The organism is Bacteroides sp. 14(A) (assembly GCF_000526555.1).
Lineage (GTDB): Bacteria > Bacteroidota > Bacteroidia > Bacteroidales > Bacteroidaceae > Bacteroides > Bacteroides cellulosilyticus.
This window is the reverse complement of record NZ_JAGH01000005.1, coordinates 1,153,428-1,211,098: the sequence shown is the minus strand read 5'-3', so window position 1 is coordinate 1,211,098 and position 57,671 is coordinate 1,153,428. Positions and strand designations below refer to the sequence as shown.

Genomic DNA, 57,671 nt, shown 5'->3' with positions numbered 1-57,671 from the left:
GAATCTTTTGTTGAATAAAGAAGGATTCCAGTTGAATGTACTCGATATATTGTCTCATAATGATGAACAACTTTCTACTTATCAATCTTTGTATAGAGAATGGAAGCAGGCACAACAGGAACTGGCAGACCTCATAGCCCATGCTGAGCAGAATAAGGCAGATGAAGACTATATCCGTTTCCAGTTGGAGCAGTTGGAAGAAGCAAATTTGTCTGCAGGTGAACAGGAGGAACTGGAACAGGAGACGGATATGTTGAGTCATGCTGAAGAAATAAAGGCCGGTTTGTTCCGTGTCGGACAATTGTTGACCTCTGATGAAGGTGGTCTGCTGGCCGGGTTGAAGGAAAGTCTGAATACAATGCTTGGTCTGCAAAAAGTTTATTCTCCGGCTACTGAACTTGCTGAACGCCTGGAAAGTACATATATTGAATTGAAAGATGTTTCCCAGGAAGTTTCTTCTCAGGAAGAGGATGTTGAGTTTAATCCTGATCGTCTGGAAGAGGTAAACGATCGGTTGAATCTGATTTATACCTTACAGCAAAAACATAGGGCAACCACTGTGGAGGAGTTATTGGCACTTGCTGAAGAATATGCAGCAAAGTTGGCGGCCATTACTTCTTATGATGAACGTATTGGTGAGTTGACAACTCTTTGCGATACTTTATATAATAAGGTGAGAAAGCAGGCTGCTGTTCTTACCAAGGCCCGTACCGGCGCCGCTCGTGAAGTTGAAAAGCAGATGGCTTCCCGCTTGGTGCCGTTGGGTATGCCTAATGTGCGTTTTCAGGTGGAGATGGGAATAAGAAAAGAACCTGGTGTACACGGTGAAGATACCGTCAATTTTCTCTTTTCTGCCAATAAAAACGGCTCATTGCAAAATATTTCATCGGTAGCTTCCGGTGGTGAGATTGCACGTGTCATGTTGTCCATTAAGGCGATGATAGCCGGTGCGGTGAAATTGCCTACTATTGTATTTGATGAAATAGATACAGGAGTATCCGGTGAGATTGCCGACCGTATGGCGGACATTATGCAGGAAATGGGAGAACAGGATCGTCAGGTAATCAGTATTACCCATTTGCCGCAAATTGCTGCGCGCGGATGTGCACATTATAAAGTATATAAGCAAGATAACGAAACCGAAACCAATAGCCACATACGCCGTCTGGCAGATGAGGAGAGGGTAGAGGAAATAGCCCATATGCTCAGTGGGGCTACTTTGACAGAAGCTGCTTTGAATAATGCAAAGGTGCTTCTTGGTATCAAAAGATAGCCTTTAATTTTTAATTTCTAATTTTAATTTCTCAAAGATGGTTGATAAGAGTGAAATGATTTTCGGCGTTCGCGCTGTGATAGAAGCAATACAGGCAGGAAAGGAAATCGATAAGATTCTGGTGAAGAAAGACATTCAGAGCGATTTATCCAAAGAACTTTTTGCTGCGCTAAAAGGAACTTTGATTCCGGTGCAACGTGTTCCGGTGGAACGCATTAACCGTATTACCCGTAAGAATCATCAAGGGGTGATTGCTTTTATTTCATCCGTTACGTATCAGAAGACAGAAGACTTGGTACCTTTCCTTTTCGAAGAAGGCAAGAACCCGCTGTTCGTCATGTTGGATGGTGTGACTGATGTTCGTAACTTTGGTGCCATAGCTCGTACCTGTGAGTGTGCAGCTGTAGATGCTGTTATCATTCCTGCTAAAGGAAGCGTGACGGTGAATGCTGATGCAATGAAAACATCTGCCGGAGCATTGCATGTTCTGCCGGTTTGCCGTGAGCAGAATCTGAAGGTTACATTGCAATATCTCAAAGATAGTGGTTTCCGCATTGTGGCAGCTACAGAAAAGGGTGACTATGATTATACCAGAGCTGATTATACAGGACCGATGTGTATCATAATGGGAGCTGAAGATAAAGGTGTTTCTTATGAGAACCTGGCTCTTTGCGATGAGTGGGTGAAAATCCCAATGCTGGGTACTATCGAGTCGCTCAATGTTTCTGTTGCGGCAGGTATTTTGATTTATGAAGCTGTGAAACAAAGAACCAACTAAGATATGAAGAAGAACTTGTTGTTGACGCTCGCCCTCTGTTTGCTGGCACAGTGGAGTGTAGCCCAGGCACCCAAATGGGTGGAAAAAGCCAAGCGTGCTGTTTTCTCGGTGGTCACTTATGACGAGAGTGATAAGATACTTAATACGGGAAATGGATTTTTTGTTACCGAAGATGGAATTGCTCTGTCTGATTATAGCTTGTTTAAAGGTGCGCAGCGTGCCGTTGTCATTAATTCGGAGGGTACACAAATGCCTGTGGAAGTTATTATGGGAGCAAATGACATGTATGATGTTGTGAAGTTCCGTGTAGCGATTTCAGGAAAAAAAGTACCTGCATTAGTGGTAGCTCCTGTGGCCCCGACTGTAGGTGCAAGCATTTATCTGTTACCTTATTCTACACAGAAAGATCGTTCCTATACTACCGGACAGGTGAAAGAAGAGTCTAAGGTAGAGGGACAATATCATTATTATACACTTGATATGCAGCTGAAGGACAAAATGGTAAGTTGTCCGGTAATGACTGCTGAGGGACAAGTATTCGGTCTGGCACAGAAATCTTCTGGAAAAGATACAGCTACCATTTGCTATGCAGTAGGTGCCGATTATGCTATGGCTCAAAAGATAAGTCCTCTTTCTTTCAATGATCATACTTTATTGAGTATCGGCATTAAGAAAGCATTGCCTGAGACGGAAGAACAAGCATTGGTTTATCTCTATATGGCTTCTTCACAGCTTGCACCGGAGAAATACACCGAGTTGCTGAATGAGTTTATATCTCAGTATCCCAACAGTGCTGACGGTTATCTTCGTCGTGCAAACAATCAAATCTTCCAATCGAAGGAGGCAAGTTCAATGGATAAGGTTGCTGCTGATATGGATAAGGCACTTGAAGTGGCACAAAAGAAAGATGATGCATACTTCAATCGTGCCAAACTGATTTATGGTTATCAGTTGGATAAACCTGAAAAAATCTATAAAGATTGGACATATGACAGGGCTTTGGATGAGGTTCGTAAAGCGATTGCAATCGAAGCTCTTCCGGTTTATGTTCAGTTGGAAGGTGATATCCAGTTTGCCAAGAAGGACTATGCGGCTGCTCTTGCCAGTTATGAGAAGGTGAATGATTCCAATATTGCCTCTCCGGCTACATTCTTTAGTGCCGCTAAGACGAAAGAATTGATGGAAGCAGCTCCGGAAGAAGTGTTGGCTTTGATGGATAGTTGTATGGCGCGTTTCGTGCAACCGTATAGTGAAGAAGCTGCTCCTTATCTGCTGGAACGTGCCCAGATGCGCCTGAATGCCGGACAAGGAAGAGGTGCGATGCTTGATTATGATGAATACTATAAAGCGGTTCGTGGCAATGTGAATGATGTGTTCTATTATTATCGCGAACAGGCGGCCGTTCAGGCAAAGCAGTTTCAGCGTGCGTTGGATGATTTGGCAAAAGCTATTGAACTTAATCCGAAAGAGCTGACTTATTTTTCGGAACTTGCGGTGGTGAACATTCGTGTGGGTAGAAATGAAGAAGCGATCAAGGTGCTGAAAGATGCTTTGGAAATTGATTCTAAATATGCTGAAGCTTATCGTTTGATAGGAGTTGCCCAGCTACAGTTAAAGCAAAACAAAGAGGCTTGTGCCAGTTTCGCAAAAGCCAAGGAACTGGGTGATCCGAATGTTGATGCTTTAATAGAAAAACACTGTAAGTGATAGTATTGCAGATGATATCTTTATAAAAAAGGCTCTGCTTTCACAAGCTGAGCCTTTATCGGGAAACTCCCGTGTCAAAAAAGAATTAGCTAAGTCTAGGTTTTAAAACAGGTATAAGTGAATTTTTCTTTTGTGTATAATCCTATTAAGTAAATGCATGAAGTTGCAGAATACTGCATAAGATACCAATTTTTTTTCTTGAATGAATCATAAATTGTTGAATACTAAAATAATATTAGAATGAAAAAAGTAATTTGCAGTCAGAAAGCTCCGGGAGCTATTGGTCCTTACAGCCAGGCTATCGAAGCAAATGGAATGATATTTGTATCTGGTCAATTACCTATTGATGCGACTACCGGACAGATGGCAGAAGGTGCTGAAGCACAGGCACGTCAGTCATTGGAGAACATCAAGCATATCCTTGGAGAAGCAGGTTTGACGATGGCAAATATCGTCAAGACTACTGTTTTCCTACAGGATATGTCATTGTTTGCAGATATGAATAAAGTATATGCTACCTATTTTGATGGTGATTTCCCTGCCCGTTCGGCTGTTGCAGTGAAAGCCCTGCCGAAAGATGCTTTAGTGGAGATTGAGTGCATCGCGGTTCGCTAACAAATCGGCAACAATAAAACTACTGCCTCCTACGAAGATAAAGTCTTCCGGGAGGCTTTTTTCTTGTGCAGCCCGCACGGCAGAGGGAACATCTGGATAGCAAATTCCTTGCAATCCGGCCTCAGAGGCAAGTTGGGCAAGTTCGCTTTCAGGTAATGCACGCCTTACGCTGGCTTTTGTGAAGTAATATTCGGCTTCTTGGGGTAATAATGCTAATACACCGTGTATGTCTTTGTCGTTTACCATACCTATAATCATATGTAGTTTCTGGTAAGATTGCTGTTTCAACTGCTCTGTGATATAGGTGATGCCACCTACATTGTGTCCGGTATCGCATATCAGGGTAGGGGCATCCTGCAATTTTTGCCAGCGTCCCATCAGGCCGGTCAGTTCACAGACATGGGCGAAGCCACTTCGAACAGCCTGCTCACTCAGATTGTATCCGGCTTTCCGTAGTTCTGGGATGGCTGTGAGTAACGTGCGGGTGTTTTTAGTTTGATATAATCCTTTCAGCTCACATTCCAATCCGGGGTAATCATCCTTTTCATCTTCTTCTGCAAAGAGAATGGGAGCACCTACTTCGCGAGCCTTTTTTGCAAATACAGGTTTTGTTTCAGGAGTCGTTTCTCCGATTATGACAGGTATTCCACTTTTAATGATCCCGGCTTTTTCTCCCGCTATCTTTTCTAATGTATTACCCAGGAATTGGGTATGGTCAAAACTAATATTGGTGATGATACATAGATCCGGGTGTACAATATTGGTGCAATCCAGTCTTCCGCCAAGTCCTACTTCGATAACCGCTACATCTACATGTTCATCAGCGAAATACCGGAATGCCATAGCGGTAGTCAATTCAAAGAAAGAAGGATGCAGAGGCTCAAAAAAATCACGTTCTTTTTCTACAAACCGGACTACATATTCTTCCGGGATAGGCTGTCCGTTTATTCGGATACGTTCGCGGAAATCTACGAGGTGCGGAGATGTGTAGAGGCCTACCCGGTACCCCGCTTCCTGCAAGATAGCAGCAAGAGTGTGCGAGCATGAACCTTTGCCATTCGTACCTCCTACATGGATACTGTGGAAGTTCCGGTGCGGGTGTCCGAAGTGTTCATCCAGTGCCAATGTATTCTCCAAACCTTCCTTGTATGCCGAACTTCCCACCTGTTGAAACATAGGGACACTGTTATATAAGTATAATAAAGTGTTCTGATAATCCATCTTTTAAAATATTTAACGAGAAAGCAAACTATTCTCTCTTTTTAATTCCTATCTTAGAAGCTGCAAAGATAATGCAAACTGAGAGCAGAATAAAATGAACTTGTTCATTTTTTATGCCGAAGTACAGCTTATCTTCGCTTTGGAGGCAATATCAACAATTTAAATCTAAAAGAGTATGGGAGCAAAGAAAAATTTTGTGATTGATACGAACGTAATCCTTCACGACTATAACTGTCTTAAGAATTTCCAAGAGAACGACATTTATCTTCCCATCGTAGTTCTTGAAGAATTGGACAAATTCAAGAAAGGGAATGAACAGATAAACTTCAATGCCCGTGAATTTCTCCGCGAGCTCGATTTAGTTACCGATGACAATCTTTTTAATAAGGGTGCTTCTCTGGGCGAAGGACTGGGAAGTTTGTTTGTAATTGCCGGTTCGGTGGATGCTCCGGATGTGTTCGATTCATTCCCCGAGCGTATTCCCGATCATAAGATTCTGGCTGTAGTGGACTGGTTGACGCGCCAAAAGAAGGATATGAAAACCATCCTGGTGACAAAAGACGTGAACCTCCGGATGAAAGCACGTTCCATAGGCTTACTTTGCGAAGATTATATCAACGACAAGGTGATAAATGTGGATATATTTGAAAAGTCAAATGAGGTGTTTGAGGGAATTGATCCTGCTTTGATAGACCGGATTTATTCTTCCAGAGAAGGACTGGATATCAGTGAGTTTGATTTCAAAGATATCATCCATCCGAATGAATGTTTTATCTTGAAAAGTGACAGGAATAGTGTACTTGCCCGTTACAATCCTTTTACACATTCCATTTGTCGGGTGAATAAAACAAAGAACTATGGTATTGAACCCCGGAATGCCGAACAAAGTTTTGCTTTTGAAGTGTTGACCGATCCAAACATCAAATTGGTTGCTTTGACAGGTAAAGCCGGTACAGGAAAAACATTGTTGGCTCTGGCAGCTGCCCTTAGTCAAATGAATGACTATAAACAGATTTTGCTGGCGCGTCCGATTGTTGCTTTATCCAATAAAGACATCGGTTTCCTGCCGGGTGATGCCAAAGAAAAGGTAGCTCCTTACATGCAACCCTTGTTTGATAATCTGAATGTGATCAAACGTCAGTTTGCTTCTAACTCAACAGAGGTAAAACGTTTAGAAGATATGCAGAAAAGTGAGCAACTGGTTATTGAAGCATTAGCTTTCATCCGTGGACGTAGTTTGAGTGAAACTTATTGCATTATTGATGAAGCACAAAACTTGACTCCGCATGAGATCAAAACCATCATAACCCGTGCGGGTGAGGGTACGAAAATGGTGTTTACCGGTGATATCCAACAGATAGACCAACCTTATCTCGACAGTCAGTCCAATGGCTTGGTTTACATGATTGATCGTATGAAAGATCAGAACCTTTTTGCTCACGTAAATTTGTTAAAAGGAGAACGTAGCCAATTAAGTGAATTAGCCAGTAATTTGATGTAACAGAGCTTTATAGGTCGTAAATATGGTGGCAAAGTTATACCTGTAACTTTGCCACCATTTAATTTTATCACACATTTTTATCTTTTTCTTGTCCTATTTGATAAAAAATAATGTATCTTTGCCTCGCCTAAAACAAGACTGTCAAACGAAATGAAACATAAAATTTTTCATCGGTACCTTTCAGCAAAGGTATTGCCGATTTGGACTATTCTGTTGATCGATGTATTGATAATCGTCGTATCCAGCTTATTGGCTTATGCGCTTCGATATGATTTCCGGAGTATTTTCCTGGAATCCTCTACCATTGACAAAACGATTGTATGGACGGTCATTGTCAACTTAGTCTTCTTTAGGGTGTTCCGCACCTATTCCAATGTATTGCGCTTTTCTTCGTTTATAGACATTATGCGCATTTTTGTTTCATTGACGGTGTCTTATGCACTGTTAATGATTTCGAGTGTGCTTTTGGCAAGTTATCTGGATATTCGTCTGGCACCTGTGAGTGTGCTGTTTATGGCGTATATCATTAGCTTTGCCATTATGTCTTGCTCACGTATAGTTGTGAAGATGTTCTATGAACTTCTGAATTTTGATGGAAGTCATAGTGCCAATGTCTTTATATATGGTGCTAAGGAAGCGGGAGTGAACATTGCGAAAGCGTTGCGCGTCAATCTGCGTAATCACTATCGTCTGCGTGGTTTCATAGCGGATGAGCCGGAACTGATTAATAAGGTGATGATGGGCGTAAAGGTATTCCCGAATGACGAGTCTCTGATTGATGTATTGAATGACCGCGATGTGCATACAATTATTATTTCGCCGGCTAAAATGGAAGAACTGAAGAAGTCTGATATGGCCGATCGTCTTCTGGCACACAACATCAAGCTTATGACTGCACCTCCTTTGAGCGAGTGGAGCGGACAGACTTTGAACCGTACTCAGTTGAAAGAAATTCAGATTGAAGATCTTCTGCAACGCGATCCTATTGAAATAGATATTCATAAGGTAGCTTCCCATCTCGAAGGAAAGCGCGTAATGATTACCGGTGCCGCTGGTTCTATCGGTAGCGAAATAATGCGTCAGGTAGCTTCCTTCAATCCTTATAAGCTAATTCTGGTAGATCAGGCGGAGACTCCGTTGCATGATATTCGTCTGGAATTGCAGGATCGTTGGCGTGACATTGATGCAGAGACTATTATTGCGGATATTTCCAATGCTACGCGTATGGAAGATATCTTCAAGGAATACCAACCGCAATACATTTTCCATGCAGCGGCTTATAAGCATGTGCCGATGATGGAAGATAATGTTTCCGAGTCCATTCAGATCAATGTGTTCGGTACGCGTACACTGGCTGATCTGGCTGTAAAATACGGTGCTGAGAAGTTTGTAATGATCTCTACGGATAAGGCTGTAAATCCGACCAATGTAATGGGATGCTCCAAGCGTATCTGTGAGATTTATGTGCAGTCTTTAGCTAAGAAACTTCAGGAGAAAGGTGGGCATGTGACGCAATTCATTACAACACGTTTCGGTAATGTGTTAGGTTCTAATGGCTCGGTAATTCCACGTTTTCGTGATCAGATTCAACGTGGTGGTCCTGTAACAGTGACACATCCTGAGATTATCCGTTATTTCATGACTATTCCCGAAGCTTGCCGTCTGGTACTTGAAGCCGGTAGCATGGGGAATGGCGGTGAGATTTATATCTTTGATATGGGTAAACCGGTGAAGATTGTGGATCTTGCCAAGCGTATGATCAGCCTTTCCGGACGTACGGATGTGAAGATTGAGTTCACTGGATTGCGTCATGGTGAAAAACTGTATGAAGAGTTGCTGAATGTGAAAGAACTGACAAAGCCGACTTATCATGAGAAGATTATGATTGCTACAGTTCGCGAATATGATTATGATGAGGTGAAGCAACGCATTCAGAAGTTGATAGAGGTTAGTTACACGTATGATCAGATGCAGATTGTAGCTGCTATGAAGGATATTGTTCCTGAGTTTATCAGCAAGAATTCATGCTTTGAAGCCTTGGATAAGAAACCCGAATAAAGAAAAAGTTCCTCTGTAAAGGAAACGCCAATATAAGTAATGCCCCGTAACAATATATGTTAGATATGCTAACAATATATGTTACGGGGCATTACTTATAATGATATGTTGTGCGGTTCCTGTTTATTTTTTACTGGAGAAATATTTCATGAACTGAGTACGTTCGAAGGTATTTACTCCATTCAAGTCGCTGACATTCAGCATTCCCTTGAATTGAGGGATGTTTTCCATGCCTTTGCGATCCATCCATAAGTTCAGGAAGTGGATATATTCTCCTACAAGGGCATAACTGTTCTGATAGAATGCGCTACAAATCTCTACAGCTGAAGCTCCTGCCAAAATTGATTTTACAATGCCTTCGGGAGAGTGAATACCACCTGATGCTGCATAATCCAGCTTATTCACAGCTGCGGAAGCGATACCGATCCAGCGTAAGGCTTTAACCAGGTCAGCTCCTGTGCTGAATACATTTCCTGAGATTTGCTTCATCTTTTCGATATCAATATCCGGCTGATAGAAGCGGTTGAATAATACCACGGCAGCTGCTCCGTTGGCATATAGCTGATCTATCAGAGCTATCGGATTAGTCAGGTTATCACCCAGCTTCATGATGATCGGAATACGTACCGTCTTTTTGATGTGGCTGAGAATATCAATATGGCGTTGTTCGAATGAACCGTAATTGTATTGCATATCTGTTTGGAGAGCCAGAATATTGATTTCTATAGCATCAGCTCCTGCTGCTTCCATTTGTTGTGCAAATCCTACCCATTCAGCATCCTGATAGCAGTTTATGCTGGCAATAACAGGAATGGGGCATACTTTTTTAGTATCCTTAATCAGTTCCAGATACTCTGACAGTTTATGTTGGCGGACGTATTCTACCAAGTAATCACTGCCTTCAGGATACATATTCGGATCTCCCAGCCAGTCAGCTTCCAACATGATCTGCTCTTCAAAAAGAGATTTCAGAACAATGGCACCGACACCGGCTTCATAGAATTTCTGATTTTTTTCAGCACTATCAGTTAAACCTGAGCTGCTGACGATAATCGGGTTTCTTAATTCTAACCCGGCAAAAGTAGTTTTTAATGTTGCCATGGTAATAATGTTTAATGAATAATGATTAATACGTTCTGTCTCCAAAGATTTTGCTTCCTACGCGTATCAGAGTACTTCCAGCAGCAATAGCTTGGTGATAATCGTGGGACATTCCCATGGACAACTCCCGAAAAGCCTCCGTGTCGGCAAACCATGAGTCTTTCACTTCTTTGAAGAAGCTACTTAATGAACAAAATTCCTTCTCTATTTGTTCATTGTCGTCTGTATTTGTTGCCATACCCATCAGACCGCATAATTGTATGTTACTGAGAGTTTTCCATTCACCGGCTGCTAACATTTCCCGACATTCGCCAAAACTAAAACCAAATTTGGTTTCTTCTTCTGCAATGTGCAGTTGCAACAGGCAGTTGACTACTTTTCCGGCTTTTGCAGCTTGCTTATTGACTTCTACAAGGAGTTTGTATGAGTCAATTCCGTGGATCAGAGCCACGTAGGGCACGATAAACTTGATTTTATTGGTTTGCAGATGCCCGATAAAGTGCCATTCAATGTCTTTGGGAAGACTTTCGTACTTGGCAGTCATTTCCTGTACTTTGCTTTCTCCGAATATTCGTTGTCCGGTGCGATAGGCTTCTTCTATCGCTTCATTGGGGTGAAATTTGGAGACAGCTACCAGTCGCACCCCATCAGGCAGTTCGCTTAGCACTTGTTGAAGATTCTCTGCAATATTCATGATTAGAAAATTGAAATATGAAATTCAAAAGTTGAAGATCAAAGCATTCTGTGTTTACGCTAATCACTTCAACTTTCAATTCTCAAAAGATTAAACTTCCGGTTTGTCATTGGGTTCCGCGCTATACGGATATACATCCATAAGGGGTGTTTCGGATACTAAAGCGATCTGGTAATCCGCCATCGTACCCTTCATGCCTTCATCCAGTTTCTTAACAGCATCGCGCAGGTCGGCAGCTTGTACCAATACCTGAGTGGATGTTTTCTTTTCAGCTCCACTCTTTTCGTCCAGAGTAATAAAGATCAGTTTACACTTGAACCAACGGTCGGCAGCCTCTTCTTCGCTGGGGAATAATTCACTATAGTTGGCACGTTTGATGTCTGATACTGTAAATTCGCCTGAAATAAACGGCGTCATTTCTTCAATGATGCGTGCTTCCGCTTCCGTAAAGCTGAGTGCGTCCACCAAATAAGGTTCTGTAACTTTCTTGTTCATACCGTTTTCCATCACTTTTTCGTAACGGATCTTGCACTCAAACCATGTATGCATTGCCATAATTCCTTTGTTTTTTAATTATGAATTTATATTCTTGTTATAAAACTGACTACAAAGATAATGCAATTTGAGTGCATAACTTTCATGCTCGCATGAAAAAGTTATGCTGAGATTTTTTATTGTTTCTTTTTATGACTGGTACTTCATCCTTGAAAATGTACTTCTACATAATTTGTCTCATAGTATCAGAAATATCTGTTGTCAAATAAAAGAGCCTAAATAGAGGCAATCGCCTGTATATCATTGATTGGAGGGAGTGTGATTTCTCGCTGTTATTGCTGTTCTTTGGCGCGTTAAACCTATAAAAACAACAAAATTATGGTAGTAGCTTATTTAAGAGTAAGTACAGAAAAACAATTTCTGGCTAATCAACGTGAAGAACTTCTGCGTTTTGCAGAGAAGAATGGATTGCAGATTGACAAGTGGTACACCGAAACGGTGAGTGGTAGTGTGAGAAGCAAAGACCGGAAGCTATCGGGGGTGTTGAACCGAATGCAAAGAGGTGACTCGCTGATTGTGACGGAAATTTCAAGATTAAGTCGTACAATGTTGGAAATCATGACGATTCTTAATTCTTGTATCAAGAAAGAAATTGTTCTGTACAGCACAAAAGAGGGGTATGTATTTCAAAATGACATGAACAGCAAGGTATTGGGGTTCGCATTCGGATTAATGGCAGAGATAGAACGTAATCTGATTTCCATGCGAACAAAAGAAGCATTGGCAAGGCGCAGGCAAGAGGGGGTAAAATTGGGACGAAAGAAAGGAACCTGTCCTGCTATGAGGGTACTTCGTGAGAACAAAAGACGTTTGATAAAAGATGCTCAACGAGGTGTTTCCTGTTCGGAGCTGGCTCGCCAGATGGGAGTATCCCGAACTACTATGCATCGTTTCCTGAAGTGTAACTAATGAGAAAACGAGTTGACAAGTTCCTGTTTCCAGGCACTTTAGTCAACTCGTTTCTCCGGGCAGTGGAATTCTTAACTATCCTACGGGAATTTCTTTATCTTCGTTTTCCTCTTTCATGCTTTTTCCACGTTTATGCAAACTTTTCAGTTCAAATGACAACATGATGCGGAAGAATCCGATAATCAGGAATGCGAATGAAATCATGTAAACTGCATAGAGAGCGCCTATTGCCGGTTGCCATAAGATGATGAGCGAACAAATTACGGCTAATATGCCGAAAGCAATATACCAGCCCCAGTCTCTTGTACCATATCTTTTCAGATCCATGGCATAGCCGACAGATGAGAAGCCCCGGAACATCAGCCAGAATGCAATAATGAAAGGAATAACTTCCATACTCAGTAATGGATAAGCTATCAGGTAGAAACCGAATATCATGTCGATGATACCTCCGGCCAGATACCAGCCCCAACTGGATACATTTTTCCGGTTGCTTACAGCAAAAGAAATCTCCAGCAAACCGCTGAATAACATGGATATGCTGAACAGGATACTTAAAACTGCGTAGCCGCTCAACGGTGCGAACATCAGGCTGACGGCAACTACTACGTAGAGTATGCCAAGCAAGAGAGAGAGCCACCAGTTTTTTACTTCGCATTGAAGTTCGTCAAATAAAGTTTTCATGCAAATTGAATTTTAAATGGTTATTGTAATCATGTTTGTGAGAGTAACAATTTACAGTTGGAAAAGTTTTGAGCGAACTTTTCTAACAGTTCGTTTGTTATATAAACATATAAAAAAAGAAAACTATGGCTACAACAAAATTCAAGGGACAACCGGTTAAGATTATCGGTGAGTTTATAAAAACAGGAACAGTTGCTCCTGATTTCGAGTTAGTAAAGACTGACCTTTCTTCTTTTTCTTTGAAAGATATGAAAGGAAAGAATGTGATATTGAATATCTTCCCGAGTTTGGACACTAGTGTTTGTGCAACGTCTGTGCGCAAGTTTAATAAGTTGGCAGCAAGTCTGCCTGATACCGTGGTACTGGCGATTTCCAAAGACTTGCCTTTTGCTCACGCTCGTTTCTGTACGACGGAAGGTATTGAAAATGTAATTCCTTTGTCTGATTTCCGTTTTTCGGATTTCGATGAAAGCTATGGCGTACGTATGGCAGATGGACCATTGGGCGGTTTGCTGGCACGTGCAGTAGTTATCATTGGTAAAGATGGAAAAGTGATGTATACTGAACTGGTACCCGAAATCACTCAGGAGCCGGATTATGACAAAGCAATAGAGGCTGTGAAGAAATAGTAAATTCAGATTTTTAAATAGCAATAAAAAAGATAAGGTGCACAAGGGTCGTGAGGCTATTGTGCACCATTTGTTTTTTATATAGTGAGTTGGCGTGTGAATTGATTGTGGATTATCTTTTGTGTATTTTATTTGCTTTATGGTGAGTAACTGACTTTTTTTGTTTTACTTTGTACCATGAAATCAAGTATTAATAGATAACAAAGAAAAATGGAACGAGGTTTAAAAGACTACGCCTTACTCATGCTGAAAGGTGTGGGAATGGGAGCAGCCGATGTGGTTCCCGGAGTATCGGGAGGAACAATTGCTTTTATTGTGGGAATTTATGATGAACTGATAGATTCGATAAAAAGCATCAACGGAAAAAGTTTAAAGTTGTTTTTTACAGGAAAATGGGGAGCGTTCTGGAAAGCTATTAATGGTAATTTTTTAATTTCCATTGTAGCTGGAATCGCTGTCAGTGTATTTTCGTTGGCTAAGATTATTACATGGTTGCTTACGGATCATCCGGTAATGGTCTGGGCTTTCTTTTTCGGACTGGTGCTGGCTTCCACTTGGTTTGTGGGGAAAGATATAAAAGAGTGGAATAAGAAAACAATTCCGGCTTTTATCATAGGAGTGGCAGTTGCTTATTACATTACGGTGGCAACTCCTGCTGAAACGCCATCCAATCTGTTTTTCATTTTCCTTTGCGGTGCGATTGCTATTTGCGCAATGATCTTGCCGGGCATATCGGGTAGTTTTATTTTGGTACTGTTAGGCAAATACTTCTATATAATGGAAGCGGTCAAGACATTTGATATAGTGACTTTATTAGTATTCTTGGCAGGCGCCTGTATAGGTATAACTACTTTTTCACGAGTTCTTTCATATGCACTAAAGAACTTTCGTAATATTACGTTGGCGGTATTGACCGGCTTTATGCTGGGGTCTCTTAATAAGGTATGGCCATGGAAAGAAACGCTTGAAACGTTCACAGACAGTCATGGAGTAGTGAAGCCACTGGTTGAAGCGAATATCCTTCCTAATCAATATATTGTTGAAGCTGTAGTATTGATGATTGTTGGTTTTTTCCTGGTATATTTTTTGGAGAAGCTTTCTACACGTAGCGCTAAATAAGGATACCCTCTACAATATAAAAAAACAGAGAGTAAAGCGATCAGCTTTACTCTCTGTTTTTTTTATTGCAATGCTTTTATGATATTTTGCATGTAAACAGCCAGATCTTCCCGGTCTTCATTTTCCATCATGGCCTGCATTTTCTCCAGTTCTTTCAGATCAAAGGGGCGGGTGCACTTCTGATTGTACTTTATGAAGTTTTCCTTATCATGCAACGTCATGTAGAGAACGGTCAACTTTTCATTGATACCTTCAAATTCCGGTTCTAACTCACAAACACGTTCAAAAGCTATTTTCGCATAATCCAGATACCCGATTTCCATGCTGTGCATACCTATTTCATTCCAGGTATCAGCGCTAGGAGCACAATTCAAGGCCTTTGCCCATTGCTTTATTCCCTTTTCGTAGTCACCTTCTTCGACGTACATACGGCCTTCAATCAGGTAGGCTTCAGGATCTTTCGGTTCCAGCTTTTGGGCTTTCTTACAATACTGGTGCGCTTTGCGCTTCTTTTTCATTTTGGAAAGGCAAAGCCCTGCATTGGCATATAGGCTGGGTAGAGTAGGTGCGGGAGTTTCTTCCGCTTCGTTAGCCTGGATTGCTTTTTCCAGATTTTCGTATCCTTCTTCCCATTCGCCTTTGGATACCTTGCATAAACCGATATAGGTATAGACAAACTCAGGAGCCAGCCCATGCATCTGCTCAGCTTTCTGATAACATTCCAGAGCTGCATCCTCATTACCCAACTGGTAAAAACAATGCCCTTTCATTACATAGGCGTCTGCAAATTCGTCATCACCTATCAATGCATAGTCGCAGGCATCAATTGCCTGGTCGAAGTTCAGATCTTCAAAATGGCATCTTGCCAGTCCGAACCAGTAGGGAGCCGAATATGGATTCTGATCTATCAGTTGGTTATATAGAGGAATTGCTTCTTCTATCATGCCTTTCCCATAATAACAGTCTGCAACTACGGCAATGTAAGCTTCTTCATCGGCATATTCTTCCTTTACCGGGTTGAGCCATGCCAGAGCCTTGTCCGGATAGCCCATATCGAGGTACATATAAGATACATCGACTACATTTGCCAGATCCTCTTTATCTTCAATCGTATCGAGTAACTGTTCGGCATCATCCAGCTTACCTTCACTTAGTAGCAAGTGAGCACGTACCACCTTGGCTTCCGGCGAATAGGTATCGGGAAGGTTTTCGATGATTTCACGTGCCTTTGCTCTTTTTCCGCTATCCAGATGCAGGTAAGCATATTCTATCATTAATGCCGTACTGTCGGGATGTAGCTTTAGGCCATATTCTGCAATTTCTAAAGCCTTATCATAATTCTTTTTGGTGCCATACCAGTCGGCAAGGTCAGCCAAATCGTCTGCGTCCAGATAAAATGGTTGTTTCGCGGACATTGCCAATTCATATTGTTCGGCAAGTTCCTGAAGTTCTTTATCTCTGCCGGACAGCAGGTTTTTATTGCTCATTAATAGTTTACTCCTATAATCCTTACTTTATTTGTTAATCTTGCCCCAGGTATCTTTCAACCCTACAGTACGGTTGAATACCATCTTTTCCGGTGTGGAGTCCGGATCTACATTGAAGTAACCGATGCGCTGGAACTGCAAGTAAGTAAGCGGTTTCATGCCTGCGGCATATTTCTCAATGTAGCAACGGGGCAGTATATGCAATGAATCCGGGTTGATGATTTCTTTCATCGCTTCCAGAGCATCGCAGTTTTTAGCTTCGCGAATAGCGGCAAGCTCGTCGCGTGGGTTCTCCACTTTCCACAGACGGTCGTAGAGGCGTACTTCGGCTTCGAGACAATGGTCGCAGCTGACCCAATGCAAGGTACCTTTCACCTTACGGTTTGCTTCGGGCATACCGCTCTTGGTGTTCGGGTCGTATTCGCAATATACTTCGACTATTTCTCCGGCTTCATTTTTCTTGCAACCGGTGCACTTTACGATATAAGCATTCTTCAGGCGCACTTCCTGTCCCGGAGTCATACGGAAATATTTTTTGGGAGCATCCTCCATGAAGTCTTCACGTTCCATCCACAGCTCACGGCTGAATTCGATGAAGTGACTGCCTTCTTCCGGTTTTTCCGGATTATTGATAGCTTCCAGTTCTTCCACTTGTCCTTCGGGGTAGTTGGTAATAACCAGCTTCACCGGATTCACAACGGCAGATACACGAATTGCGCGGGAATTAAGGTCTTCGCGCAGGGCGCTTTCCAGCAAAGCAAATTCATTGAGCGCATCATAAGTGGTATATCCGATTTTATCGATAAACTTGTGGATAGACTCAGGAGAATATCCGCGACGGCGGAAACCACAGATGGTCGGCATACGGGGATCATCCCATCCGTTCACCAGTTTCTCTTTTACCAGAGTCAACAGATTACGTTTGCTCATCAGCGTATAGCTGAGGTTCAGTTTATTGAACTCATACTGGTGAGGGCGGTTATCATTCAAATCCTGTCCTTCTTTCACCCAGTCTACAAAAAGATCGTAGAGCGGACGGTGAGGAACGAATTCCAACGTACAGAGAGAATGGGTTACGCCTTCGAAGTAGTCGCTTTGTCCATGTGCGAAGTCATACATCGGATAAGCTTTCCAAGTGGTGCCCGTGCGATGGTGCGGATGGTTCACTACACGATAAATGATAGGATCGCGGAAGTGCATGTTCGGATTCGCCATGTCAATTTTGGCACGGAGCACCATAGCACCTTCTGCTATTTCACCTGTATTCATCTTCTTGAACAAGGAAAGACTTTCTTCTATCGGGCGGTTGCGGTAGGGACTTTCCACACCCGGTTGGGTAGGAGTACCTTTCTGCTGTGCGATTTGCTCGGAAGTCTGCTCGTCAATATATGCTTTACCTTCTTCAATGAGGCGGATGGCAAAGTCCCACAATTGCTGGAAGTAATCGGACGCATAGTATTCATTACCCCATTGGTAACCCAGCCATTGAATATCTTCTTTGATGGCTTCTACATATTCCACATCTTCCTTGGTAGGATTGGTATCATCGAAACGCAGATTGCAGATGCCATTGTGGTCGGCTGCAATACCAAAATCAAGGCAAATAGCCTTGGCGTGACCGATGTGGAGGTATCCGTTGGGTTCGGGCGGGAAACGCGTTTGCACCTTACCACCGTTTTTACCCTCTTTTAAATCTTTCTCAACAATTTGTTCAATGAAGTTGAGGCTCTTTTTTTCGCCTACTTCTTCGCTCTTAATATCTGCCATAATGGTATGTATATATTCTAAAAATCAAGCTACAAAAGTAAGACATTTTTTTCGTTTATCCTTATTTCACGGGAATATATCCACTCTTTTTAATGATTTCCTGACCGGCAGGTGACAGGATGAAACTGATGAGTGGGTTTACTTGTCCGGCGTTTTCCGTATTATAGTAATAATACAGAGGTCGTACGATGGGGTAACTCTTGTCTGTGGCACTTTCCATTGTGGGCGGCGCAAAGTGTTTGCCGTCATAAGATACGGAAAGTGACTTGACGCGAGGGGAGAGATAAGCCAGCCCTACGTACCCTATTGCTCCCTTCGTCTGACTGACGGATTGGATAATGGCTCCGGTGGCGGGCATGGAAAGGCTACTGCTCATATAATTTTTATTTTTGAGAACGCTTTCTTTGAAAAACTCATAGGTGCCCGAAGATGTTTCACGGGAATATACTACGATTTTACGATCATCTCCACCCACTTGCTTCCAGTTTGTTATTTTTCCCCGGAAGATATCTTCCAGTTGTTGGCGTGTCAGTTGTTTCACGGGGTTGGAAGGGTGTACCACGACGGCGAGGGCATCGTAGGCGACGATTACTTCTTCTACTTCTTTGCCTGCGGACTTTACTTTCATTTTCTCGCTGAACTTGATGGGGCGGGATGCCATGGCGATATCCGTTGTTCCGTCCAATAAAGCGGAAATACCCACGCCGGTACCGCCACCCGTGACGGTAATCCGGGCATCGGGATTGAGCGCCATAAACCTTTCAGCGGTCTGTTGCGCTACGGGGAGTACGGTGTCGCTGCCTTTAATACGCTGTGCTTGCATGCTACTTGCAGCTAATGTCAGGAGTAGGATAATACTTATTCTTTTCATAATAGGTATTGTTTATAATTACTTTATGTAGTAAACTAATGATAGTATAACAACCTTCATACTACTCTTTTTGTTTATTCTCTGCAAATAAAGCAATCGTGTATTACGATGCTATTACAAAGCTTGTGTTTTTGCGGGTTGTAACGCTTTTGTAATATGTTTGAAACATTTCTTTCAAATGTTAGTCACACTCTCTTAACATCGGCCCCGTTTCTTTGCATGCAGAATATCAACAGGTATTTATGAAGAAACTTTTTGAAAAAATAGTAGAAGGTATATTGGCTTGCAGTGGTTTCGTAACAAGCATTACCATTGTGCTTATCATCCTGTTTCTCTTTTCCGAGGCGTTGGGATTGTTCAACAGCCGGGTGATTGAAGAGGGATATGTATTGGCATTGAATAAAGATAATAAGGTTACTGAGCTGACACCGGCTCAGATAAAAGATGTTTTCGACGAGGAAATAACAAACTGGAATGAGGTCGGAGGGCAGGATATGCCTATCCGGCTTTTCCGTTTGGAGGATATCACCCAGTATTATACCGAAGAAGAACTGGGCCCTTCTTATGAACACGCCGGAGCAAGAATTACCGAGTTGGTGGAGCGTACACCGGGCATCATTGCTTTTGTGCCGCAACAGTTTATTGTCCGGCAAGACTCCGTACACTTGTTGCGCGATAATACGATTTCAGTGAAAGACGTCTTTGCCGGTGCCGAATGGTTTCCTACGGCTACACCTGCCGCGCAATTTGGCTTTTTGCCACTGATAACGGGTACATTATGGGTGAGTCTTTTTGCCATTCTAATAGCTCTTCCGTTCGGTCTTTCGGTAGCTATCTATATGTCCGAAGTGGCAAATCCTAAGGTACGCAATTTGTTGAAGCCGATAATTGAGTTGCTGAGTGGTATTCCGTCAGTGGTATATGGCTTCTTCGGATTGATAGTCATTGTGCCGCTCATACAGAAAGTGTTCGACTTGCCGGTTGGCGAAAGCGGTCTGGCGGGAAGCATCGTATTGGCAATAATGGCATTGCCCACGATTATTACTGTGACAGAAGATGCCATGCGCAACTGTCCCCGTGCCATGCGTGAAGCCAGTCTGGCATTGGGAGCTTCGCAATGGCAAACTATATATAAGGTGGTGATACCCTATTCTGTATCGGGCATCACTTCCGGAGTAGTGCTGGGCATCGGACGCGCCATCGGAGAAACGATGGCGGTATTGATGGTGACAGGCAATGCGGCTGTTATACCGCATACCATTCTGGAGCCGTTGCGCACCATTCCCGCTACGATTGCAGCGGAACTGGGAGAGGCACCTGCCGGAGGAGCTCATTATGAAGCTTTATTCCTTCTGGGAGTAGTATTGTTCTTTATCAGTTTGCTGATCAACTTCACGGTGGAAGCTGTATCGGCCCGGAAAAGATAGTGTTTTACAGAGAAAAGTAAAATGAGTATGATAGATAGGAAACATCTTTCGCAACGCATTGCATTCGGTACATTCCGTTTGCTGAGCCTGACGGTGGTAGGGATACTCTTTGCCATTCTCGGTTTTATTATATATAAAGGTATAGGAGTTATCAGTTGGGAGTTTCTGACTACCGCGCCGAAGGACGGCATGACGGCAGGTGGTATTTGGCCTGCCATCGTCGGCACATTCTATCTGATGATAGGCAGTGCCCTGTTTGCCTTTCCGGTGGGAGTAATGAGTGGTATCTATATGAATGAATACGCTCCGAAGGGCTGGATCGTCCGTTTTATCCGCATGATGACGAATAATCTGAGTGGGATACCCTCCATTGTCTTTGGTCTTTTCGGTATGGCCCTGTTCGTTAACTATATGGGGTTTGGCGATAGTATCCTTGCCGGCTCTCTTACATTGGGATTGCTCTGCGTGCCTTTGGTGATCCGTACTACCGAAGAAGCGCTGAAAGCTATTCCCGATACTCTGCGTGAAGGAAGCCGGGCTTTGGGAGCTACCAAATTGCAAACCATCTGGCATGTGATTCTGCCAATGGCCATGCCGAATGTGATAACAGGGCTTATTCTTGCTTTGGGACGTGTTTCCGGTGAGACCGCACCCATCCTGTTTACTTGTGCCGCTTATTTTCTTCCTCAGTTGCCCACAAGTATCCTCGATCAGTGCATGGCATTGCCTTATCATCTATATGTTATTTCTACTAGTGGTACGGATATGGAAGCTCAGCTTCCGCTGGCTTATGGCACTGCTTTGGTTTTAATAATAATCATTCTCTTTGTAAATCTTCTGGCAAATGCCTTACGGAAGTATTTTGAGAAGAAAGTAAAGATGAACTAACGGGAATAATAAACAGTAAATGAAATGATTGGTAAAATAGAAGCAAATGATGTAAACTTCTGGTATGGTGACTTTCATGCTCTGAAAGGTATCAGTATGTCGATAGAAGAACGTTCGGTGGTAGCCTTTATCGGTCCTTCGGGATGCGGTAAGTCCACTTTCCTGCGGTTATTCAACCGTATGAACGATCTGATTCCCAATACTCGCCTGACAGGTGAAATCCATATTGACGGAAAGGATATCTACGGAAAAGATGTCCAGGTGGATGAGCTCCGTAAGAAAGTAGGTATGGTGTTCCAGCGTCCTAATCCTTTTCCTAAAAGTATTTTCGAGAATGTGGCCTATGGCCTTCGGGTGAACGGGGTGACGGACAATAGTTTTATCCGCCAGCGTGTGGAAGAGTCCTTGAGGGGTGCCGCCTTGTGGGAAGAAGTAAAGGATAAGTTGAAAGTTTCCGCTTATGCACTTTCCGGCGGACAACAGCAACGCCTTTGCATAGCCCGCGCCATGGCTGTGTCTCCCTCCGTATTGCTGATGGACGAGCCGGCTTCTGCGCTCGATCCTATTTCTACGGCTAAAGTAGAGGAGCTTATTCACGAGTTGAAAGAACAGTATACAATTGTTATCGTTACACACAATATGCAGCAGGCTGCGCGCGTTAGTGATAAAACAGCATTCTTCTATTTGGGGCAAATGGTGGAATTTGACGATACCAAGAAGATATTTACGAACCCCGAGAAGGTGGAGACTCAGAACTATATTACGGGCCGTTTTGGATAGGCATTTGTTTCATTGCTTGAAACTCTGAGTTTCTCGGCGTGAAACCAACAGTTTCAAAGGATGAAACTAAGAGTTTCACGGCATGAAACCGGGAGTTTCACACAGAGAAACTAAAGGTGGCTCGCTGCAAGACTCAAAAGAGTGACAGGTTTCCTCTAATTAATCATATAAGTAATCTTAAAATAGAAATTTATGGTAAAGTTTATCGAATCGGAACTCGTCTTACTTAAAAAGGAAATAGACGAAATGTGGACCTTAGTATATAACCAGCTCGACCGGGCAGGGGAGGCAGTCTTGACTTTCGACCGCGAACTGGCGCAGCAAGTGTTGGTGCGCGAACGTCGCGTGAATGCCTTGGAATTGAAAATAGACAGTGACGTAGAAGATATTATTGCCCTGTACAATCCCGTAGCCATTGATCTACGTTTTGTGCTTGCCATGCTGAAGATCAATACAAACCTGGAACGGTTGGGGGACTTTGCCGAAGGTATAGCCCGTTTCGTGCTGAACTGTAAGGAGCCTGTCCTCGATCCGGACCTTTTGAAGCAATTACGTCTGGAAGAAATGCAGGCGCAAGTACTTGCCATGCTGGAACTTGCCAAAAAGGCTCTTCAGGAAGAGAGTCAGGATCTGGCAACTTCAGTCTTTGCTAAAGACAATTTGTTGGATGAAATTAATGCTGAAGCTACTACGATTCTGGCAGGTTATATTGCTAAACATCCGGACAGTATTCTTCCTTGCCTGAACCTGGTAAGTGTCTTCCGTAAGTTGGAGCGTTCCGGCGACCATATTACCAATATTGCCGAAGAAATAGTCTTCTTTATCGATGCGAAAGTGTTAAAACATAGCGGAAAAACGGACGAACATTATCCTTTAAGCAAGAAATGAGTTCTTTTTTAGGTAAAATTTAGCGTTTGTTAGAAAAATGCTATATATTTGTCCATTGAAAACGATTGCGGATGTGGAAAGGCTATAGAAGTGGTAATAAAACCAAAGAAATTTCAAAAAGATGTTATAAGACATGTTTTTTAATTTGGTAAGTAACCTGAAAAGCCGCTATATTTGCAGCGTTATCCTGAAAACAATCTTTTTACCTTAAAAAAAAACTAATACCTATTGAAAACTGAAAAATGGGGCTTTGTGAAAAGCTCCATTTTTTTTTGCTTTATACTCATGCTGGTTAACCTACTTGTCCAGTACTCTGGGACGCGATACTATCTTTTACGCAATGTGCTTTTAACCTTGAAAGAACGGATTTGAAGAACGAGTTTAAAGAACGGATTTGAAGAACGGATTTGAATAACAAGGTTATGGCAGGGCAGTTTTTTTTCAATGAGCTACAGGCTAGGTTTAATCTGAGAGAACCGAAAGCTAATAAGCCTACGAACATTTATTTGGTGTGCCGAATAAGTGGAAAACAGGTAAAACTGGCTACAGGTGTTAAGATATATCCTGACCATTGGAATGAAAAGAAACAAGAAGCTTATATTAGTTGTAGGATAAGTGAACTTGATAATCTTAATAATACTATTGTAAACCAGAAAATTATAGAGATTAAGAATAGATTTTTACAGTATAAACATTATCTTTGTGATAATCCTAGCGAAATTGAGGATAGTATTGAAATTCTAAAGAGGTTCATATATAAAGATACTATTATGGAGAAAAAAAAGCAAGCTGTAAATGCAATACACTGGTTACGTAATACACTGGCTCTAGATAAGACTATAAAAGACAGTACAAGAAGTGATTATGTGAAGCAGATTAAATTTTTTGAAGAGTTTATAAATGACACAGGTAAATCCCCTATTAGCTTCATTGATATAAATCTGCCATTAATAAAAGATTATGAACAGTATCTTTTTAATAAAAAGGTAGGTAAAGGTAAAACAACTAAAACTACGACAGTTGGTAATAAAGTAGAGAAAATAATCTGTATTCTTGGAAGGGCAGAGCAGCAGGGTATGATTGATATTCATGAAGCCAAGCTTGATAAGTATAAGAAGCCTCAAAGTAGGCAAGGTGATGAAAATGAGATTTATTTAACAGAGGCTGAAATAAATAAAATCTATGCTTTGCAGTTAACTGGGGTAGAAGAAGAAGTAAGAGACTTGTTTGTACTTCAATGTTGGATAGGACAACGATTTGCTGATACTCAGTCAATCAATGATGGTATTATAAAAGACGCTCCTAATGGGAAAGGGAAGGTGATAGAAATTGTACAAGAGAAAAAAACTCATAGAGTATCAATTCCTCTTTTGCCTATTGCTATAGAGATCCTTGATAAATATAAGACTGGTTTTCCTCTTTATTCCAATCAAACGGCTTTAAATTATTTAAAGAAGATTGGAGAGAAGGCAGGTATAACAAGATCACATAATGTTACGGAAGATAGAGGAGGAAAAGTTTCCACGAAGCAAGTGCCAGCTTATGAACTTATTGGTACTCACACGGCAAGACGTTCATTCATTTGTAACATGTTGAAGCGTAACTATGATAGTCATATTATAATGAAGATAACAGGACATAAAACTACTGAGTCTTTTAAAAAATACGTTAGATTAACGTCTGAGGATGCAGCTGTATTAATGTTAGAAAAAGAATCAGTGAAGATAGAACAATCTAATGTGGTAATATCTACTACTGTTGCTAATCATGGTAATGTAGCAGAAGATACTGATTGTTTGGTGGATAAAAAGATAACTTTTGATGCTTTGCTGGACACTCAATTTTTAGCATCTAAAATCAATAAGGCAGCTGCATTGAAATCAAAGGTTGGTTACTTGAAAGATGGAAAGTTGTGCAGTTATGATAATGAGGTTAAGAACCTTGCAAATGAGATAGAGCAGTTTGCCCAGTCTTCTACTTCTGATTTTGATGTTGCAAAGAAATATGCAAAGCAGTTATCTGTTTGGAAGCAGTCTGACTTGAAAGATGGTTTTAAGGAACTCATAATTAAGTGCATTAAAATTGATCTTAGTGAGAATGCGGTTATGTTGTTTTTAGAGAAGGCATTAAAGATGGGTATCTTGGATCATGATAGTTTTGCAAATGTCAGTGAAATTGCAAAAGCTGTACTAGAGGCAAGAAGTAGAGACTTGAAGTAGTATGTTACATTTGCCAAGTTCCGAGCAGACTATTATCTGAGCTTCTGATTTTCCCCGACCGGCTAAGGATACGGGGCAAAATTGAGGCTCAGAGCATCCTTAACATGAAATATTCACAATTTTAACCTATCGTTTGTTGCCCTCCCCCGAAGTCCGTATCTTTGCATGTGATTAAAAGTCAGGAATGACCGGGCTGTCCGTCACCGAGATTTGCCACTAAAAACCTAAATCTACTCAAAATGAAAGAACTTACTTACGCAGACATCCGAAAACAGGCACTGGAGAACGGTATAAAAGACACAAAGCTACACATTGGGCTTTGGGCAGCTGAACTCTACATCAAGAAGCGCAAAATGAGACAAGGTAAGTCATATACAGTTTACTTTCCATTTCACAAGCTCACTTCAAAATCACTTTTGAACAGCTTAAATCAAAATCAAGATTGCTCCGACACAGTTTTTGTAAGCTTATAAGCTTCTCTACATGAAGTTTTAAGAAAGTTACATAACTGTTATGTCATCTCCAAGAAGTGCAGTATCTTTGCACCATCAACATGAGATAAGAGTGGTACTACTGAAACTCTTGAATTTCCAGTTTGAAGTACATCTGAACTCCAATTTACCCAATTGAAGCATATCTGAAACCTACCATTTGAATTTGTACCACTCACCACATCAAGATTCATATTTTATACATTTAACCCAATGAACTAATGTTAAGAAACTTAGACCTCAAAACTTCAAATGACTTCCTTGAAGACATTCCGAAAGCTATTTTAAGAAAGCGAGATGTTATTAAACTCAAGATGCAACGATTCAAAGACGTGAAGGTTTACTTATACAGTACCATATTACCAGAGTACTTATCAGGTAAGCACATGTTAGAAGAACTTGAATCAAATGTATTATTTCCGTATCTCATACCATACATCGCCAATACGACAATCTACAACCCTAGACTTGTCTTTAATAAGGTAGAGGGGGGAATTATACACATAGTCTTATGCTTTGAGCATGAGCCAAGACTATGCAAAGAGGTTGGCTCTGCTCTTGCCAATAGCGAACACTACAGATTACCACAACTAACAATTAATGAATTTCCTAATGAAGAAGGATGAATTTACTTTTGAAGAACTACGTGAGCTTGCATTGGCTCAAAATGTAGATGACAGCAAGACAACGATTGGTATTTGGGCAAAGCTCAATGGCTTTTCTAAGAAGCGCAAACAAAAAGATAACAAGGTTTACACCGTTTACATCAAGATGAACAATGATAAACTAAACTCAATTAATAACTATGACTGATTTAAAATTATGCAAGAAATTCAACGATGGGAAATACAATCATAAGGTTTTGGAACTAAATCAAAATTTGATAACCCTCAATGATTTGTTAAAAAGATTCACGGATGTTGGGGCTAGTATTACAACTACATTCTACAAACAACTATTACATTCTCCTAGTGAAGTGTTTGATGAGTATTTAGGAAATGAAGCTTTAAGAAAGCACTGGTATGGCGGTTGTAAATTACCAAGAAGTAAAAAAGGTAAAGAACGTTGTAGGATAAATCTTCTTCGGCTAAAATACAATAATACTTTGGCACTAATAAATTTTTATCATATAAACCCGTATTTAACAGATGCATTTGAAACCTTATACATCATAAAAGAAGGAACAGCAGTTAAAACAGATGATGCAGAGTTACATATAATGCAACAATGTATGGAGTTTACACCAACACATGAAGAAACTGATATTGAAAAAGTAATTAAGCAAATTAAAGAGATAAGAGAGGAAATGCTTAGTAATCCTTTCCCTCATCTAAAGTCCTAATTCCTCATAAAATAATTAATGAAGACATCCCATAGATTATGTGAATGAATATAGTATTAACAACCTATAGGGAGAACTGTACAAAACGGTTCTCCCTTTTCGTGTTTATAAGTATCAGAATGGCATATATCCTCAACTGGATATGCTACCAAATCCAATTACTTGTTACCATGTGAGCCTGCAACGGGAATCGAAAACATATTGGCATTTGAAGCTGTAGAATTCCAATGTTCAAATAGGGGTATGTTTTTTGAATTTACTGACTCTTCCATGTCTTATAAGCAGACAGGGCTATTAATATCAACAACCTACCTATGTGCTCACCAATAAGGTAAAATTCCCCATTGAAGCATTAACGTTATTGGATTATTTAGGTGTGCTTATTCCCTTTTTGGGGCGTGCTTATTCACCCCCTGCCTACATTCCTAGATACCATAACTCCATACAGCCCCCTGCAAAGTTCTAGCGAACTTTTGGGAGGTTGGCTAAGTAAAACACACAAATTAATTACACATGTGGCATTATAACAATAATTTTTATGAGAAACTAAGCGAACTGAGGAAAACAAACAAACTAAGTTCCACTAGAATGAGATTCTTATTAAAGACTAACCAGATAACCTTAATTAAACATATTGAGCGTTTGCCTTATGGACAGCAAGAAATTACCCTTCAAGACTTACACAGTAATGAGCAATAATCTTATACAAACTTTAGGTTGTGCAGATGTGTACAGAACCTACACTTTGCTTTTGATAGCAAATACAGAATTTTTAAAAACTAATACTACACTGGAACAACTTGCAGGGTATGTAGGAGAAACACTACAGAACTATAAGAAGAATAAAGGTACATTGTCATTTAATGATAAGTTAAGGGCTACAGGCGAAGTTAGCATAAATGATATATATTTAAATCGGAAAGACAGACACTATACCATGTATCAATTTGCCCAAGTAAGTTTTGGTAATTACAGAAGGATCAGTAGAGAATTCTATGATAATTACAATACTCTGGATTTGAAACTAAGAGGGTTCATTCTTAAATTGTTCAGTGCAGCAGAACCGCACAGTTATGTTGTCAAGCTATCCATAAGAGATTTGAAAAAACTTATTCACATGGGACATGACACAATTAATAAGTACATCATGAAATTAAAGGAAATGGACTTGTTAGATGAAGTTGGAGACTGTAAGATTTTAAAGGTCAAAGGATTAATAATAGATTCACCAAAGGATAGATATGTAGAGAAAACAATGGCAATGTTTGACCACATAATAGAATTTAATGAAAACAATAATAAATCACTGTCAAGAGAGTGCGTAATTTACAAGAAGTATAAGGAGAAAAACTTTGAAGGTGTTAAAAATATGCATGCATTTATGAAATCATTAGAAGCGGGTACAGTAGGTAGAACACGATATGCCCAAAAAGATACTACAGAGATAATTCTAACCTAGTAACGTAACGATGTATAAGCTCCAGACCATTCATAAGGTTTGGGGCTTTTTTTTGTATCATGCCAACTCAAAATGTAAGGTACTTAAATTTCTACCCCCTCCCCTTCAAGCATGAGAAGCATTTCCATTTAGACTTTACGTTCTTACGAAGTGATTACATTGATTTCAGAAGAATGGCTTACATGGAAATTTAAAAGAGATGTATGTCTCAAACGCTAATTTCGTGTTACCCTTCACACCCTTCCTACCAATCAATAGAAAAATGAAAGCTAAACATGAAACGGCTTCCCAACCCCAAACGAATGAAATTTTTAATTTGTCAGTTCTGCCAAGTGCAGATAATTAAAGACTGACTACAAAAACACACATTCGTAATGAGAGTGGAAAGTACTTTCATGCAAAGCGTTCTTTTGTCTACATTCAATTGATTACTAATCTTAAAACAATGCGTATGGAGAAATTAAAGATTGTATTAACGCTAGGAGTTATCTTAATCCTTCCTGTAGTCCTAATGCCACAGTTTTTCATTGGTTTACTTGTTCTGACTGTGGTGTGTTTCGCACTCAGACGAAGAGCTTTTTAATACTAACTTAATGAATTACAAATTATGGAAACATTACAGATTACGCCAATAATGGCACAAAGGAGAAGTTTAAATTTTGGTGAGTATGCAGAAGACGCTACTTTAGTAATGGAAGAACAACCCACAAGGGAAAAGAGACCGTTATTCATTGAAGCCAACACGATTGAAGCAAGTTTGGAGCATTTAAGAAATGATTGTATCATTCCTGTATTTGCCAAGGATAATGAGGCTACCTTATCTCATGTGGCTTTCATTGAAACAGTGCAAGACGCTGCAAGGACATTCTTTCAAGGTGAACAAATTGAATTGCCTGACATTCGTGTTTCTCATGTGATTAAGGGCAGAATACCAGAAGCAATCCATAAGCCTGCCAATCAATTACTGGAAAGTGACAAGACTATCTACTACGAAAGATGCGCTTTTGTCATTCAAGTTCCTACGATTTACGAGACAGTAAACGGTAACAGGTTGACTCTTACTATTGGTGGAGTTCGTGCGTACAACCATACGAACTTATACAGTAAGAAGACAGCAGAACGATTTAAAGTATTCATAGGCTTTACCTGTAAAGTGTGTACGAACTTGTGCGTATCAACTGACGGGTATCTTTCATGTTTGGAAGTTACCAATACGAATGAGTTGTACCGTGCCATCTTGGAATTGTTCAACCGTTATGATCCAGCCAAGCACATACATTTGATGCAAACACTTGGCAACTCTTACTTAACGGAACACCAGTTTTGCCAATTACTTGGGAGAATGAGACTTTACCAGTCATTACCACAGAGCCAACAGAAAACCATACCAAGAATGTTACTAACTGACAGTCAGATTAACAATGTGGCGAAGTCGTACATTCAAGATGAGAATTTTAGTAGCTTGGGGAATGACTTATCAATGTGGAAGTTCTACAATTTACTTACTGGTAGTAACAAGTCAAGTTACATAGATTCTTTCTTGGACAGGGCTTACAATGCTACAGAATTGGTTACTGGAATTACAGCCGCTTTACATGGAGATGAGAAATACCAATGGTTTTTAAGTTAGTGGTATTTGAGAATACACAAAATTGTCAAATGCTTAATTCTTGAAACTATGGTACAAAAGTTATTCTATGTATTGTTATTTGTCGCCACTATGCTTGTGGCTATGCTGTCATTTCCTCTAGTTGTAGTTGGCTACGTTCTTTTAATTGCCTATGCTCTTATTAAAGGGTAGTTCCAAAGGACATTTATATATTATGTATAAGTGTCCTTTCACTTTTTCATAGAAGTGAAATAAGGCTGGTTATCAGATGATTATAAAAATGCTTTTAATTTTACTTTCACTTGTATGGTTAAACCAATAAAATTGAAACTATTATGAGTTTAAAGAACAGTTATACAACAAGCGATTATTTGCAATGGGACAGCGCAACAAATCTGGTGAGGAAATTGTACAGAGATAAGGAGTATAGGATAAGTCTTCTTATTGGCTGTGGCATATTCTTTGGTTTGCGCATCTCTGATCTGTTACAACTTACTTGGGAAATGCTTCTAAATAAGGATGCAAAGTTTATTATTATTGAGAAGAAAACAGGCAAGCGCAGAGAAGTGAGAATTAATAGGGAATTCCAGAAACATATCAAAGACTGTTATGTGGCTTTAGGTATTCAAAACTTGAATGAACTGTGTTTCTTATCTGGAAGAAGTAATAAGGCTTATTCTATTCAATGGGTAAATATTGTATTGAAGGAGCTGAAAGAGAAGTATAGTTTAAAGATAGATCATTTCAGTACTCACAGTTTACGCAAGACTTTTGGAAGGAGAGTTTTTGAAGCGTCTGGAGAACATAATGCAGAACTTGCCTTAGTAAAGTTGATGGAGTTATTTAATCATTCCAGTGTTACCATAACTAAGCGTTATCTAGGTCTGAGACAGGAGGAAATCTTACAAACTTATGATTATCTTAGTTTTTAGTACATAAATTTAATTGCAAAATAAATACCTTTCGTTATCTTTGTGCCAATCCTAGCAATAGGAGGACATAATTATAAACGAAAGGCATTTTGTTATTGTCTCTATTCATCGAATCTTGCAAATTTGAAACCATACGGAGACGATAACAACAATGCCCGTGCTGATGTTTACTTTCTACTCTTATAGGGTAGCCTGTATATTATTGGCATGGGTAACTGTTGTTATACTTGTATGGTAGGTTTTGCAAGAACCTGATGAATGAGATATACAATAGTTTCCATGCCTTTTTTGTATGTAAAATTAAGTATCTATAGGAAACAGGATACGCAAAAAGCAAAGCCTATGGAACAAGTTAGTTTACATTTCTCTTCCCTTGGATTCTCATCTTATTTAGTTGATAAAGTATTAAAATGCTTGCAAATTTAGGCATTATGCATTTTTATCTAAATTTCTTTGTATGAGAATAAGAATTAATTAATATCTTTATTGCGGCAATAAAATCATTCTAGTAGCCTTATCAATGCTAGGCTCTATTGTTTTTCTAGTGCTTGAAGTAGTATGTAAAAAGCTTCTGTGGGAGAAGGAGAAAGCATGAATTAACAATTAAGTATAGGAGATAAGTTTACTAAGTTACAAGGTTTTTTTGTTGTTAGAGAATAGTATATGAATTGTTAAATCGTGACATTCGTGTTTTAGTGGGGTTATTCCCTCATGAAAGAATTGTATGTAAAACTATAAATATGATTAGAAATGGAATTATTAATGATCTTATTGGATAGAGGAAGGATGTCTGACTATTCAGATTCTTCCACTGGTTTTGGCAGTGTAATTGTCATATTATTGTTTATTATAGTCTTTATACTATCTGCTATAGTTGCACGTTGGAGAGAGAAAAATAAGTAACTTAATTTAAAAATATTACTCATTATGAAAACTTTAAAATTGTTGATGTCCTTATTCACTGTATTGGTTTGTTACTCATGTGTTAATAAAGTGTACCTTCCAGACATTGAAATCAGAGAAGTTAATTATGAAGAATACTGCTATTATCAAGGAGAACTTTATTCTGGAAAGATTTATAGTTCAGATGAAAGTTGCTGCACTATAGTTCAAAATGGAGTACCTATTGCTGCTTATGTACATTTCGAGAATGGACAAGTAGCTATTGAATATGATGGTAAAACAGCTAAATACTATGACAAGGAAGGTAATTCGTTAAGTAAGAATGAGTTTAGAGAGAAATATTCAGATTTTATGTATTCTTTAGAACACAAATTGCCTAGTAATATATAGTTCTTAGTGCATTTTCATAACAAAAGACTAAATTGTTAATTTAATAAGCTTCATATGAAAACTATAATTAATTTTTTTATTGTGCTGGTATGTGTAAGCGTTATTGGCTGCCAAAACACGAAAAATAATCTAACTGTTACAGACATTCAGTTTATGGATTATGTTTACAACCCAATTACCGAAGAAGGAAATATGATAAATTATAACGATTTCCCTTCAGATCGTGTAAGCAAAGAATTAGAGGAGTATAAACTCAATTTGCTAGGGAAGAAAGTTGATATAGAGTATTTTGACAAAACTATTAAAGTCAAAATAGGCAGTGGTAATCAAATGAGGGAATATTTATTAGAAAATGACGGTGATAACAATTATAGCAACTCGACTATGGATGTGCATATAAGTAAAAAAATGCATCGTGAAGTCATTACACTAAGATTAAATGCTCTTCAAGAATTGGAGTGTTTAAAAAGCTTATTTTCTGCGGATTCAATAGTGCAAGCTTACTATTATACCACTAAGGAAGTAGCTGAAACGGAGGATCGTAGTCTTGAAATAGAACTTCTCAATTATAAGCTAGATAAAAGGTGTTTTTATGATAAAGGGATTGTCGTGACTGTTAGAAATCAATAACTACATTGTATTGACAAATGAAGCCTACTATATTATTATTAATTATACTGTATAGCTTATCTGCTTGCCAATCCAAACAGCAAGTAACAGAATCTATTTCAACTATAGACAGTACATTACAAGCTAATGTTACTTCTGTATTGGAAAGTAAGTTATCAGAGATCAATGCCCAATCTGGGCAGGTAATTGTTATGGAAGTTCAATCTGGGCAAATAAAGGCTCTGGTTGGACTTACCAAAAAAGATAGTGCAGACTACCAACCATGCGAGAACGTCTGTGTACAACAGCCTACTGGCTTGATGCATCCTGTTTCACTACTGGCAGCTTTAGAAACTGGCAAAGTGAAATTAGAGGATAAAGTAGATACAGGCAATGGTATCTATCCTGTTGGCAATGAGACAATGAAAGATCATAATTGGCATAGAGGTGGATATGGTGAGATTACACTTCAAAGAGGCATAGCTTGTAGTTCAAATATTGCTACTACTAAGACTATGGAGATGGCTTTTGGGGACAATCCGCAGGCATACTTTGATTTACTTGCCAAAATGGATTATGGTAAACCAGATAGTATTACAGGGATTGCGAACTTGCAGCCTTATTCCATTACGGAAACTGATATGATTTGGCTTAGTATTGGGTACAATCAGTTCATTTCACCTATTCAAGTTCTGACATTCTACAATGCTATTACCAATGATGGAAAAATGGTGCAGCCTCAACTATACAAGGATAGTGTAGTAGTTATTAATCCTCAGATAGCAAGTAAGGCTAGTATTGACAGCTTGAAACAGGCTTTGGCATTTAATATCACTGATGGCTTAGGGCAACCTGCCAAGTCTGAAAAAGTAACAGTTGCAGGAAAACAAGGAACTTGTCAGGTTTCTACTAATGAGGATGGCACAGAGAATAAATCAGATACTGAATATGCAGTTGAGTTTTGTGATTATTTCCCTGTTGAAAATCCCCAATACAGTATAATTGTTTCCATTAATAAGAAAGGCTTACCTGTTAGTGGTGGATTGATGGCTGGTGATGTGTTTAGGCAGATTGTTGATAACATTATATCTTACGAAGAATGAGATTATTACTTCATTAGCAATACTATGCTTTATAGTAATAATACAAAGGTTTAATGAGAATTTTGCAGGAGAATGAAATTTGATAAAGGTTTAGCCTATAATGATGAATTAATGGCAAGTAATATGCTTAGAAAGATGATAAAACTCATAAATAGAATTTCATTATGATAGATCAAAAAGGATGTTGTCCTAATTGTGGAGCAGAAAAAGAGCACCAGCGTTTTCAGTGTGTTAATGTGGTGTTGGAAACAGATTTACAAGAAAAAGTGGATAATTACGATTTATTTATTGGTATCTGTCCTAATTGTGGCAGTAAATGCATGCTTAATAGAGAGTGTCCAACTCCTTTGATAAATGCAGATGCTGATAGCATAACTGAGGATGATAGAAAACAGTCCAATAGCTATGTTAAGAAAACAGATAAGGGTATTAAAAGTAATGAAGGGCTGATTAAACAAAGCAGAAGTACTGATACAGAAGAGTTTGTAAGCAATAAAGATACTAATAAGACCGTTATTAAAAGAAGAAGAAGAAGAGTAATAATAAAAAGAAGAAGGACAAGGGATTTACTTATTAACGTACTCAAAAATATAGGTTATGAACCAGAATTAGAAGAAACTACTGAAAGAATAAAGTTTACTGTTTTTTCCTATGGCTATATCTATATTGATGCTGACAATAGATCTCCATTTATTACTATCTGGAACATGAACTGGGCAAAAATCGGTTTAGATAACCCTAACTTAAATAAAATAATAGAGATTATAAATCAAGCCAATATACATTGTATGGCAACGATTTTTTACTCTATTGATGAAGAGGAGAAGGTATTTAGGTTACATTGCAAACGTGAAATTCCATTTGTTGTGGAGCTTCCAGATATAGAAGCTTATCTTAGCTTTAACATAGACCATTCTTATGATGCATGTGCAGATTTATTTGATAGGCTAAAACGTCAGAACATTTATCTGGAAGAATCCAAAGTCGATCCAGACTCAATTGGTTCTATTTGATAATGTAATGTGTCTCTGCTTAAAGTAGTGATTAGCTATAAATCAGAGAGATAGTTGTATCTTGGATCAGTATTTAATAATTCATACTAATTATAATTGAAAACTAACAAAATGGAAAACAATATGCTAATAGGGGCAATAGCGGGCGATATTATAGGCTCTGTTTATGAATATCGTTCAATGAAGACCACAGACTTTGAACTCTTTCTTAGCTATTCTTCTTTTACTGATGATACTATAATGACTGTTGCAAATGCTGATTGGCTATTGACTGGTGATAGTCTTTTGGGTATTATGCAAGATTACGGACATCGTTATCAAGCTAATTATGGCGGTTGGTTTCAGTCATGGCTAAGAGAAGAGAATCCTCAACCATATAACAGTTGGGGCAATGGCTCAGCAATGAGAGTAAGTCCAGTTGGTTGGGCTTTTGATACCTTAGAGGAAACATTAGATGCAGCTCAAAAGAGTGCGGAAATAACACATAATCATCCAGAAGGTATTAAAGGAGCACAAGCTACGGCAGCTTGTATCTATATGGCTCGTACTGGTAAATCAAAGAAGGACATAAAAGAATACATTGAAACGACTTTTGGCTATAATCTTAGTAGAACTTGTGATGAAATAAGACCTACTTATTACAGTGATCCAAGCTGCCAACGTACAGTACCAGAATCCATTATTTCTTTTTTGGAAAGTACTGATTTTGAAAGTGCCATTCGTCTAACAGTGTCTTTAGGAGGTGATGCTGATACCATGAGTTCTATTACTGGTAGTATAGCGGAAGCATACTATAAGGAAATACCATTATACATTAAAGAGGAAGTACTCAAAAGATTGCCTACCGAATTTATTGATATAATATTAAGGTTCAATGAGAAATTCATTAAAGAATAAGGCGTTATAAATTTATTTGCCTACTAGTAATGAATTGATGGTTGGTAAAGTATTTGGTGAGCTGCAAACAATGTGTTATTATAATAATAAATAAATATAAAATGGAAGGTTTGATAGTTTTAGGTTTAATACTAATAGTTGCTGCATATTTCTTTGGTAGAGTAGGATATGCTATTGAGAATAATAAAGAACAGTCTGATTATACCAAGAAGAATGAAATTATAGATGCAGCTATTAATGCAGAAGATAATAAAACAAGGAATTTGCTTATTAAGACATTAACTGAAATTGGTTGTGAACCAGAAGTTGATAAAGATGATGATATTTGTTTTAAATATCAAAATGAGGACTTTTTTATTACCGCAGATGATGCCACAGCTTTTATCATAATTTGGTCTAGTTTTAGAAACCTTTCTTTAAATAACCCTGATATAAGTATCCTAAAAGAAGCGATAAATCAAACTAACATGGATGGACGTATTACTTTAGCATATTCTATTGATAATGAAAAAAATGTTTTGTGTGTCTATTATAAACACTATTTGCCATTTGTGCATGGAATGCCTTTAATTCAAGAATATCTACAAAGTAATTTAGACAATTTCTTTTGGACACATCAGTATTTAAGTGACAATTTTAAATCTTTAAGAAGAGAATTTTACAACGCAGAGTTCAAAAGAACGAATTATGGTACATGGATTTATTAATAAGCATAAGGAAATACAAGAATACTCAAGCTCAGTACTTGATTTTGTAAGCTACTTCAAGTTTATTAATGACTATACTGACTATACTGTTGAAGAGTTTAAAACAATTCTCAGCAAACGTATGGAGAATACGTATTTTGATTTTAAATTCAGGCAAATTGCCAATTTAATACAAGATAAGGAAGATTTAACAAGTCTAATCAACAACACTCAGTTAGAAGTAGAATTAGACATCTACACACCAGATCACAAGTACAGTCCTAAGCATACTTTCGTTATGGAGTATAAGGAAACAGAAGACGCTACAACTACAATACATGTAAGAGTCTACTCTAAGAATGGCTTAGTTAAAGAGTACAGTATGCCAGCAAAAGGAATGTCAATGCAAGATCTATCTACTCTCATAGATAAGGAACGTAGCGTTAAATGATTACCTAAACAAGTTTCAATGGTAGCAGTACCAGTAATTATAACTAATAAAAAATAAATGAACTATGAAAGTACTAGAGACAATGGCAGCACTGTTAGAGAAGGGTAATATTGACCTAGAAGAGTTTGCCAAAGACCCTTACGGTGTTATTGACAAACTGGAAGATGAAGAGTTGAAGTTACATTTGTTATTAACGATGGAAATAGCTGATTAATAATAAAATAAATGATTTATGAGTAAATGGATTAAAATTATTAGATAGGGCTAAGTATAACAAGATCTACTACGACCCTGCTACTTGGGCTGAGTTTAATTATAGAAGCACTAATAATACCAAGTGAAATGAGAACTATAGAAATGGAAATGATTAATGGGAGTAAGACTAACAAGCTTAAGATTGTCATGGATTACACCAATAAAGAATGCTATCTAAAAGATGTAGATGGAACTACAGTCATTAATTTAGCAAATGTAAGGATTCCTTTTGCTTGTCCAGAAGAGGTATTTATTACAGAAGCAGTAGATAAATACATAGGTGTCATAAGAGACTTCATCATAGAAGGGCTTACTGGCTGTTATGTAGAGTATGATGAGAATGGCAAGGAGATATTTATTCCTAAAGAACTTAAATGAATTAGGAAAACTAGGATATAAGAATGGAGGTAAATTATGAACATAAGAAGAGTAAAGTGGAGCTATCTTAACATTAAGAAGCAGAAGTTAGAGTGGAAGTATGCATCTAAGCAGATTGACAATCCTAAAGGGTACATCTGTAATCCTATAAAGTCAAAAGAAATGAATAAGTGGATTGAAGAGGTGTTCGGAGATGACAGTATGCTAGATGAAGTAGATAAACAAGCAAATGAATAACCATAAATCTAAATGAATTAATATGAGAATGGAAATAACAATAGGTACTTTCCAATCACCTCAATCCTAACATCTATAAGATGTTAGTACCTTTCTTATTAATAGGAGGAATGAATTATGATAATGACAAACAGAGAACATACTAAATTTTGCGAGGACTTGTTCTCGAAGTTCAAAGCAGGAGAAATTACAGCAGAAGAAGTACGTGACGAATGGAACAAGGTAGATGGTATTGTATTTGCAGATCCACGTCCAGTTAACATGTCTGCCGACATCCTTAAAGAGATTGAAGACAAGAAACAGAATGATTATGCTAATAAAGACATTAAACAGACTAGTAAAAGAAAATAACATAGACCCAGAAGAGTTCGCTAAAGACCCTTACGGTGTTATTGATAGCTTGGAAGACGAAGAGTTGAAGCTATTATTTATAATGGCTATGGAACTGATGGACTAAGTAACAATAATCCTTATGTTGGAACTGGTGAGAACAATGGACTTAGAAATCTTAGGCTTTTGTTTAACCACATGATCAAAGATAAGGAGGAATTTATGAGAAGATTTAATAAGTATGGATTTGGAGTAGTTCCTGCAACTACTGCTATTAATAAGTATGACAATGAATGATGCATTTGTACCATGGTGGGGTAATAAAGAAGTAGTAACTGAATACGTATCTCCAGGAATGAGATACATAAGAGATGCCAAGACTGGCGAACTCTTAGCCTTTATAGAAGGAGAGGAAGATGATGACATGCTAGATAAACCAGATGAACAGACAGATAGCTTAAATTGATCTTTTTAGATATAACTAGAGAACCGTCAAGAATTCTATGATTTGGTACATATTAAAAAAGCCTAGGGTATTTTTAAGTAAGATAGGCTAATGATGAGGTAGTAGGTGAGATTTCATTTACTTCCTTATTTTTTTGTTACTAATTCTTTCTATCTTTAAGGCATAAATTTAATCAATAAAGATATGGAAGACATAAAGCCCATAGATAAGTTCACTTTAGACAGGTATGTAAAAGAGGAAGATGATTTGCTTGAATATGTAGAAATATTAGGATGCAAATTTCACCCTGACTATGATTTCATAAAGGTTAAAGAAAAGATAAAGAATAAAGCAGAAACAAATAAAGTAGGAGCAGAAGAAGCAGCATCAGAAAAAGAAGATGAAGAAAAAGAAGAAATAAAATTTGTCTCCATGGGTACAACTGTAACCCAAGAATTTATGAAACGATACAATGCAAAAGTACTTAATGCACACTATACATTTGAGAAATACCTACAATATGAAGATGTACAAAATACTCTGAAAGCATTGAACATAGATAGGGCGAAATTCTGGTATCTATTGCTATTTGTTTCAGATTACATTCATGGAAGCTGTTTAGAAGGTGCTAAGGTAAAAGAATCCTCAAAAATATTGGTAGAGAAACTCATGCAACGGATTGGTAAGAATATAGACAAAAGTGGCTCTAAAGTTTCTTTCATAAAACCTATGACACTAACATTAAAGATACCAGAAGAACGTCATTCTATCGAAATTGATGATCCCATATCATTAGCTTATGTTTATTATGTCTATAATGCAGGGAAGGAGTATTTTAACATTGACAAACCAACAATCTTTGATGCACAAGAAGCAGATAAAAAAGGTAAAGCAACAGAACCTGACACTGTTTTAGTGGCAATGTTCTATAATTTATTGAATAGTTTCCTTGAGTTATTGCCCAAAACAAATAAAAGTAAGATTGCAAAGGCATACACAACAGTCTCTTTAAATAAGACATTGTTAATTTCAAGACTAGTCTATTTAACTAATCTCTCTAAGGATGAACGTTATACTGGAATTGATAAGAAAAAAGAGAAACTATGTCCCAACTTCATAAAAGACCAGATAAAATCCTACAAAGATTATGAAATCCTTAGAGCTAACAAATTTTATATGTGATTCATTAATGGGGTAAATTATTGAGTTGTTTTTACCCCTCTTGCCATTGTTCAAAACATTCCCTTATTTTATATTCTCTCTCTATCTTTGCAGCGTTGGTAATGTTGCCAATTATTCTAATCTTTATAAATAATGAAAAAGAATATTTTAACAGTAAAAGACCTCTATGTTGGAGGTAAAATGATTGCTTTCATTAAAGGTAATCGTAGTGTTAATCCAAAGAACATTTCAAAAAAGAAAGAGTCCCTTGAGAAATTTGGAATGAATCTTGTCCCTTTAATGTATGTGGAGGGGCAAAAAGCGGTAAATGATGGCTGTACTTTGGTGCATCCTATTACGAAAAATGCTATACCTAATGAAGAAGCAAGTAAGTATGTTGCTATTATTGAGGGACAACATAGATATACGGCAGCTAAAGAAACAGACTTAAATGAAGAAATGCTGTTCTTGTATGAATGTTACAGCGATAAGGATACTAATGAGATTCTTGCTGAAACAAACACTGTCACTGACCCGTGGAGTGGTGCAGATTATGCTAATGGCGCAGCACTATTTAATCCCCAAAATGAGTTGGCAAAATTTACAAAAGAACTTGCCGATTTAGGTTATCCAACCACTACAATAGGGTATATTGCTTGTTTTGCTCCTGGTAAGTTAGGAAAGACAGCATACAGTAAATTGATTGCAGGTAAAGAAATAAAAACAGATTATAATCTGGAGCGTGCTAAATATTTTTTGGATGCAGCGCGAACTAAATTTAAAGATACCTTTATCTCTAAAAGATACTTGATTACTGTAGTAGCCGACCTGTCTACAGAACATGGGTATAAACGTGTTTGTGACGCTTTAAAACAAATGCCAGATGCTATAGTAAAAAGAGTACAGGAAGCTAAAAGTGAAGAGAAACAAGGTATATTGAAAATGACCTTAGTAAATCTACTCAATAAATAATGGAATATTATTTTGTAAGCCAGTTATCAAAATTGATAGCTGGTTTTTTTGTGTCCGATTACGATAATTTATGATTAAGTCGAATTGAAATTTAACTTTTGAGCATGGTTTATTCTTGTTTTTAATCTATCTTTGTGGTGTTCTTATAATGATTAAAAGTACAAGAATGAAGTACCATTTTCTTAAATCTCAGATAATCAGATAGGAAAAGAAAAGCTCCATTTTTTTTGTACTTATATTCCCCTTATTTCGTATCTTTGGAGAAGATAAGCTGCATCTCGGCAGAACTTTTTCATGCAAGCATGAAAATTCTGCGATCAATTTGCATTATCTTTGTGTTCTCCAAATAAGGAATTATAAATCATTAAATCGTAAACTGAATTATGTTTTCCGGAATAGTAGAAGAATGTGCCACTCTTGTGGCATTGGTAAAAGAACAAGAGAACGTACACTTCACGTTCAAGTGCTCATTTGTAAATGAATTGAAGATAGACCAAAGTGTATCTCATAACGGTGTATGCCTCACGGTAGTCAGCATGACAGAGGATACCTATACGGTTACAGCCATGAAGGAAACATTGGAGCGCTCCAATCTCGGGTTGTTGAACGTAGGAGACAAGGTGAATGTAGAGCGCAGCATGATGATGAACGGTCGCCTCGATGGACATATCGTGCAGGGGCATGTAGATCAGACTGCCACCTGTATCAGTGTAGAAGATGCCGAAGGAAGTTATTACTTCACTTTCCGGTATGCTTTCGATAAGGAGATGGCAAAGCGGGGATACATTACTGTGGACAAAGGCTCTGTAACGGTGAATGGTGTCAGTCTGACTGTGTGTAATCCAACGGACGATACTTTCCAGGTAGCTATTATTCCCTATACGTTCGAATATACTAATTTTCACGATATCAAAGTTGATAGCGTAGTGAACATTGAATTTGACATTATCGGCAAATATATCAGCCGGATGCTCCAGTTTAAATAATAGTTCACCACAGATTACACAAATAGCACAGAAATATTATCCTTTTATAATCTGTGTTTATCTGTGTAATCTGTGGTGCAATAAAAACATATATCAAATGGACTTTTTACAATTAGTAGCCTCCCGTCAGAGTGACCGCGCTTATGATATGACACGTCCTGTAGAGCCCGAGAAACTGGAACGGATACTGGAAGCTGCCCGTCTGGCCCCATCGGCTTGTAATGCGCAACCGTGGAAGTTTGTCGTAATCAATGATCCGGAACTTTCCGTTAAGGTAGGCAAAGCTACTGCCGGACTGGGGATGAATAAATTTGCTAAGGATGCCCCCGTTCATATTCTGGTTGTGGAAGAATCGATGAATGTCACTTCATTTCTGGGTGCAAAGATTAAGAATAAGTATTTCCCCTTGATAGATATAGGTATTGCCACTGCTCATATCACTTTAGCTGCCGAGAGTGAGGGATTAGGTTCTTGTATTCTTGGCTGGTTTGATGAGAAAGAGATTAAGAAGCTGACCGGTATTCCATCTTCTAAGCGCTTGCTATTGGTTATCACCATCGGCTACTCTGTAAAAGAGAAGAGAAAGAAGGCGAGGAAACCGAAGGAAAAGGTGGTTTCTTACAATAAATACTGATTCAGTGATAAAGGGTTAGTGATAAGTGATTAACAGATTGCGCTATGATACCGCATGGTACTAATCACTTATCACTAACCCTCCTAAAATTAAAGATCTTTCAGTAGCACATGGCTTGCGCTCTTATAATATTCTTCCCGTGCATTCATTAATACTTCCCATTGTTCGCTGAACTCTTTGTCCTTATCTATTTTGAAATCCTCCGAACCATGCGTGTCCAGTCTGTCTAACAACAGTGCGACGTTCATCTTATTAATATCCATGGAGGGTTGATAGCCGATATCTTCATTGTTTTCGTCTACTACTTCATGCAATAGATTTATTTCTTGTAACTCATATAGAATCTGGTGTGTCAACCGGATTGGTATCTGACACTCTTCGGATATTTCTTCTGCTGTATATGGTTTTGCATTCTCCTCAAATCTTTTGGCAATGAGGGACATGATAAGGATAGCCACGAAATCCCGATACCTCCGGCTGATATTTTTGGTGTCTTTGTCAAAACTGAAGTTCCGTATGTTTTGTCCCGCATACGTCAGTTCTGCACCAAACAGGCAGATTGTCCACGATATTTGTAACCATAGCAGGAATAGGGGAAGGGCAGCGAAACTACCATAAATAGCATTGTAACGCGATACCCACAACTGACCACTGATATATAGAAACTGGAATGCCTGGTGTGCCGTTCCTGCAAGAACCCCCGCAATGAGCGCATGCTTGAACTTTACTTTAGTATTCGGCATATAGATGTATAGGCCTGTAAACATGAACCAGGTCAAGGCAAAAGGTATGAGGCGGATCAGGAATTTCAGAATAGGAGCAAGCAGTACAAAATCTTCAATGTACTTCAGCGTTGTGCTCATGAAAATGGAGAGACCACCCGAAATTACAATTAAGATAGGCATCAGCAGGAACATAGAGAAATAGTCCGTAATTTTACGGTACATACTTCGTGCCTTTTTTATTTGCCAGATGCGGTTGAAGGTTATTTCAATATTGGTGATCAGGTTGATAACCGTCCATAGCAACATAATTAAACCTACTCCGATAAATATGCCGCTTTTAGTTTCAGAAAGATAAGAGTCTACGAATTGGAGGATGACTTCTGTGGTCTGGTTATGCCCTCCGAATCCCATTCGCACCTGATTCTCCATCAGATTGGAGAAGCCGAATCCACGTGCTATGGCAAATAATATGGCAAGTATAGGGACAATGGCAAGCAAAGTGCTATAAGTCAGTGCAGAGGCATTGTTTACTAGTCTGTCCTTGGTGAAGCGGTTGATACATAAATAAATGGTTTTGATTATATTGTAGAGGGAAAAAGTCGTTTTGGTGACTTCATCCTCTGTAATACGCCAGATGTCGTATGTAAGAAATTTCCAAAGAGCAGTAATACGTTTATTCATAATCAATGAAGAATTAGGAATGAAGAATTATGAATATAGAACGGAGAACTCTATCAAATTGTTGTATCATGCAGAAATTCTTCATTCCTCATTCTCTGTTCTTAAATTAAAAAAAAGCAGTCGGTCTGTAAGCCGGGTTCTGTTCTCTGTTTTCAGGAAGAAATCTTCATTATTCATTCATCATTCTTCATTCAGCAAAGTGTCTGTCATTTATCTGAGCCGCATGTCACCATACAGGCTTTAGCGGTCTACCCTCCGACATGGAGCGAGCAACTCTCATAGCGTCGGTTTACATGACCTTACAACTCCCAAGACGCACAGCCCTTGTGTCACCACAAGACTGGTAGGCTCTTACCCTACCTTCTCACCCTTACCCATGCCCAAGGACACCGGCGGTTATTTTCTTCTACGTTACTCTACCCTCGCGGACAGCTTTCTGTTAGGAAGTAGGATGCTCTATGTTGCCCGGACTTTCCTCATACGCCGAAGCGTAAGCGACAGACCGACCGGCTGCTTTTGTCCGGCAAAGATACGATTTTTATGCCAGCGGACACAGAAACTTGTAGAGTTTTTGTGTAAGGGAGGGCTTTTTCCGTATCTTCTCCATAATTATAGATACGGACCTGGTACGGACCGGATGCGGGGTAGATAACCTCCGGATAGCTTCCTTTTCTAAACACTTTCTTAATATTCCTGAAAATATATAACCAAAGTAGAAATTATTTCTAACTTTGCTAACACTTAATAACCCCCAAATCATTTTAGCTAATGAAGAAACTTATTCCTATCGTATCCCTGTTCCTTTTTGCTTCGTTGTATTCGGTAGCTTCGGAAATCGGGGACAGGACTATTCCTGCGGATGTAGTACAGTTGTCCGACAGCTTGAAGCGTCAGTATGCTCCTGATAAACGGGTAGCACTCTTTGATGTAGATTATTCCTTTTCCGGTAAAAATGTGATGTTACGTGGTGTGACTACTTCGGCCGAGGCGAAAGCTGCATTACTGAACGGGCTGTCGAAAGCTGACTATCAAGTAATGGACTGCTTACAGGTATTGCCGGATGAGGCTGCACTGGAAGGAAAAACTTATGGTATCATAAATGTATCGGTGTCCAATCTTAGGGTTGATCCTGACTTCTCATCCGAAATGATGACCCAGGGATTGATGGGAATGCCTGTCCGCGTATTACAGCGCGACGGTTGGTATCGCATTCAGACACCGGATAATTATATCGCTTGGGTACATCGTGTAGGTATTCATCCGGTAACGAAAGAAGAACTTCATGTCTGGAACAGAGCAGAGAAGATTGTGGTGACTTCTCATTATGGGTTTGTGTATTCTGAACCCAATCAGTCTTCGCAGACTGTTTCGGATGTAGTTGCAGGCAATCACTTGAAGTGGGAGGGAACGAAAGGTGCATTCTATAAGGTTGCATATCCTGACGGGCGGACCGGTTATATTTCCAAATCTATCTCCATGCCGGAAAAGAAATGGCGTGCCGCTTTAAAACAGGATGCTGCCAGCATTATTCGCACGGCACATACGCTGATGGGAGTTCCGTATCTTTGGGCAGGCACTTCTTCCAAAGGGATAGATTGCAGTGGCTTCATGCGTACCATTCTTTTCATTCATGATATCATCATTCCCCGAGATGCTTCACAGCAAGCGTATGTAGGCGAGCATATTGATATCGCTCCTGATTTCAGCAACCTGCAACCGGGCGACTTGATCTTCTTCGGACGTAAAGCTACGGCAGATCGAAAAGAACGTGTGGTGCATGTGGGAATGTATATTGGCAATAAACGTTTCATTCATTCGCAAGGTGATGTACACGTCAGTAGTTTTGATTCTGCCGATGAGCTTTTTGACGAATATAACCTCGGACGCCTTCTGTTTGCTACGCGCGTGCTACCTTATATAAATAAGGAAGCATCCTTGAATACTACGGAAACGAATCCTTATTATAAATAATAAAGTTACGAACTACAAGCTACAAGTAGCAATGCTCTCATTCTGCAAAGCTCTTGTAGCTTGTGGCTCCGTAGCTAGTAGCTCCTAACTTAAAAACAAATATTATGCAAAACAGAAGAGATTTCCTGAAAACAGCTGCTTTTGCCGCATTGGGCTCCGGTGTGGTTATCAATGATGTATTTGGAGGAGAAAGCGCTCCAAAACTGTTCAATATCAATAAAAGTGGTGTGAATGCCAGGATGAAATTGCGCTTCTTTCCATATGAGTTGAAGTTACGTCATGTTTTTACAGTGGCTACTTACTCACGCACTACCACTCCTGATGTACAGGTAGAGATTGAATACGATGGTGTTATCGGTTATGGTGAAGCTTCCATGCCGCCTTATTTACAGAAAGAACTGGGTACGATGGAAAGTGTACTGGCTTTCCTGAAAAAAGTTCAGGATATCATCGGACAGTTTTCCGATCCTTTCCAATTGGAGGATATTCTCGCTTATGTAGATAAGCTTTCACCGGGAGATGCCGCCGCTAAAGCTGCTGTAGATATTGCTTTGCACGACCTTGTGGGCAAATTGCTGAGAGCTCCGTGGTATAAGATATGGGGATTGGATAAGGAAAAAGCTCCTTCGACCACTTTTACCATTGGTATCGATACGCCGGATGTGGTACGAGAAAAAACGAAGGAATGTGCCGAGCAATTCAATATTCTCAAAGTAAAGCTGGGGCGTGAGAATGATAAAGAGATGATTGAAACAATCCGTTCGGTGACCGAGCTGCCTATTGCCGTCGATGCCAATCAAGGTTGGACGGATAAGCATTATGCCATTGATATGATACAATGGCTGAAAGAAAAAGGGATTGTCATGATTGAGCAGCCGATGCCTAAAACCCAGTTGGATGATATTGCCTGGGTGACACAACAGAGTCCGTTGCCTATCTTTGCTGATGAATCTTTGCAGCGTTTGAGTGATGTGGCCGGTCTGAAAGGTGCATTTCATGGCATCAATATCAAGTTGATGAAATGTACCGGTATGCGTGAAGGCTGGAAGATGGTGACATTAGCACGTGCTTTGGGTATGAAAGTGATGGTGGGCTGTATGACGGAAACATCCTGTGCTTGCTCTGCTGCTGCCCAGTTTTCTCCTGCGGTTGACTTTGCTGATCTGGATGGCAATCTGCTTATTGCCAACGACCGCTTCAAGGGAATGGAGGTCGTAAAGGGCAAGATCACGTTACCAGATTTGCCTGGCATCGGAGTTGTGAAACTGTAAGGATCCTGAATCGTAATTCAATTTCCGTTCTCAATTATCATCTATAAATTAGCTTATTATGAAAAAAGTATTGTATGCTGCTGCCTTGCTTTTCCTTGTAACTGCCTGTACTCCAAAACCGGAAAGCAAGCCCTATACCTGGGAAGATGATCTGCACCAACGCCTCCTCACTGATTTCTCTCGTACGGAAGATGAAGTGAAAGAGTATATTCGTAAGTATATCCCTGATGTTTCCGATGAGCAGATGTGCCAATGGGAAGCCTCCAAAGCATTGGAGTGTATGACTCTGAATGGTGAGAAGCGTTATTTCCGTAATGCCGCACCTAATTTATTCCGTGTAGACTCTGTCTGCTATCAGATAAAGGCTGCCAAAGATGGCGTCTCCTTCAGTGGCAGTGAAAAAGTAAATATGGAGAACCTGCCCGAAATCATTGCGAGTGTGAAAAAGAGTGGTAATCCTATCACTGCTCCCAAACGAATGCGGGTCACCTATACGCTCACGGTAGACAGTAATGCCGTTCCTGCCGGAGAGCTCGTCCGTTGCTGGCTTCCTTACCCACGTACCGACCAGTCACGTCAGCAAGATGTAAAATTCATCTCTGCCAGCGAATCCAAGTATACTTTATCCCCACAGGATTGCCTTCATAGCACTCTCTATATGGAAAAACGTGCAGTGCAAGATCAACCAACCGTATTCTCTGAAAGTTTTGAGTATACAGCTAATGCTGAATGGCATAATTTGAAACCGAAAGATATTCAGCCCTATGATACAACTTCTTCTATATATAAGGAATATACGGCTGAACGTGAGAAGCATGTCATTTTCTCACCACGTATGCGCGAACTTGCTGCCAAATTGACAGCTGGGGAAACCAATCCTTTGTTGAAAGCTAAACGCATCTTCCGTTGGGTGAATGATAACTTTCCTTGGGCTTCTGCCCGGGAATATTCTACTATAGAAAATATTCCCGAATACGTGTTAGATAATCATAAAGGTGATTGTGGGCAGGTTAGTTTGCTGTTTATTACGCTTTGTCGTATCAGTGGTATTCCTGCCCATTTCCAGAGTGGTTTTATGATGCATCCTAAAGCATGGAACTTGCACGACTGGGCGGAAATCTATTTTGAAGGCATTGGCTGGGTTCCTGTAGACCAATCATTTGGCATCCCTACTTTTGCCCGTAATGCGGATGAAGAATATTTCTTCTTGGGTGGCATTGACTCCTGGCGTATGATAGTCAACAGCGATTACGGTATGCCGCTGATACCCGAGAAAAAATATCCTCGTAGTGAAACGGTGGATTTCCAGCGTGGTGAAGTGGAATGGGAGGGAGGTAACCTTTATTTTCCGAAGTGGGATTATCACATGGATATAGAATATCTCGATAATTAAAGAGGTACTTTTCCCTGAAAACAGACCATCTATTTTAAACGGATAGATGGTCTGTTTGATTTTAACGCCTATCTGCCTTATTTTCACGTCAGTAAACGTGCATAAATGTAAAATTGTCAGGTTCTGTCGTTAACCGCTGTTAAGCCCCAAAAGTTCACTGTTAAAAGAGAACAAAAAAGAGTGACAAGCGGAATAAGTGAACGATTTTTGTCGTTATTTTAACGTCGAAATGTTAAACAAAACTTGAATATTAACAATTAAAAGAATAGAAAATTAGTATGAAACAGACAACAAAAAACATTCTCGGGGTTGCAGCTATCGTACTTCTCAGCTCAGGAGTAGCAGGTTTAACCACCTATAAGATGCTGCAAAAAAATATGCCTGCTGATAGTACCAGTGCATTCAATGAAATGTTCCAGCAAAATCCGAACGTACGTTTGGCCTCTTATAATGCCGTTGATGCGCAACCAGTAGATTTGACGCAAGCAGCAGAAAATTCAGTTCACGCTGTGGTGCATATTCGTTCTACTCAGACTTCCAAAGTTCAGGAAGTAGAAGTTAGAGATCCGTTTTCTGATTTCTTCGGTGAATTTTTCGGTGGTCGGGGCGGTACGCAAAGACGTCAGGTACAGACCCCTGAACGTACAGGCTTTGGTTCCGGCGTTATTATCTCTAAAGATGGATATATCGTAACGAACAATCACGTAATTGCAGGTGCAGATGAAATCAGTGTGACGTTGAATGACAATCGTCAGTTTAAAGGACGTATTATTGGTACGGATGAAGAGACAGACTTGGCTCTAATCAAGATAGAAGGTGATGACTTTCCAACTATTCCGGTAGGTGATTCTGATGCACTAAAAGTTGGTGAATGGGTGCTTGCAGTAGGTAACCCGTTTAATCTGACTTCTACGGTGACTGCGGGTATTGTCAGTGCTAAAGCACGCTCTTTAGGCATGAGTCAGCAAACTGGTAAACAGAGTATCGAGTCGTATATTCAGACTGATGCTGCAATTAATCAAGGTAATAGTGGTGGTGCATTGGTAAATGCTCAAGGTGAATTGATTGGTATCAACGCTGCTCTTTTCTCTCCGACTGGCTCAAATACAGGTTATGGTTTTGCCATTCCTACCAGTATTATGAAGAAAGTGGTTGCTGATTTGAAGCAGTTCGGTACGGTACAACGTGTGAAATTGGGTGTGAGTGTAACAGCACTTACTGAAGAGCCGGGCGACACACAGGTTGCTGATAAAGCTGGTAAGAAGTTGAGTGATATAAAGAAAGAAGCTAGAGAAAAATATGGTGTTATTGATGGTCTTTGGGTACGTGAAATCGTAGAAGGAAGTTCTGCTTCAGGTTCTGATATTAAAGTTGATGATGTAATCATTGGCATGGATGGTAAGGCTATTCATAAATTTGCTGACTTGCAGGAAATCTTGGCAAAACATCGTCCGGGAGATAAGGTACAAGTGAAGGTGATGCGTGATAAGAAAGAAAAGAATATAGAAGTTACGCTGAAGAATGAACAAGGTACTACGAAGATTGTGAAGAATGCCGATATGGATATTCTTGGTGCCGCATTCCGCCCTGTACCCGATGAATTGAAAAAACAATTGAATCTGGGTTATGGTCTTGAAGTAACGGGTGTTAGCAATGGTAAGATGGCAGAAGGTGGCGTCCGTAAAGGTTTCATTATCCTAAAAGTGAATAATGTACCGATGAAGACTGTGGAAGACTTGGAGAAAGTGATGAAAGAAGCTGCTAAGACTCAGGAACAGGTTTTGTTTATTACAGGTATGTTCCCCTCTGGAAAACGTGGCAGCTATGCAGTAAGTGTCGCTCAGGATTAATGGCTGGCATCGCTAAATTGTAGATTGTACATGTGAATAGGTAAGAAGATTGTAATATTAGCTAACAAAGAAGAAAAAGGATGTCGACAACTAACTTGTCGGCATTCTTTTTGTTTATATTGTATAGTGAATAAGATAAAAAAGTTAGGGCAAGTTTGCTTGTAACAAAATAATTTGTCGTAACTTTGCAACCCAAATCTGTTTTAGAAGAATGAGACAACTTAAGATTACAAAAAGTATCACTAACAGAGAGAGCGCTTCTCTTGACAAGTATTTGCAGGAAATCGGTCGCGAAGACCTCATAACTGTCGAGGAGGAGGTAGAGCTCGCTCAACGCATCCGCAAGGGTGACCGTATCGCACTGGAGAAGTTGACACGTGCCAATCTGCGTTTCGTTGTATCTGTGGCCAAGCAGTACCAGAACCAAGGTTTGAGTTTGCCCGACTTGATTAACGAGGGTAATTTAGGACTGATCAAGGCCGCCGAAAAGTTCGATGAAACACGTGGTTTCAAATTCATCAGTTATGCAGTATGGTGGATACGTCAGTCCATTTTGCAGGCTTTGGCAGAGCAGTCGCGTATCGTGCGTCTTCCGTTGAATCAGGTAGGCTCGCTGAATAAAATCAGCAAAGCATTCTCCAAGTTCGAACAGGAAAATGAACGTCGCCCGTCTCCCGAGGAGTTGGCAGATGAACTGGAAATCCCTGTTGATAAAATCTCCGATACGCTGAAGGTATCCGGACGCCACATTTCGGTGGACGCACCTTTTGTAGAAGGAGAAGACAACAGCTTGCTGGATGTGTTGGTGAACGACGACTCTCCTATGGCGGATCGCTCTTTGGTGAACGAGTCTCTTGCGAGGGAAATTGATAGAGCACTTTCTACGTTAACCGATAGGGAAAAAGAAATCATACAGATGTTTTTCGGTATCGGACAACAAGAAATGACATTAGAAGAAATCGGCGACAAATTCGGTTTAACCCGTGAACGTGTACGCCAGATTAAGGAAAAAGCAATTAGAAGATTAAGACAAAGTAATCGTAGTAAATTGCTCAAGTCTTATTTAGGATAAGTAAGAAATATCAATTTCCGACAAATAGAAGGAATTAAAAACCGGTAGGTCATGATCTGATCACCGGTTTTTTTGTTATCATTATTATAAAAGTGAAGATAAGCTGTATCTCAGCATAAAAAATGAATGAATTCTTTTTATTTTGCTCTCGGTTTGCATTATCTTTGTCGCCAACAATATATAATAAAAAACAGATTATGAAATACGTTCGTATACTTTTTGCTGTAGCTTTAGTTTTTATGGTATGTTCAGCATTCTCATTCAAGAAGGGTAAAGGAGAAAAAGCTGTGTATGCATTTGGTGTTGCTGCCTCTTTCAACGACACAGTAGTGTATTTTACTGATATTCAGGTATTGGACAGTGTGAAGCTGGATAAGGGTGGCTTCTTGCCTAAGCGTGATCTTTATACGTATCAGTTGAAGAATTATTTGGAATATGATTTGAAATCTCTTGATTATACGTGTATGATCTACTTTTCTGAAAACAAGAAGAAGTTAGAAAAGGAGGCTGCAAAAGTGAAGAGCAAGTATAAGAAGAATAAAACGATAGTATTGATGCCTATTGCTCCTGAAGCTTTCCGATTCAAGAAGCCGGAAGAGTAATTTGCTTTATTTCCTTAAGAACTTAAGGAATTTACTTAAATAATAGACCGTAGTCATGAAAACGAAACTTTACTTCTTTTTGTGGGTTTGTCTTTCTACATTGCTGATTGCATGTGTTGACGATGATATAGAACCGGATGTTGTTCCTGTAACAGGTGTGTCATTGAATAAGACTGCCCTTGCGTTAGATGAAGGGGAAAGTGAGAGTTTGATAGCTACTGTTATTCCGGATAATGCTACAAACAAAAAGGTTACCTGGAAATCTAGCGATACTAGTGTGGCTACGGTGAATGCAAGTGGAAAAGTGACAGCCCAGGCAACTGGAACTGTAGTTGTAGTGGTGATTACGGAAGATGGTGCGGAGGTTGCAACATGTACTGTTACTTGTGGTGATGGGGCTGTGGAACCTGAGATACCTGTAACCGATGTTGCATTGAATAAAAGCACTCTTTCACTAATAGAAGGGCAAAGTGAAAGCTTGCAAGTCATTATTACGCCGGACGATGCTACAAACAAAAAAGTCGCTTGGGTTTCGAATGACGAAAGTGTAGCGATGGTTGATGTAAATGGTAAGGTTACGGCTTTAAAGGCCGGAAGTACTACTATTGTAGCTGTAACAGAGGATGGTGCGATGACTGCTTCCTGTAAAGTGACTGTTGAGCCGGCTGCGCTTCTCAAAGGAACTCGTACGATTCTTGCATATATTGCGGCGGATAATACCCTTGCTTCATTTGCTTCTTTGGATTTAGCGGAGATGAAAGCGGGTATGGCGAAAGTTCAAGATTCTAATGTGCATTTTCTGGTTTATATAGATGATGGTAAATCTCCTCGTCTACTTGAGCTGAAGAATGAAAAGGGGGCAGTAGTGGAAACGGTAGTGGAAACTTATGGAAGTCGTAACTCTGTAGGTGTATCTGAAACGCAGGAAGTTTTTGCAAAAGTCTTTTCGAATTCCAAATATCAGGCTGACAGTTATGGATTGGTTTATTGGTCACATGGTGATGGATGGCTACCTTATCCGTTGCGCGCTGGTACTCGTTGGGTAGGCCAGGATAAAGGTAATGGTGATAACAGAATGAATATCTCTGAATTTGTTGAGATATTAAAGTCTGCTCCTCATTTTGATTTTATATTGTTCGATGCTTGTTTCATGCAAGCAGTGGAGGTTGCCTATGAGTTGCGTGATTATACGGATTATTGTATAGGTTCTCCGACTGAAATTCCAGGTCCTGGTGCTTCGTATGATGCAGTTGTTCCTGCTATGTTTTCTGCTGAGAATGCGGCAGTGAATATTGCTAAGGCTTATTATGAACCTTATGCGGCTAAATATGATGAAGGTAAAGGCTTGTCAAATAGTAATTGGACAGCGGGTGCCTCTGTGTGTGCGCTGAGAACTGATAAATTGGTTGATCTGGCAAGAATAACGAAACAGGTTTTGCCTGGATCAGTTGATAATGCGCAATTGCGCAGTTTGATTTTTGATTATGATAAACGTCGTGGTTCTGATGGATTTCAGGATGGTCATGTAGGTTATTATGATATGGCAAATATGATGAAAAAAATCATTGTTAATGGTGGTTATCTAACGTGGAGGCAGGCTTTTGATGCCGCTGTAGTATATTGGGCGACTACTTCTATGAATTATTCTGCTTATATTGGTATGTTTTCTATGGAAGGCACTAATGGAGTGTCCTGCTATATTCCTTCAGTATCTAATACTGTTACTGATAAAGCATATCGCTCTACTGAGTGGTATACATCCGCCGGCTTTGCCGCATTAGGCTGGTAATATTTTCTTTTTAATATATAAGTGTGGTGTTTGAGCCTGTAAATTAGCCTCAAACCAGATGTCTGTGTCTCTTCTTATGCGCCTAAATTAAGGGTATATGAACTTTCTCTCTTTGAATATGTAGTATGTTTCTAATGGACTTAATGTGCGCTATTTTGTTGTTGTATTGTGATTTAACATTATTTTCCATTGGAAATTATTTTGTTTTAGAAAATATTCTTTTCTTTGCACTATCAAAACTAAAATAAAGAAGTATGAAGTATATAATTATTGGAGGTGTTGCCGGGGGAGCTACGGCGGCGGCACGTTTAAGAAGAGTTGATGAGAAATCTGATATTCTTTTATTTGAGAAAGGGAAATACATTTCGTATGCAAATTGCGGCTTGCCTTATTATGTAGGTGGTGTCATCGCAGAGCGTGAGAAATTGCTGGTGCAAACGCCGACTTCTTTCGGCCAACGCTTTCGTGTAGATGTACGTGTGGAGAATGAAGTTATCGCTATTCATCCTAAAGATAAAACGATTACTGTTCGCACTGCAGACGGTCGCGAATATGAAGAAACCTATGATAAACTTTTGTTGTCTCCGGGTGCTACACCTGTTCGACCACCACTGGAAGGTATCGATTCTGAAGGAATTTTCACTCTCCGTAATGTTGAAGATACCGATCATATAAAGTCTTATCTTACGGAAAACTCCGTAAAGCGAGCGGTTGTAGTAGGTGCGGGCTTTATTGGACTGGAGATGGCAGAAAATTTGCATCATGCCGGAGTTGCTGTATCTGTTGTGGAAATGGGTAATCAAGTAATGGCGCCTATTGATTTTTCGATGGCTGCGCCTGTTCATCAACATTTGATACAGAAAGGTGTGTCGCTCTATCTGGAAGAAGGAGTAACTCATTTCCAGCGTACAGAACAAGGTATTACCGTCTTTTTGAAAAGTGGAAAAACGATTCCGGCAGATATGGTATTGCTTTCTATCGGAGTGCGCCCTGCAACGGCTTTGGCTAAACAAGCTGGACTGAAGATAGGTGAAGCAGGTGGTATCTGGGTAAATGAATATCTGGAAACTTCTGCAAAAGATATTTATGCTGTAGGGGATGCTATTGAATATCCGCATCCATTGACTGGGAAACCGTGGTTGAATTATCTGGCAAATCCGGCTAATCGTCAGGGACGTATTGTGGCTGATAATATGGTATTTGGTAATAAGGTTGCTTACGAAGGTGCTATCGGTACTTCCATCGCAAAAGTATTTGATATGACGGTTGCTTCTACGGGACTTGCTGCTAAGCGTCTGAAGCAATGGGAGATGGAATATCAAAGTTCTGTTACTCATTCGTCTTCTCATGCAGGGTACTATCCGGATGCATTACCCTTGACTTTAAAATTAACATTTCATCCTGTTACGGGAAAATTATATGGTGCGCAGGGTATTGGTTATGAGGGTGTGGACAAACGTATTGACCAGATTGCCGGCTTGATCAAGCGTGGTGGAACGGTATATGACTTGATGGAAACGGAGCATACTTACGCTCCTCCGTTTTCTTCTGCAAAAGATCCTATTGCTATTGCCGGATATGTTGCTTCTAATATTATCAGTGGTGCAATGCCTGTCGTAACTTGGCGAGAACTGGTACAGCATAAGAATGAAGTAATGTTAATAGATACCCGTACGGCTGAAGAATTTTCTTTTGGAACTATTCCGGGAGCAATTAATATTCCGTTGGATGATTTAAGAGAGCGTATGCTCGAAGTTCCTACTGACAAGCCCATTGTATTGTTTTGTGCTGTAGGTTTGCGTGGATATCTGGCACAGCGTATCCTGATGGGAAATGGATATAAGAATGTGCGTAATCTTTCGGGAGGATACAAACTGTATTCTGCTGCGGTTGCTCCGGTACCGGTACCTTCTATAGCGGCTGCTTCAGCTGATGCTCGCGTAACTTTTGGCTCTACTGAAACTTCGGGAACTGTTGTGCAATCCGATTTTATATTATCAGCTGGAGGTTCATCTAAAGAACCATTGAAAATCAATGCCTGTGGTTTACAATGTCCGGGACCTATCATGCAAGTGAAGAAGGCAATGGATACTCTTGAACCGGGAGAACAGGTGGAGATTGTGGCAACTGATGCCGGATTTGCACGTGATGCTTCTGCCTGGTGTGATACGACGGGTAATCGTTTGGTGGGGAGCCATGAAGATAAAGGACGCTATACGGTAGTTATAGAAAAAGGTAATTCGAATATGGTCTGCCCTTCTTCTACCGGAACTGTAGCAGCGGGTAGGGGAAAAACATTGATCCTTTTTAGTGATGATTTGGATAAAGCTTTAGCTACTTTTGTATTGGCAAACGGGGCTGCGGCAACTGGGCAAAAAGTTACGGTATTCTTCACTTTCTGGGGATTAAATGTTTTGAAAAAAGTGCAGAAACCGAAAGTAAAGAAAGATATTTTCGGCAGGATGTTCGGTATGATGCTTCCTTCCAGTTCTTTGAAACTGAAATTGTCTCAGATGAATATGTTCGGTACGGGAAGTCGCATGATGCGCTTTTTAATGAAGCGTAAAGGGGTAGATTCTTTGGAATCACTTCGTTCGCAGGCGCTTGCTCAAGGAGTGGAATTTATAGCCTGTCAGATGTCTATGGACATGATGGGAATCTGTCGTGAAGAGTTGTTGGATGAGGTAACTATCGGTGGTGTTGCAACTTACATGGAGCGCGCAGATAAAGCCAATGTCAACCTTTTCATATAGTTATTTGTTATTTAACAAATAAAGAAGAAAAATATATGGAAGACTTATGTAAAATACGTGATGTTTACCGGGCGATAGCTGAGTTTGAAACCCAATTTATGCAGCAATACAATCTTTCGCTGAATGAAGGAATGTTGCTCTGTACACTTCTGAATACTCCCCGGCTTACTTCCGGGGAAATAGCAGAAGCCTTGGGATTAACTTGTTCTAATACTTCCAAGTTGATACGTTCTGTCGAAGAAAAGAAGTTAATAGCCCGTATTATTGGTAAAGTGGATAAGCGCCAAATGCATTTTTCATTGACTGCAGAAGGAAAAGAACAAATCACTGCGATCAAAAGTACTACTCATGAGATGCCTGAACTCTTACAACAAATAGTGGGTTTGCTGGAAAAATAGAAGATGGAGATAATTTTATCTCCATCTTCAAAAATATTAAAAATTTTTCGTGGATTTTGCTTAAGATTGCTTTAATTTGCAGCTAATATATTAAGCATTATAGCAATTGAATATGCAAAAATTATTATCCTTGCCGCCTAATCTTGTGTCGGCATTCTATGAACTGGAAAATGTAGACCGTACGGAATGGTTTTGTACATCTGACCCTATAGGGATGAAACTGGGGTCGGGTGGTGGAACCACTTGGCTTCTGCGGGAATGGTATAGAAACCAACAAACAGAACACTCAACAGAGAAACGTATTCTGCTGCATGCCGGTGGACAAAGCCGCCGCCTCCCTGGATACGCTCCCTCCGGGAAAATATTAACTCCGATACCTGTATTTCGCTGGGCACGTGGACAGAAGTTGGGACAGAATTTATTGTCTTTGCAAGTTCCACTTTATGAGAAAATCATGGAACGGGCACCGGAAAAACTGCGTACTTTGATTGCGAGTGGAGATGTGTATATTCGTGCTGAGAAACCTTTGCAGGAAATACCGGATGCAGATGTGGTATGTTACGGACTTTGGGTAGATCCGGTATTAGCGACACATCATGGAGTGTTTGTTTCTGACCGGAAACAACCGGAAGCATTGGATTTTATGTTGCAGAAACCGTCATTGCAGGAACTGGAGAATCTTTCCAAGACTCATCTCTTCCTGATGGATATA

At 39.7% G+C, this 57,671-nt stretch carries 57 protein-coding genes and 1 other RNA gene (2 of these 58 cut by a window edge); 48 read left to right on the top strand and 10 right to left on the bottom strand.

Annotated elements, in window-relative coordinates; translation table 11 throughout:
• From recN to K429_RS0127920, 4 genes are all read left to right on the top strand, one after another.
• On the top strand, positions 1-1,273 hold the 3' portion of the coding sequence (gene recN / locus K429_RS0127935) for a DNA repair protein RecN (RefSeq protein WP_029328888.1). 392 nt of this gene lie to the left of the window's left edge; the window shows 1,273 of its 1,665 coding nt (coding positions 393-1,665); its start codon lies beyond the left edge, outside the window; it ends in the stop codon at positions 1,271-1,273.
• A 37-nt stretch (positions 1,274-1,310) separates the two neighbouring features.
• Entirely contained in the window at positions 1,311-2,051 is a 741-nt protein-coding gene (gene rlmB, locus K429_RS0127930) for a 23S rRNA (guanosine(2251)-2'-O)-methyltransferase RlmB (RefSeq protein WP_029328887.1), read from the top strand.
• A 3-nt stretch (positions 2,052-2,054) separates the two neighbouring features.
• Positions 2,055-3,758, top strand: coding sequence for a serine protease (locus K429_RS0127925; protein WP_029328886.1), 1,704 nt, complete (start codon positions 2,055-2,057; stop codon positions 3,756-3,758).
• Between the two features lie 240 nt (positions 3,759-3,998).
• Positions 3,999-4,373, top strand: coding sequence for a RidA family protein (locus K429_RS0127920; RefSeq protein WP_007209727.1), 375 nt, complete (start codon positions 3,999-4,001; stop codon positions 4,371-4,373).
• Here K429_RS0127920 and K429_RS0127915 read toward each other — a convergent pair.
• The gene (locus K429_RS0127915) at positions 4,341-5,594 is read right to left on the bottom strand and encodes a folylpolyglutamate synthase/dihydrofolate synthase family protein (RefSeq protein ID WP_029328885.1); all 1,254 of its coding nucleotides are present in this window, start codon (positions 5,592-5,594) and stop codon (positions 4,341-4,343) included. The genes K429_RS0127920 and K429_RS0127915 overlap by 33 nt on opposite strands.
• Positions 5,595-5,769: 175 nt before the next feature.
• Here K429_RS0127915 and K429_RS0127910 point away from each other — a divergent pair, with 175 nt between their 5' ends.
• Together K429_RS0127910 and K429_RS0127905 are read left to right on the top strand one after the other, a co-directional pair.
• Positions 5,770-7,095 (top strand): PhoH family protein, encoded by a 1,326-nt coding sequence (locus tag K429_RS0127910; RefSeq protein WP_007209725.1) that lies wholly within the window; start codon positions 5,770-5,772, stop codon positions 7,093-7,095.
• 150 nt (positions 7,096-7,245) lie between these two features.
• Positions 7,246-9,153, top strand: a complete 1,908-nt coding sequence (locus tag K429_RS0127905; RefSeq protein WP_007209724.1) for a nucleoside-diphosphate sugar epimerase/dehydratase — start codon at positions 7,246-7,248, stop codon at positions 9,151-9,153.
• Positions 9,154-9,276: 123 nt separating this feature from the next.
• On the opposite strand, the gene K429_RS0127900 is transcribed toward K429_RS0127905, so the two are convergent.
• The 3 genes from K429_RS0127900 to K429_RS0127885 all read right to left on the bottom strand — a co-directional run bounded on the left by K429_RS0127900 (position 9,277) and on the right by K429_RS0127885 (position 11,503).
• Positions 9,277-10,254, bottom strand: a complete 978-nt coding sequence (locus tag K429_RS0127900) for a dihydroorotate dehydrogenase-like protein (RefSeq protein WP_007216326.1) — start codon at positions 10,252-10,254, stop codon at positions 9,277-9,279.
• Between the two features lie 25 nt (positions 10,255-10,279).
• On the bottom strand, positions 10,280-10,948 hold the full coding sequence (locus K429_RS0127895; RefSeq protein WP_007209722.1) for a YggS family pyridoxal phosphate-dependent enzyme: 669 nt from the start codon (positions 10,946-10,948) through the stop codon (positions 10,280-10,282).
• 90 nt (positions 10,949-11,038) lie between these two features.
• A complete protein-coding gene (locus tag K429_RS0127885; RefSeq protein WP_007216327.1) occupies positions 11,039-11,503 on the bottom strand; it encodes a DUF4494 domain-containing protein in 465 nt (154 codons plus the stop codon).
• Between the two features lie 318 nt (positions 11,504-11,821).
• On the opposite strand from K429_RS0127885, the gene K429_RS0127880 reads away from it, so the two are divergent.
• Positions 11,822-12,412 (top strand): master DNA invertase Mpi family serine-type recombinase, encoded by a 591-nt coding sequence (locus K429_RS0127880; protein WP_007209719.1) that lies wholly within the window; start codon positions 11,822-11,824, stop codon positions 12,410-12,412.
• A gap of 75 nt (positions 12,413-12,487) precedes the next feature.
• On the opposite strand, the gene K429_RS0127875 is transcribed toward K429_RS0127880, so the two are convergent.
• Positions 12,488-13,096 (bottom strand): HdeD family acid-resistance protein, encoded by a 609-nt coding sequence (locus K429_RS0127875; protein ID WP_007209718.1) that lies wholly within the window; start codon positions 13,094-13,096, stop codon positions 12,488-12,490.
• A gap of 125 nt (positions 13,097-13,221) precedes the next feature.
• Here K429_RS0127875 and tpx point away from each other — a divergent pair, with 125 nt between their 5' ends.
• Positions 13,222-13,725 carry a thiol peroxidase gene (gene tpx, locus K429_RS0127870; RefSeq protein WP_007209717.1) on the top strand — a complete coding sequence of 168 codons (504 nt, stop codon included), beginning with the start codon at positions 13,222-13,224 and terminating at the stop codon, positions 13,723-13,725.
• Positions 13,726-13,935: 210 nt separating this feature from the next.
• Positions 13,936-14,844 (top strand): DUF368 domain-containing protein, encoded by a 909-nt coding sequence (locus K429_RS0127865; RefSeq protein WP_029328884.1) that lies wholly within the window; start codon positions 13,936-13,938, stop codon positions 14,842-14,844.
• 62 nt (positions 14,845-14,906) lie between these two features.
• On the opposite strand, the gene K429_RS0127860 is transcribed toward K429_RS0127865, so the two are convergent.
• The 3 genes from K429_RS0127860 to K429_RS0127850 form a co-directional block, all read right to left on the bottom strand.
• Positions 14,907-16,331: a tetratricopeptide repeat protein gene (locus K429_RS0127860; RefSeq protein ID WP_007209714.1), complete on the bottom strand. Its 1,425-nt coding sequence runs from the start codon at positions 16,329-16,331 to the stop codon at positions 14,907-14,909.
• Between the two features lie 27 nt (positions 16,332-16,358).
• Positions 16,359-18,098 carry a glutamine--tRNA ligase/YqeY domain fusion protein gene (locus tag K429_RS0127855; RefSeq protein ID WP_007209713.1) on the bottom strand — a complete coding sequence of 580 codons (1,740 nt, stop codon included), beginning with the start codon at positions 18,096-18,098 and terminating at the stop codon, positions 16,359-16,361.
• A 61-nt stretch (positions 18,099-18,159) separates the two neighbouring features.
• Positions 18,160-18,969, bottom strand: coding sequence for a PstS family phosphate ABC transporter substrate-binding protein (locus K429_RS0127850; protein ID WP_007216329.1), 810 nt, complete (start codon positions 18,967-18,969; stop codon positions 18,160-18,162).
• Between the two features lie 242 nt (positions 18,970-19,211).
• On the opposite strand from K429_RS0127850, the gene pstC reads away from it, so the two are divergent.
• From pstC to K429_RS0127705, 28 genes are all read left to right on the top strand, one after another.
• Entirely contained in the window at positions 19,212-20,396 is a 1,185-nt protein-coding gene (gene pstC / locus K429_RS0127845; RefSeq protein WP_007209711.1) for a phosphate ABC transporter permease subunit PstC, read from the top strand.
• 27 nt (positions 20,397-20,423) lie between these two features.
• The gene (gene pstA / locus K429_RS0127840) at positions 20,424-21,284 is read left to right on the top strand and encodes a phosphate ABC transporter permease PstA (RefSeq protein WP_007216331.1); all 861 of its coding nucleotides are present in this window, start codon (positions 20,424-20,426) and stop codon (positions 21,282-21,284) included.
• Positions 21,285-21,308: 24 nt separating this feature from the next.
• Complete coding sequence (pstB, locus tag K429_RS0127835) at positions 21,309-22,064, top strand: phosphate ABC transporter ATP-binding protein PstB (protein ID WP_007209709.1); 756 nt, start codon at positions 21,309-21,311, stop codon at positions 22,062-22,064.
• 192 nt (positions 22,065-22,256) lie between these two features.
• Positions 22,257-22,952, top strand: coding sequence for a phosphate signaling complex protein PhoU (phoU, locus tag K429_RS0127830; RefSeq protein WP_007216332.1), 696 nt, complete (start codon positions 22,257-22,259; stop codon positions 22,950-22,952).
• Positions 22,953-23,374: 422 nt separating this feature from the next.
• Entirely contained in the window at positions 23,375-25,171 is a 1,797-nt protein-coding gene (locus K429_RS0127825) for a site-specific integrase (RefSeq protein WP_029328882.1), read from the top strand.
• 239 nt (positions 25,172-25,410) lie between these two features.
• Positions 25,411-25,644, top strand: a complete 234-nt coding sequence (locus tag K429_RS0127820; protein ID WP_029328881.1) for a hypothetical protein — start codon at positions 25,411-25,413, stop codon at positions 25,642-25,644.
• A gap of 239 nt (positions 25,645-25,883) precedes the next feature.
• Positions 25,884-26,288 carry a hypothetical protein gene (locus K429_RS29230; protein WP_029328880.1) on the top strand — a complete coding sequence of 135 codons (405 nt, stop codon included), beginning with the start codon at positions 25,884-25,886 and terminating at the stop codon, positions 26,286-26,288.
• Complete coding sequence (locus K429_RS0127810; protein ID WP_029328879.1) at positions 26,275-26,475, top strand: hypothetical protein; 201 nt, start codon at positions 26,275-26,277, stop codon at positions 26,473-26,475. Before K429_RS29230 ends, K429_RS0127810 begins: the two co-directional genes overlap by 14 nt.
• Positions 26,468-27,004: a hypothetical protein gene (locus tag K429_RS0127805; RefSeq protein WP_029328878.1), complete on the top strand. Its 537-nt coding sequence runs from the start codon at positions 26,468-26,470 to the stop codon at positions 27,002-27,004. The genes K429_RS0127810 and K429_RS0127805 overlap by 8 nt, the downstream gene beginning before the upstream one ends.
• Before the next feature lie 649 nt (positions 27,005-27,653).
• The gene (locus K429_RS0127800; protein ID WP_029328877.1) at positions 27,654-28,463 is read left to right on the top strand and encodes a hypothetical protein; all 810 of its coding nucleotides are present in this window, start codon (positions 27,654-27,656) and stop codon (positions 28,461-28,463) included.
• 607 nt (positions 28,464-29,070) lie between these two features.
• Entirely contained in the window at positions 29,071-30,093 is a 1,023-nt protein-coding gene (locus K429_RS0127795) for a DUF3871 family protein (protein WP_029328876.1), read from the top strand.
• 314 nt (positions 30,094-30,407) lie between these two features.
• Positions 30,408-31,004 (top strand): tyrosine-type recombinase/integrase, encoded by a 597-nt coding sequence (locus K429_RS0127790; RefSeq protein ID WP_029328875.1) that lies wholly within the window; start codon positions 30,408-30,410, stop codon positions 31,002-31,004.
• Between the two features lie 927 nt (positions 31,005-31,931).
• Positions 31,932-32,297, top strand: coding sequence for a hypothetical protein (locus K429_RS0127785; RefSeq protein ID WP_029328874.1), 366 nt, complete (start codon positions 31,932-31,934; stop codon positions 32,295-32,297).
• Between the two features lie 54 nt (positions 32,298-32,351).
• On the top strand, positions 32,352-32,927 hold the full coding sequence (locus K429_RS0127780; RefSeq protein WP_029328873.1) for a hypothetical protein: 576 nt from the start codon (positions 32,352-32,354) through the stop codon (positions 32,925-32,927).
• Positions 32,928-32,944: 17 nt separating this feature from the next.
• Entirely contained in the window at positions 32,945-34,009 is a 1,065-nt protein-coding gene (locus K429_RS0127775) for a penicillin-binding transpeptidase domain-containing protein (protein ID WP_029328872.1), read from the top strand.
• 164 nt (positions 34,010-34,173) lie between these two features.
• Positions 34,174-35,022: a CpXC domain-containing protein gene (locus tag K429_RS29580; protein ID WP_029328871.1), complete on the top strand. Its 849-nt coding sequence runs from the start codon at positions 34,174-34,176 to the stop codon at positions 35,020-35,022.
• Positions 35,023-35,133: 111 nt separating this feature from the next.
• Positions 35,134-35,919: an ADP-ribosylglycohydrolase family protein gene (locus K429_RS0127760; RefSeq protein WP_029328870.1), complete on the top strand. Its 786-nt coding sequence runs from the start codon at positions 35,134-35,136 to the stop codon at positions 35,917-35,919.
• A 101-nt stretch (positions 35,920-36,020) separates the two neighbouring features.
• The gene (locus K429_RS0127755) at positions 36,021-36,626 is read left to right on the top strand and encodes a hypothetical protein (RefSeq protein ID WP_029328869.1); all 606 of its coding nucleotides are present in this window, start codon (positions 36,021-36,023) and stop codon (positions 36,624-36,626) included.
• Entirely contained in the window at positions 36,607-37,056 is a 450-nt protein-coding gene (locus K429_RS0127750; protein WP_029328868.1) for a hypothetical protein, read from the top strand. The genes K429_RS0127755 and K429_RS0127750 overlap by 20 nt, the downstream gene beginning before the upstream one ends.
• A gap of 82 nt (positions 37,057-37,138) precedes the next feature.
• Positions 37,139-37,270: a hypothetical protein gene (locus tag K429_RS31215; RefSeq protein WP_255347667.1), complete on the top strand. Its 132-nt coding sequence runs from the start codon at positions 37,139-37,141 to the stop codon at positions 37,268-37,270.
• A 128-nt stretch (positions 37,271-37,398) separates the two neighbouring features.
• A complete protein-coding gene (locus K429_RS0127740) occupies positions 37,399-37,689 on the top strand; it encodes a hypothetical protein (RefSeq protein ID WP_029328867.1) in 291 nt (96 codons plus the stop codon).
• A 36-nt stretch (positions 37,690-37,725) separates the two neighbouring features.
• Positions 37,726-37,926 (top strand): hypothetical protein, encoded by a 201-nt coding sequence (locus K429_RS0127735; RefSeq protein ID WP_029328866.1) that lies wholly within the window; start codon positions 37,726-37,728, stop codon positions 37,924-37,926.
• A gap of 123 nt (positions 37,927-38,049) precedes the next feature.
• Positions 38,050-38,277 (top strand): hypothetical protein, encoded by a 228-nt coding sequence (locus tag K429_RS0127730; protein WP_155923487.1) that lies wholly within the window; start codon positions 38,050-38,052, stop codon positions 38,275-38,277.
• A gap of 268 nt (positions 38,278-38,545) precedes the next feature.
• On the top strand, positions 38,546-38,722 hold the full coding sequence (locus tag K429_RS30130) for a hypothetical protein (protein ID WP_155923486.1): 177 nt from the start codon (positions 38,546-38,548) through the stop codon (positions 38,720-38,722).
• 183 nt (positions 38,723-38,905) lie between these two features.
• Positions 38,906-39,883 (top strand): hypothetical protein, encoded by a 978-nt coding sequence (locus K429_RS0127720; RefSeq protein ID WP_029328864.1) that lies wholly within the window; start codon positions 38,906-38,908, stop codon positions 39,881-39,883.
• 132 nt (positions 39,884-40,015) lie between these two features.
• The gene (locus tag K429_RS0127715; RefSeq protein WP_029328863.1) at positions 40,016-40,834 is read left to right on the top strand and encodes a hypothetical protein; all 819 of its coding nucleotides are present in this window, start codon (positions 40,016-40,018) and stop codon (positions 40,832-40,834) included.
• 383 nt (positions 40,835-41,217) lie between these two features.
• Complete coding sequence (locus K429_RS0127710) at positions 41,218-41,820, top strand: riboflavin synthase (RefSeq protein ID WP_007209706.1); 603 nt, start codon at positions 41,218-41,220, stop codon at positions 41,818-41,820.
• Between the two features lie 97 nt (positions 41,821-41,917).
• The gene (locus K429_RS0127705) at positions 41,918-42,454 is read left to right on the top strand and encodes a nitroreductase family protein (protein ID WP_029328862.1); all 537 of its coding nucleotides are present in this window, start codon (positions 41,918-41,920) and stop codon (positions 42,452-42,454) included.
• An 89-nt stretch (positions 42,455-42,543) separates the two neighbouring features.
• On the opposite strand, the gene K429_RS0127700 is transcribed toward K429_RS0127705, so the two are convergent.
• Complete coding sequence (locus tag K429_RS0127700; protein WP_007209704.1) at positions 42,544-43,860, bottom strand: YihY/virulence factor BrkB family protein; 1,317 nt, start codon at positions 43,858-43,860, stop codon at positions 42,544-42,546.
• Between the two features lie 112 nt (positions 43,861-43,972).
• Positions 43,973-44,374: RNase P RNA component class A (gene rnpB / locus K429_RS29620), an RNA gene on the bottom strand.
• Between the two features lie 254 nt (positions 44,375-44,628).
• On the opposite strand from rnpB, the gene K429_RS0127695 reads away from it, so the two are divergent.
• The 11 genes from K429_RS0127695 to K429_RS0127650 form a co-directional block, all read left to right on the top strand.
• Entirely contained in the window at positions 44,629-45,831 is a 1,203-nt protein-coding gene (locus K429_RS0127695; protein WP_029328861.1) for an NlpC/P60 family protein, read from the top strand.
• A gap of 104 nt (positions 45,832-45,935) precedes the next feature.
• On the top strand, positions 45,936-47,102 hold the full coding sequence (locus K429_RS0127690) for a dipeptide epimerase (protein WP_022210905.1): 1,167 nt from the start codon (positions 45,936-45,938) through the stop codon (positions 47,100-47,102).
• A 58-nt stretch (positions 47,103-47,160) separates the two neighbouring features.
• Positions 47,161-48,495 (top strand): transglutaminase family protein, encoded by a 1,335-nt coding sequence (locus K429_RS0127685; protein ID WP_029328860.1) that lies wholly within the window; start codon positions 47,161-47,163, stop codon positions 48,493-48,495.
• Positions 48,496-48,773: 278 nt separating this feature from the next.
• Positions 48,774-50,345: a trypsin-like peptidase domain-containing protein gene (locus K429_RS0127680; RefSeq protein WP_029328859.1), complete on the top strand. Its 1,572-nt coding sequence runs from the start codon at positions 48,774-48,776 to the stop codon at positions 50,343-50,345.
• Positions 50,346-50,381: 36 nt separating this feature from the next.
• Positions 50,382-50,510: a hypothetical protein gene (locus tag K429_RS31370; protein WP_118403829.1), complete on the top strand. Its 129-nt coding sequence runs from the start codon at positions 50,382-50,384 to the stop codon at positions 50,508-50,510.
• A 46-nt stretch (positions 50,511-50,556) separates the two neighbouring features.
• Positions 50,557-51,417 carry an RNA polymerase sigma factor RpoD/SigA gene (locus K429_RS0127675; RefSeq protein WP_007209697.1) on the top strand — a complete coding sequence of 287 codons (861 nt, stop codon included), beginning with the start codon at positions 50,557-50,559 and terminating at the stop codon, positions 51,415-51,417.
• Between the two features lie 197 nt (positions 51,418-51,614).
• A complete protein-coding gene (locus K429_RS0127670; RefSeq protein WP_022210741.1) occupies positions 51,615-52,019 on the top strand; it encodes a hypothetical protein in 405 nt (134 codons plus the stop codon).
• 55 nt (positions 52,020-52,074) lie between these two features.
• Positions 52,075-53,808 carry a clostripain-related cysteine peptidase gene (locus K429_RS29210; protein WP_029328858.1) on the top strand — a complete coding sequence of 578 codons (1,734 nt, stop codon included), beginning with the start codon at positions 52,075-52,077 and terminating at the stop codon, positions 53,806-53,808.
• Between the two features lie 254 nt (positions 53,809-54,062).
• Positions 54,063-56,561, top strand: coding sequence for an FAD-dependent oxidoreductase (locus K429_RS0127660; RefSeq protein WP_029328857.1), 2,499 nt, complete (start codon positions 54,063-54,065; stop codon positions 56,559-56,561).
• A gap of 35 nt (positions 56,562-56,596) precedes the next feature.
• Positions 56,597-56,959, top strand: a complete 363-nt coding sequence (locus K429_RS0127655) for a MarR family winged helix-turn-helix transcriptional regulator (RefSeq protein ID WP_007209692.1) — start codon at positions 56,597-56,599, stop codon at positions 56,957-56,959.
• 112 nt (positions 56,960-57,071) lie between these two features.
• Positions 57,072-57,671 carry the 5' portion of a bifunctional fucokinase/fucose-1-phosphate guanylyltransferase gene (locus tag K429_RS0127650; protein WP_029328856.1) on the top strand. 2,235 nt of this gene lie beyond the right edge of the window, so only the first 600 of its 2,835 coding nucleotides appear in the window; the start codon lies at positions 57,072-57,074; the stop codon falls past the right edge of the window.

What these genes read in the sequence shown, in the direction of transcription:
- K429_RS0127860 (WP_007209714.1), bottom strand. Translation starts at nt 16,331, where the DNA reads ATGAGCAATAAAAACCTGCTGTCCGGCAGAGATAAAGAACTTCAGGAA.
- K429_RS0127715 (WP_029328863.1), top strand. Translation starts at nt 40,016, where the DNA reads ATGAAAAAGAATATTTTAACAGTAAAAGACCTCTATGTTGGAGGTAAA.
- K429_RS0127875 (WP_007209718.1), bottom strand. Translation starts at nt 13,096, where the DNA reads ATGAAAACTTTATTTGACGAACTTCAATGCGAAGTAAAAAACTGGTGG.
- K429_RS0127820 (WP_029328881.1), top strand. Translation starts at nt 25,411, where the DNA reads ATGAAAGAACTTACTTACGCAGACATCCGAAAACAGGCACTGGAGAAC.
- K429_RS0127825 (WP_029328882.1), top strand. Translation starts at nt 23,375, where the DNA reads ATGGCAGGGCAGTTTTTTTTCAATGAGCTACAGGCTAGGTTTAATCTG.
- K429_RS0127660 (WP_029328857.1), top strand. Translation starts at nt 54,063, where the DNA reads ATGAAGTATATAATTATTGGAGGTGTTGCCGGGGGAGCTACGGCGGCG.
- K429_RS0127695 (WP_029328861.1), top strand. Translation starts at nt 44,629, where the DNA reads ATGAAGAAACTTATTCCTATCGTATCCCTGTTCCTTTTTGCTTCGTTG.
- K429_RS30130 (WP_155923486.1), top strand. Translation starts at nt 38,546, where the DNA reads ATGAATGATGCATTTGTACCATGGTGGGGTAATAAAGAAGTAGTAACT.
- K429_RS0127710 (WP_007209706.1), top strand. Translation starts at nt 41,218, where the DNA reads ATGTTTTCCGGAATAGTAGAAGAATGTGCCACTCTTGTGGCATTGGTA.
- K429_RS0127740 (WP_029328867.1), top strand. Translation starts at nt 37,399, where the DNA reads ATGAGAACTATAGAAATGGAAATGATTAATGGGAGTAAGACTAACAAG.
- K429_RS0127790 (WP_029328875.1), top strand. Translation starts at nt 30,408, where the DNA reads ATGAGTTTAAAGAACAGTTATACAACAAGCGATTATTTGCAATGGGAC.
- K429_RS0127735 (WP_029328866.1), top strand. Translation starts at nt 37,726, where the DNA reads ATGAACATAAGAAGAGTAAAGTGGAGCTATCTTAACATTAAGAAGCAG.
- K429_RS0127850 (WP_007216329.1), bottom strand. Translation starts at nt 18,969, where the DNA reads ATGAAAAGAATAAGTATTATCCTACTCCTGACATTAGCTGCAAGTAGC.
- K429_RS0127675 (WP_007209697.1), top strand. Translation starts at nt 50,557, where the DNA reads ATGAGACAACTTAAGATTACAAAAAGTATCACTAACAGAGAGAGCGCT.
- K429_RS31215 (WP_255347667.1), top strand. Translation starts at nt 37,139, where the DNA reads ATGGCAGCACTGTTAGAGAAGGGTAATATTGACCTAGAAGAGTTTGCC.
- K429_RS0127920 (WP_007209727.1), top strand. Translation starts at nt 3,999, where the DNA reads ATGAAAAAAGTAATTTGCAGTCAGAAAGCTCCGGGAGCTATTGGTCCT.
- phoU (WP_007216332.1), top strand. Translation starts at nt 22,257, where the DNA reads ATGGTAAAGTTTATCGAATCGGAACTCGTCTTACTTAAAAAGGAAATA.
- K429_RS29210 (WP_029328858.1), top strand. Translation starts at nt 52,075, where the DNA reads ATGAAAACGAAACTTTACTTCTTTTTGTGGGTTTGTCTTTCTACATTG.
- K429_RS0127855 (WP_007209713.1), bottom strand. Translation starts at nt 18,098, where the DNA reads ATGGCAGATATTAAGAGCGAAGAAGTAGGCGAAAAAAAGAGCCTCAAC.
- K429_RS0127910 (WP_007209725.1), top strand. Translation starts at nt 5,770, where the DNA reads ATGGGAGCAAAGAAAAATTTTGTGATTGATACGAACGTAATCCTTCAC.
- K429_RS0127750 (WP_029328868.1), top strand. Translation starts at nt 36,607, where the DNA reads ATGGTACATGGATTTATTAATAAGCATAAGGAAATACAAGAATACTCA.
- K429_RS0127895 (WP_007209722.1), bottom strand. Translation starts at nt 10,948, where the DNA reads ATGAATATTGCAGAGAATCTTCAACAAGTGCTAAGCGAACTGCCTGAT.
- K429_RS0127900 (WP_007216326.1), bottom strand. Translation starts at nt 10,254, where the DNA reads ATGGCAACATTAAAAACTACTTTTGCCGGGTTAGAATTAAGAAACCCG.
- K429_RS0127885 (WP_007216327.1), bottom strand. Translation starts at nt 11,503, where the DNA reads ATGGCAATGCATACATGGTTTGAGTGCAAGATCCGTTACGAAAAAGTG.
- K429_RS0127720 (WP_029328864.1), top strand. Translation starts at nt 38,906, where the DNA reads ATGGAAGACATAAAGCCCATAGATAAGTTCACTTTAGACAGGTATGTA.
- K429_RS0127680 (WP_029328859.1), top strand. Translation starts at nt 48,774, where the DNA reads ATGAAACAGACAACAAAAAACATTCTCGGGGTTGCAGCTATCGTACTT.
- K429_RS0127800 (WP_029328877.1), top strand. Translation starts at nt 27,654, where the DNA reads ATGGACAGCAAGAAATTACCCTTCAAGACTTACACAGTAATGAGCAAT.
- tpx (WP_007209717.1), top strand. Translation starts at nt 13,222, where the DNA reads ATGGCTACAACAAAATTCAAGGGACAACCGGTTAAGATTATCGGTGAG.
- pstB (WP_007209709.1), top strand. Translation starts at nt 21,309, where the DNA reads ATGATTGGTAAAATAGAAGCAAATGATGTAAACTTCTGGTATGGTGAC.
- K429_RS0127755 (WP_029328869.1), top strand. Translation starts at nt 36,021, where the DNA reads ATGGAAGGTTTGATAGTTTTAGGTTTAATACTAATAGTTGCTGCATAT.
- K429_RS0127905 (WP_007209724.1), top strand. Translation starts at nt 7,246, where the DNA reads ATGAAACATAAAATTTTTCATCGGTACCTTTCAGCAAAGGTATTGCCG.
- K429_RS0127780 (WP_029328873.1), top strand. Translation starts at nt 32,352, where the DNA reads ATGAAAACTATAATTAATTTTTTTATTGTGCTGGTATGTGTAAGCGTT.
- K429_RS0127760 (WP_029328870.1), top strand. Translation starts at nt 35,134, where the DNA reads ATGGAAAACAATATGCTAATAGGGGCAATAGCGGGCGATATTATAGGC.
- K429_RS0127670 (WP_022210741.1), top strand. Translation starts at nt 51,615, where the DNA reads ATGAAATACGTTCGTATACTTTTTGCTGTAGCTTTAGTTTTTATGGTA.
- K429_RS0127775 (WP_029328872.1), top strand. Translation starts at nt 32,945, where the DNA reads ATGAAGCCTACTATATTATTATTAATTATACTGTATAGCTTATCTGCT.
- K429_RS0127785 (WP_029328874.1), top strand. Translation starts at nt 31,932, where the DNA reads ATGAAAACTTTAAAATTGTTGATGTCCTTATTCACTGTATTGGTTTGT.
- K429_RS0127880 (WP_007209719.1), top strand. Translation starts at nt 11,822, where the DNA reads ATGGTAGTAGCTTATTTAAGAGTAAGTACAGAAAAACAATTTCTGGCT.
- K429_RS0127915 (WP_029328885.1), bottom strand. Translation starts at nt 5,594, where the DNA reads ATGGATTATCAGAACACTTTATTATACTTATATAACAGTGTCCCTATG.
- K429_RS0127690 (WP_022210905.1), top strand. Translation starts at nt 45,936, where the DNA reads ATGCAAAACAGAAGAGATTTCCTGAAAACAGCTGCTTTTGCCGCATTG.
- K429_RS0127805 (WP_029328878.1), top strand. Translation starts at nt 26,468, where the DNA reads ATGACTGATTTAAAATTATGCAAGAAATTCAACGATGGGAAATACAAT.
- K429_RS0127925 (WP_029328886.1), top strand. Translation starts at nt 2,055, where the DNA reads ATGAAGAAGAACTTGTTGTTGACGCTCGCCCTCTGTTTGCTGGCACAG.
- K429_RS29230 (WP_029328880.1), top strand. Translation starts at nt 25,884, where the DNA reads ATGTTAAGAAACTTAGACCTCAAAACTTCAAATGACTTCCTTGAAGAC.
- K429_RS29580 (WP_029328871.1), top strand. Translation starts at nt 34,174, where the DNA reads ATGATAGATCAAAAAGGATGTTGTCCTAATTGTGGAGCAGAAAAAGAG.
- pstC (WP_007209711.1), top strand. Translation starts at nt 19,212, where the DNA reads ATGAAGAAACTTTTTGAAAAAATAGTAGAAGGTATATTGGCTTGCAGT.
- K429_RS0127865 (WP_029328884.1), top strand. Translation starts at nt 13,936, where the DNA reads ATGGAACGAGGTTTAAAAGACTACGCCTTACTCATGCTGAAAGGTGTG.
- pstA (WP_007216331.1), top strand. Translation starts at nt 20,424, where the DNA reads ATGATAGATAGGAAACATCTTTCGCAACGCATTGCATTCGGTACATTC.
- K429_RS0127685 (WP_029328860.1), top strand. Translation starts at nt 47,161, where the DNA reads ATGAAAAAAGTATTGTATGCTGCTGCCTTGCTTTTCCTTGTAACTGCC.
- rlmB (WP_029328887.1), top strand. Translation starts at nt 1,311, where the DNA reads ATGGTTGATAAGAGTGAAATGATTTTCGGCGTTCGCGCTGTGATAGAA.
- K429_RS0127730 (WP_155923487.1), top strand. Translation starts at nt 38,050, where the DNA reads ATGACAAACAGAGAACATACTAAATTTTGCGAGGACTTGTTCTCGAAG.
- K429_RS0127655 (WP_007209692.1), top strand. Translation starts at nt 56,597, where the DNA reads ATGGAAGACTTATGTAAAATACGTGATGTTTACCGGGCGATAGCTGAG.
- K429_RS0127700 (WP_007209704.1), bottom strand. Translation starts at nt 43,860, where the DNA reads ATGAATAAACGTATTACTGCTCTTTGGAAATTTCTTACATACGACATC.
- K429_RS0127705 (WP_029328862.1), top strand. Translation starts at nt 41,918, where the DNA reads ATGGACTTTTTACAATTAGTAGCCTCCCGTCAGAGTGACCGCGCTTAT.
- K429_RS0127810 (WP_029328879.1), top strand. Translation starts at nt 26,275, where the DNA reads ATGAAGAAGGATGAATTTACTTTTGAAGAACTACGTGAGCTTGCATTG.
- K429_RS0127795 (WP_029328876.1), top strand. Translation starts at nt 29,071, where the DNA reads ATGGAAACATTACAGATTACGCCAATAATGGCACAAAGGAGAAGTTTA.